This is a genomic window from Olsenella sp. AGMB03486, assembly GCF_040884255.1.
GTDB lineage: Bacteria > Actinomycetota > Coriobacteriia > Coriobacteriales > Atopobiaceae > Olsenella_L > Olsenella_L kribbiana.
This window is the reverse complement of record NZ_JBEVTM010000003.1, coordinates 115,344-172,516: the sequence shown is the minus strand read 5'-3', so window position 1 is coordinate 172,516 and position 57,173 is coordinate 115,344. Positions and strand designations below refer to the sequence as shown.

Sequence of the window (57,173 nt, the reverse complement as noted above, 5' to 3'; positions counted from 1 at the left end):
AACGCGGTCGGACGGGACCTGTCGGAAGGTACGTTGCTGTGAAAGAGATGCCGAAGACCTACGATCCCCAAGAGCATGAGCCTCAGCTCATCCAGCAGTGGATGGATGCAGGCTGCTACCAGAGAAGCAAGGGCGTAGGCGACTGCACCGTCGTTATCCCGCCTCCCAACGTGACGGGAATCCTGCACATGGGCCATGCAATGGATGACTCCATCCAGGATACGTTCATCCGCTACAGCCGCATGAGGGGCCGTTCCACCAGGTGGATCCTGGGCACCGACCATGCTGGTATCGCCACCCAGACCAAGGTGGACAAGAAGCTCAAGTCCGAGGGCAAGAACCGCCTTCAGATGGGCCGCGAGAAGTTCATCGAGGCCTGCTGGGACTGGACGCATGAGTACGGCGGAACCATCGTCAGCCAGATCAAGCGTATGGGCTGCTCCATCGACTTCTCCGATGAGAAGTTCACGATGAGCCCCGAGTTCTCCCGTGCCGTGCGCAAGGTCTTCTGCGACTGGTACCACGATGGACTCATCTATCGCGGCAAGCGCATCGTGAACTGGTGTCCCTCCTGCCGTACCGCCATCTCCGACGACGAGGCAGAGTACAAGGACGAGAAGGGCCATCTGTGGTACCTCCGTTATCCTCTGACCGAGCCGGTCGATGGTATCGAGTACATCACGGTCGCCACGACCCGTCCTGAGACGATGCTCGGCGATACGGGCGTTGCCGTGTCTCCGCAGGACCCCGAGAAGCAGAAGCTTGTCGGCAAGACCGTGATGCTTCCTATCGTGAACCGCGAGATTCCGATCTTCTCCGACTGGCACGTCGATGCAAACTACGGCACTGGCTTCGTGAAAGTCACGCCTGCACATGACCCGAATGACTATGCCATGGGCCAGACGCACAATCTGCCGCAGATCAACATTTTCGATGAGACGGCACACGTTGTGGATGGCTACGGCGAGTTCTCCGGCATGGACCGCGATGAGGCCCGTACCGCTATCGTCAACTGGTTCGATGAGCACGGCCTGCTCGATCACATCGAGGAGCTCAGCCACTCTGTCATGCACTGCTACCGCTGTGGCACCGCGCTCGAGCCCTGGCTCTCTGAGCAGTGGTTCGTGGCTGTGGACAAGCTCAAGGAGCGTGCAGCTGAGGTCGTGCGCGATGGGGAAGTCAAGTTCCATCCTGCCCGCTGGACGCAGACCTACCTTACCTGGATGGACAACCTCAAGGATTGGTGCATCTCCCGCCAGCTCTGGTGGGGCCACAGGATTCCGGTCTTCCACTGCGACGACTGCGGCTGGGAAGACGCCCTCATGGAGGACCCCGAGGTGTGCCCGAAGTGCGGAAGCAAGAACATCCATCAGGACGAGGATGTCCTCGACACCTGGTTCTCCTCTCAGCTCTGGACCTTCGCGACACAGGGCTGGCCTGACCATCCGGAGGAGATGGAGGGGCATCACCCGACCAAGGTCCTCGTGACCGCCCGCGACATCATTGCCCTCTGGGTTGCCCGCATGATCATGAGCTCGCTCTACTTCACGGACGAGGTTCCGTTCCACGACGTCTACATCTACGCCACGATCCTTGCCAAGGATGGCAGCCGCATGTCCAAGTCCAAGGGCAACGGCGTGGACCCGATGGACCTCATCGAGAAGTACGGCGCTGACGCTATGCGCTTCAACCTTCTGACGCTCATCACGACGAACCAGGACGTCAAGTTCGATGCCAACATCGACAAGAAGACGCGAAAGCTCATCGACTCGCCGCGTACCGAGCAGGCACGCTCCTTTGTCACGAAGATCTGGAATGCTTCCCGCTTCGTGCAGATGAACCTCGACGGCTATACGCCGGGCGCCCCGAAGGCAGAGACGGCAGAGGATGCCTGGATGCTTTCCCGCCTTGCCAAGGAGGTTGCAGAGGCTACCGAGCAGCTCGAGACCTACAACTTCGGCGACTACGCCAGGAATCTCCAGAGCTTCTTCTGGGGCGAGGTCTGCGACTGGTACATCGAGCTCTGCAAGGGCCGCCTGCTTGATGGCACGCCCGAGGAGAAGCTGCAGGTCCAGCGCAACCTCGTGTATGTCCTCGATGTCTCGATGAGGCTCCTGCACCCGGTCATGCCGTTCGTGACAGAGAGCGTCTGGGATGCCCTGCCGGCATCCGGCCTCGATGACCACAGCGCCAAGTTCCTGATGGTCGCCAAGTGGCCTGAGCCCGACGAGCTTGCACAGTTCGTGAACGAGCGCGCAGAGCATGACTTCGATCTCGCAAAGCGCGTCATCTCCGTCGTGCGCTCCACCCGTGCCCGCTACCGCCTGTCCCCGAAGGCAGAACTCGACGTGGCCGTGAAGTCCACGCCGGAAGATGCTGCCGTGCTCGAGTCCCAGCGTGACTTCATCACGAGCGTCGGCCGTGTCGACCAGCTGGCGCTTGGTGCCGAGCAGACGAAGCCTGCGGGCTCTGTCTCCGTGGCTGATGGCTCGCTCGAGATCTTCGTCGCCCTGGGTGGCCTCGTCGATCTCGATGCCGAGGCAAAGCGCCTCAAGAAGGAGCTTGCCAAGGCAGAGAAGGATCTTGCTTCCGTCGAGCGCACGCTCGGCAATGCAGGATTCGTTGCCAAGGCAGCGCCTGAGGTCATCGAGAAGAAGCAGTCCCAGAAAGCAGAGCTCACCGCTACGGTAGAGCAGCTCAAGGCCCAGATTGCCGACTTCGAGTAGCAGCTGGAACATATCGTCTAGCCAGGAAGGCCGTGCCGTGAGGTGCGGCCTTCTTCGTGTGCTCAGGGCGTGCGGCGGCCAGGGCAAAGAGCCCGGCAACCTTTCGGCTTCTGCAAGCGCGGAAGCGTATGGTGCGGCCGGATCAAGATCTCCATCCCTGCTGCAAGATGGCCGTTCCTGATGCTGTCAGCCTACACCGGCGCCGCTTGTCTGCTGCAAGACAGTGAGGCATTGTCGGTGCATCTCTTTTACAACCGCTGTCGGAAGCTGACAGCAGCAGCCGCTCTGTCGCCGGCCCCTGCGCAGCTGCATGCCGCAGCGCAGCAATCCCATCCTCGGACAGGCCAAGCCCACAGGCCTTCTGCAGGCTGCCCTGGAGCGTATGGCTCAGGTGCCGCCTTGACAATCCAGGCCTCCATCTTGGCATTCGTTTCAAGGGGCAGCAGGATGGCATGCATGGCTGCATCACGCCAGCAGGGAAGCTTGAAGGCATGCCAGGTGCCTTTCGGCTGCATCAGGTCCATAGGCTTTGGCTATGGATGTGCGTGAAGAACCGATATGGGCGCACACAACTGCCATATATCAGGATTGAGGGTGCAGCAGTGGGCTTTGAGGTACACAATGGAAGCATGGTCAGATCGCCCCGTGAAACCCGGTAACCATTGGCAGGAGCCAAGAAGCGAAAGGAAGCCAAGATGGCAAAGTCAGATATCGAGATTGCACAGGAAGCAACGATGCTTCCTGTCACCGAGGTCGCAAAGCGTGCCGGCCTCTCGGAAGACCAGCTAGAACTCTATGGACGCTACAAGGCAAAGGTCGACATCCATGCCCTGAAGGACCTTCCCAAGAAGGCGAAGCTCATTCTCGTGACGGCCATCAACCCGACGCCTGCGGGCGAGGGCAAGACGACGACCTCGGTCGGCCTCGAGGATGCTCTCTGCCGTCGTGGCAAGAATGCACTCCTGTGCCTGCGCGAGCCATCCCTCGGACCCGTCTTCGGTATCAAGGGCGGCGCTGCCGGCGGCGGCTATGCCCAGGTCGTGCCGATGGAGGACATCAACCTCCACTTCACGGGCGACTTCCATGCTATCGGCGCTGCGAACAACCTCTGTGCTGCCATGCTCGACAACCACATCAAGCAGGGCAACGCTCTCGGCATCGACCCGCGCCGCATCGTCTGGAAGCGCTGTGTCGATATGAATGACCGCCAGCTCAGGAGCATCGTCGATGGTCTTGGCGGCGTCGGCAATGGCATGCCTCGCCAGGATGGCTTCGATATCACCGTTGCCTCTGAGGTCATGGCTGCCTTCTGCATGGCATCGGATCTGATGGATCTCAAAGAGCGCCTCGGCCGCATGGTCATTGCCTACACGTATGACAGACGTCCGGTCACAGTCTCAGATATCCATGCCCAGGGCGCCATGTGCGCGCTTCTGAAGGATGCTATCAAGCCGAACCTCGTGCAGACGCTCGAGAACAACCCGGCCTTCGTGCATGGAGGTCCGTTTGCAAACATTGCCCACGGCTGCAACTCTGTCGAGGCGACGACGACGGCCATGAAGCTTGCCGACTACGTTGTCACGGAGGCAGGCTTCGGTGCCGACCTCGGCGCAGAGAAGTTCCTCGATATCAAGTGCCGCGCTGCCGGCATCGCTCCTTCCTGCGTCGTGCTGGTTGCGACCGTGCGTGCCCTCAAGTACAACGGCGGCGTGCCGAAGGCAGAGCTTGGCCACGAGAATCTCGAGGCGCTCGAGCGCGGCATCCCGAATCTCCTTCGCCATATCTCGAATATCCGCGATGTCTTTGGCCTGCCGGCTGTCGTTGCAATCAATGCGTTCCCGACCGATACGAAGGCAGAGCTCGACTTCGTCGAGCAGAAGTGCCATGAGCTCGGCGTCAACGTCGCGCTCTCCGAGGTCTGGGCCAAGGGCGGCGAGGGCGGACTTGCGCTTGCTGACGAGGTTGTGCGCCTCTGCGACGATCCGGGCGAGCTCAAGTATGCCTACGAGCTCGACCAGCCGATCTCTTCCAAGATTGAGGCCATCGCAAAGCGCATCTACCATGCAGACGGCGTCGACTACACGTCCTCGGCACAGAAGCAGCTCGCCCAGCTCGAGGAGCAGGGCTTCGGCGGACTTCCGGTATGCATGGCAAAGACGCAGTACTCGTTCACGGACGACCCCAAGAAGCTCGGGGCGCCCGTTGGCTTCCGCATCACGGTCAGAAACGTGAAGGTATCTGCTGGTGCTGGCTTCATCGTCGCCCTTACCGGTGACATCATGACCATGCCGGGACTTCCGAAGGTGCCTGCAGCAGAGAAGATCGATGTCACGCCGGACGGAAAGATCGTCGGCCTCTTCTAGAGCAGCATAAGATTCGAAGATAGTCAGCAGAGGTCCGGGGGCGCACAGGCAGGCACCCTCGGCCTTGTTGCTGCGCAGACAAGGAAGAGACGTGACGGAACCAGAAGAGAAGAGAATGCGCGACTGCACGGCCGAGGAGCTCGTGGAGGCGCTTGCCTCGAAGGAGCCGACGCCAGGCGGCGGTGCAGGGGCAGCCACGGCAGCAGCGGTGGGATGCGCCCTGGGCGAGATGGTCGCAAACCTCACGCGCCACAAGCGCCGCTATGAAGAGGTGCAGCCGAAGATCGAGGAGTATCTCCCGAAGCTCGAAGAGCTGAGAGGCCGCATGTTCACGCTCGCAGAAGAAGATGCCGAAGCATTCAGGCCGCTTGCCCGTGCCTATAGGATGCCGCGGGATACCGAAGAAGAGAAGGAAGAGCGCACGCGCGTCCTTGAGGAGGCGCTGCGCCAGGCATCGGAGCCGCCTGAGCATCTGATGGAGGCCATCTGCGAGGCGATCGTGATTGTCGACGATCTCACGAAGATCGGTTCGAAGATGGCGCTTACGGATGCAGGGGCAGGCGCAGCGCTGCTCTCGGCGTCGCTCAAGGCAGCCTGTCTCAATGTCTTCATCAATGCGAAGGCAATGAAAGACCGCGATTATGCAGAGATCCTCGTCTCCCGTACCCAGGCCATGCTCGAAGATGGCTGTGCCAAGGCTGATGAGGCCTATCTCAGAGTGGAAAGAGGAATCAGATGGCAGAGGAGCTGAGAGGGGTACCGGTTGCCCGTGCGCTCACCGAGGAGCAGGCAGCACGGACCGAGCAGCTTAAAGGCGCGGGCATCGAGCCCTGCCTTGCCTTCGTGCGTGTGGGGGAGCGCCCGGACGATATCTCCTACCAGCATGCCGCAGACAAGCGCTGTGCCAAGGCGGGCATCGAGACGAAGCTCTTTGCACTGCCGGAGGATGTCACGCAGGATGAGGTCGAAGCGACAATCCGCAGCATCAATGAGGATAGCTCGATCCATGGCTGCCTCATGTTCCGCCCGCTTCCGAAGACGCTCGACGAGAAGGCAGCGGCAGCCGCGCTCGATCCTGCAAAGGATGTGGATGGCATCACGGAAGGCTCGCTCTACGGCGTCTTCTCCGGCAGCCGAGTGGGCTTTGCTCCCTGCACGGCAGCTGCGGTCGTCGCGATGCTTGACCACTATGGTGCCGCGCTTGATGGAGCCAAGGTCACGGTCGTCGGACGCTCGCTTGTCGTGGGACGCCCTCTCGCCTCGCTCCTGCTCGGGCGCAATGCGACTGTGACGCTCTGCCATAGCCACACGAAGGATCTCTTTGCAGAGACGCGTGCAGCGGACATCGTCGTTGCCTGTGTCGGCAGGCCCCAGATGCTCACGGCCGATGCCTTCCGTCCTGGCCAGACTGTCATCGATGTCGGTATGAACTACCTTTCCTCGGAAGGCCGCTTTGTCGGCGATGTCGCCGAAGAGGCGAAAGAGATTGTGGGTGCGCTCACGCCGGTGCCGGGAGGGGTCGGCGCGGTCACCTGCGCAATTCTTGCCGAGCACACGATCGAGGCAGCAGAAAGGACCAAGGCTGAGGCATGAGGGAATCTTCGACATTCGAGCCGGCACATCTGACCGGCACCAAGGACGCCTATGGACGCGAGCTCAACGATCAGGGCTTTGCCGAGATCGACGAGGAGCGCCTCGAGCATGCCGTGCGCGAATTCCTGCTGGCGATAGGCGAGAACCCTGACCGTGAAGGCCTCAAGGAGACGCCGGCACGCGTGGCACGGGCGACCGAAGAGCTGCTCTCGGGCATGTGGGAAGAGCCGAAGGCGCATCTGAGGAAGCAGTTCGAGGCTCCTGATTCAGATGAGCTCGTCGTCGTGCGCGACATCCCGTTCGAGTCCTTCTGTGAGCACCATATCCTGCCGTTCCGTGGCACAGCTGCGGTCGTCTATCTGCCGAAGCATGGACGGATCTGCGGCCTCTCGAAGCTCGGGAGGCTCGTCCAGGGCTATGCCCATCGCCTCCAGGTGCAGGAGCGCCTGACGGCCCAGATTGCAGATGCCCTGATGGAAGAGCTCGACCCCGAAGGTGCGCTTGTCGTCCTCTCTGCCGAACACAGCTGCATGACCATGAGGGGCATCAAGAGCACCGGGTCCCTCACCGTGACCGAGGCAGCGCGTGGCGTGCTTGCGGATGATTGCGAGCTCAGGCGCGAGGCACGCGAGCTTGCGGGAGCTGGCAGAAGCAGCAGATGATGGAAGCAAGCATGGCAGATGCCCCGGCAGAGCGCCTCTCGTCTCTCGAGGAGCGCTTCTCGAGCCATAGCTATGAGGGCAGAGGACCTGAGCTCCTCATAGAGGAGGGCAGCATCCCCATCCTGGTCTCGGCGCCGCATGCGGTGACGCAGACGCGGGAGGGAAAGGACAAGCGTGCAGAGATCCTGACAGGCGCTCTCGCGCTCTGGCTCCATGAGGAGGCAGGCGTCCATGTCTTCTGCCACGCAAGGTCAGACGGGCACGATCCGAACTTCGATGCCTTCGAGGAGAACACGTACCAGAGAGAGCTTGTCCGTTATTGCCTTGAGCATCGGATATCCTGCGTCCTCGATCTCCACGGTGCTGCGTCAGATCGCGGCTTCGGTGTCGATATCGGCACAGGCGGCAAGGAGCATCCGTCCCTTCTAGGACACAAGTTCCTTCTCGACCTGATGGATGCCTCGCTTGTCCAGACGGTGGGGGAGCTCGGCCGCTTCGACGATGCAGTCGTGCATGACGGCGTGTTCGCGGCGGCAGGTCCTCATACGATTGGAAGGAATGTCTCCGAACGAGCCCAGGTGCCCACGCTCCAGCTCGAGGTGAACGGACAGCTCCGGAATGTGGCAAATCCTTTAGCAGTCGCTGCCCTGGCAAAAGGCCTTGCGCTCTTCTGCCTCATGGCAGGACGCTGGGACAAGGAAGCTCCCGATCCTCAGGTCATGCACCTCTTCCAGGCAAAGGAGCAGCTGCCCCGCGATGTCTGCTATCTCAGTGCAGGATCTCATGAGGGCATTTCAGGTACGCTCTGCCTCCAGGGGCCTTCCGGAGAAGCTCCGCTCGTCCATGTGCGCATGGCTGACAGCGCCTATGCAGAGGCAAAGCTGGCATCTTCTGCTGTGGGTGAAGATGCATGCCCATCTGCCATCTTCCTGCCGAACCGCATGACGAAGCGGCTCTTCGGAGGAGCTTCTGGCCAAGGGCTCCTCGAGCCGGAAGCCGGGATGCCTGTGCTTGTCCAGAGGACGCCTGCCCGTGCCTGCATGGTCCGCGTTCCTGTTGCAGAGCATGTGGACAGGGTCTATGTCTCGCATGATGTGGCTGAGTGGATCGAGAAGGAGACGGGGGATTCCGCACGTCCGAAGGAGTGCGTGCTCTACTCGCGCGTATCGGATACGCAGCTCGTGATTGACCCTCATGGCGCCGACTATGCACCCTATGCGCTCGTGGCGCATGAGGGGAGCGTCTATGTGCCGCGCTACTTCAAGACCCTGCTCGGTATCGGACAGCTGCCAGTCCATCAGATCCGGCAGGAGGAGATGGAGCTTCTTCTCGACCGTGCGGATGCGGATACGTGCGAGCTCATGAGGAGAAGCTATAGCCCGAGCACGACGCGTTCGGACCCGTTCTGCCGTCTTCGGGAGGACTGCTCGGGCGACGACCTCAGGCGTCTCGCCCAGGCCGAACGTGCGCTCGGCGTGGACAAGGCCCTCGAGCTTGTCCTTGTCGATGCGCCGAAGGCAAAGGAGAAGGGGCGCCTGGGCCGCATCGAGGATGCCTTCCTCGACCGGTGGATAGGCTCCCGCAAGCTCTGGCTCCTTTCGACCTATGCGAAGGACGAAGACGATGCGAATGGCATCGCCCGCCTCTCTCCCGACCTCATGAAGCTTGCGGGCGTCGAGGACAATGACCGAATCTGTGTGCGCTTCGGCAGCGCGCAGGCTCAGCTCCGCGTGCTTGTGGATGAGGGCATTGATGACTCGCGCGTGAGCCTGCCTGCTGGAACCCGCGCAGCCTTGGGCATCGACTCCGTGAACGATGTGGTCACGGTCGAGCGGAAGGAGTCGCATATCCTGAGACGCAGCATGGACCTCCAGCTCATAGCGCTTCTCGGTACGGTCATTGCGGTCTTCCAGCTCGATCTGGACCTGCCCATCCAGATTCTCATCTGCCTCGTCCTCTTCCCGATCATCTCCTGGGCTGCACTCAACGAAGAAAGGGTGAAGGTCAGATGAGGCTCTCTGGCTATCTGATAGAGCGCTACAGCGACATGGGCTCTGCCTATACCTGCCGCCGTCTTGTCGAAGAGGCGCATGCCCTCGCTATGGATCTTTCCATTACCGGCATTGCCGACATGGGAAAGACAGAGGATGGAACGCTGCTCTTTCACGGGGAGCCGCTTGCGCCTGCTGACTTCGTGGTGAACCGCTACAAATGGGGGCACCTCGTAGCGGCAGCAAATGCGCTTGCGAAAAGGAGCTACAACAGCATCGCCCCCTTCGCGCGCTATGTGGACAAGCATGCACAGGTGGAAGACATCAGCTCCTCTGCCTTCCGCATGCCGCGCTGGGTGCTCGCGCATGCCGGCGCCGGCTTCGAGACGCTTGCATCCGAGGTCGGCGTCCCCTTCGTCGCAAAGGGGCTTGCAAGCTCGGAAGGACGCGAGATCTGGCTCATCGAGGACGAGGATGACCTCGCGCGCCTAGAGCAGCAGGTGGGACCTGACCGCGAGCTTCTCTTCGAGCAGTGCATCGAGGAGAGCCTAGGAAAGGATATCCGTGTCTTCGGCATCCGCGGCGAGGCTGTGGCTGCCATGAGGAGGAAGGCAGAGCACGGATTCCGCGCGAACTATGCGCTTGGTGCTGAGCTCGAGAAGAAGGAGATCGATCGAGACATGCGTGCAGCGGTGCATGATGTCTGGAAAGAGACGGGGCTCGACTTCTTCGGGCTCGATCTTCTTGTGGACCATGCGGGCTACTGGTTCTGCGAGGTCAATGTGATGGCAGGCATGCAGGGAATCGAGTCCGTCTCCGGCGTCAATGTCGCAGGCCTCGTGATGCGTACGATCAGGGACGATCTTGCATGAGGAGAGACGAGGCAGAAGACTTCATCTATGCGTCGTATATGGCGGCTGCACCTCAGCTTTCCTTCGATGCACCTGACTCCGAGAAGCGGCACCCCGAGCTCACGCGCGATCTTCTGAGGAGCCTTGCCCATGCGGATACCGCTATCGTCACGGGCAGCAAGGGCAAGGGGTCGGTTGCTCGCATGGCAGCCGCGCTTGTCCAGACAGAGCGGCGTGTCGGGCTCATGACAAGCCCGCACATCAGGCGCTTCAACGAGCGTTTCTGCGTGGATGGAGTGCCGATATCGGACAGTGAGCTTGCAGAAGCGGTGACGGCGGTGGCGCCCGCCATAGAGAAGATCGAGGGCAAGCTCTTGCCCGGCGAGTTTGTGAGCCCCATAGGGATCGAGTGCGCGGCAGCGCTTGCGTGGTTCCGTACGCAATGCACTGGGGCAGACATCCTCGAGTGCGGCAAGGGGGCACGCTTCGACGATGTCACGAACGTGCCGCACCGCTTCTGTGCAATCAATACCATCTTCCTCGAGCATACGCGCGAGCTTGGCCCTACGGTTTCTGCCATCGCCGCTGACAAGGCCTATGCCATACAGCCTGAGTGCGAAGCCGCCTTCATAGGCCCGCAGGAGGAAGAGGCTCTGGTCCAGATTGCCCAGCGGGCCCGTGCGCTCGGCGTACCGCTTCTGGAGTATGGAAAGGACTTCGAGGCCACGGATATCCGCTGGGGCAAGGCAGGCATCATCTGTACGCTCAAGAACCAGAGCCAGGTGCTCGAAGACGTGGAGCTGCCGCTTCTGGGAGAGTTCCAGGCACGCAATGCGGCACTGGCGCTCGCGCTTGCAGAAGCGCTTCTGGGACATGAGCTCGCGGGGCGCAAGGTGCGCGAAGCCTTGGGCAGGCTCAGGATTCCGGGCAGGATGGAGCTTGTCTCGAAGGAACCGCTGCTCGTCGTCGATGCCTGCATCAACCGGGCAAGCGCTGAGGAAGCAAGAGAGGCGCTCGCCCATCTCGGCTGCGGTCCTGGTCTCATCGCAATCGTCGGCATTCCCGACGATAAGGACTATGCTGGCGTCGTGCATGAGATGGCGGGGGTGGCAGACGAGATCTGGCTCACGGCCTCCCAGAATCCGCACTACGTCTTCACGGAGAGGCAGGGAAGATGCCTTGCAGCTGAAGGGATAGAGACGCACTTCGCTCCGACAGTTGCTGGAGCGCTTTCGGAGGCACGTGCGACGGGATGTCCCGTCTGCCTCCTTGGCACGACGTCTGTCATTGCAGAGGCCGAAGCCGCCATCGCAAACGATTGAGATCAGCATGTCCAGGCATGCTTGAGAGGAGATATCAGTGGGATATACGCTTCCCTTCGCTGTGAAGGACACGACATACGACGAGGCGCTTGCAACCTTGAAGGGGGCGCTCCGTTTCGGCATCTCTCCGAGCTTGGATCCGGTCACGGCGATGCTCGAAGAGCTCCATGATCCTGACAAGGCATATCGTTCCGTCCAGATTGCCGGCACGAATGGCAAGACCTCGACGGCACGCTATACGGCAGGGCTTCTTACGGCAGAAGGTCTCAGCTGCGGCCTCTATACTTCGCCTGAGCTTGTGAGCTACAACGAGCGCATGGAGATAGGCGGCAAGCCCATCTCGAAAGAGGCGTTTGCCCATGCGGTTGCCGCAGCAGACGAGGCGGGCAGACGGGTCCTTGCCGCACGTGCGGCAGAAGGCTTTCCTCCCTTCGATATCACGGAGTTCGATCTTCTGACCGTCGCTGCCTTCGTTGCCTTCGCGGAAGCCGGCGTCGATGTCGCGGTTCTCGAGTGCGGCATGGGCGGCAGATGGGATGCAACGTCTGCCTGCCGTTCGATCGAGTCGGTCGCAATCACGGGCATAGGCCTCGACCATATGAAGATTCTGGGCGATACGCTCGAGAAGATCGCTGCAGAGAAGGCTGCCATCATCAAGCCGGGACGCACCTGCGTGCTCGGTGCCGGCACGGCGACCCCTGCAAGCGTCGAGGATGTCTTCCTCAAGCAGGCGAAGCAGGCTGGGGCTGTGCCGACGCTGCTTCGGCCCGAGAGGCTCGAAGATGCGGCAGGGGAGATGGAGAAAGGTGTGCCTGCTGCGCATCCCGACCTTCCCCATGCAAGCTTCCGTATCCGTGAGCTGCCGGGGCGCATCGGTGGCTCCCTCATCTTCGATGTCACGACGCCGCGCCAGACGCTTGCGGAGCTTGGCGCCTTGAAGCCGGGCTATCAGGCAGCAAACATCGCCTGTGCGGTCTGCCTTGCCGAGGACTTCCTCGGACGTGCGCTCGATCCAGACCATGCCTACGATGGCATCGTGACGACGCCGACGCCCGGACGCTTCGATATCGTCTGTCCGAAGCCGGTCGTCCTCATCGATGCCTGCCACAATCCGCAGTCGGTCGATGCCTTCCTCACAGCTGTCGCCGATGTGGAGCCAGACCGTGAGAAGAGGCCGTATCTTCTCTGCGCGGTACTTGCCGACAAGGATGTGGATGGCATCGTGGAGAGGCTCTCTGCTGCCTTTCCGAAGGTCGTCTGTGCACAGACCGCATCTCCCCGCGCCCTTCCGGCAGCCCAGCTTGCTGAGGTCTTCCGCGCCCATGGCAAAGAGCCAGAAGGCATCTATCCTTCGGTTCCTGAGGCGGTCAAGGCGCTCAGGGGCAAGTCCTTCTGCGCCTGCGGATCGATCACGACAGCAGGCGAGGTTGCTGCCATCTATCGTCCCTGGCTCAGGTAGCGGGTATCTTTACATCCACCTCCAAGACATGCGCAGTCTGGCGTGAAGGCTTGACGAAGGTCCTGCTTTTTGTGAAGATTGGCTCATGAACGCACCGGCGGCCGTGTTGTGGCCTGGGCATCTGCGTCCATAGCGGTATGCTTGTCTGCAATTGCCGAAAGAGAACGTGCGCAGGAATGCAGCATCGTCCCAGAACAGAAGGAGCGCCTTTCACATGCAAGAGCTTCTCGATCAGATCATTACCCCTGAAGTACGCATGGTGCTGTACCTGATGGTTGCCTGCGTCGTGATCCTCTATATCCTCTCGATCGTTTACGTGATCCGCGATGCACAGCGCCGTGGCGCCGAGCCCTGGTGGCTTTGGGCCATCATCTCGGTCATTCCTATCGTCGGCCTTCTTGCCTACGTGATCCTCCGTCCGAGCTCCTATCTCGTCGACCGCGAGGAGCAGGACCTCGATATCGCCCTGCGCGAGCACCAGCTCTCCCATTACGGAATCTGCCCGAAGTGTGGCACGCCGATCGACCGCGACTTCGTCGTCTGCCCGGTCTGCAACACCCAGGTCAGGAACGTCTGCCCGACCTGCCACCGTCCGCTGAATGCGGAATGGAAGGTCTGCCCGTACTGCCGTACGCGCATCCAGTAAGACCACACGCGAGAACGTTTCAGGAGCCCTGTGCCGGACGGCATGGGGCTCCTTTCTTGTCGGGAGAGGACAGCGTTTCTTCTGCTGAGGGCCTGTGCCGTACAGAGGCAGAAGCTTCGAGGCGGCCCCTGCGTGAGCGGGGCACTGCTATGCATGCAAGGTGTCCACGGCAGCAGATTGGCGTGTCAGAAAGAGAATGGGTGCTGCAAAGCCAAGACACACATACATGTGTGTCTTGCTCGGATCGGGACGTGGCTCCTCGTCCTTGTGCAGGCGGATGCCTGCCGCTCGGTCTCCGGCTGTGCCAGGCCATAGCAAAGGCAGGCTGCCGTCGATGCCTGAGAAGTCATGTCTCCGCACAAGAAAAGAGGGACGCACGGATGTGCGCCCCTCGCTGTCTTGCGGTCTCAGATGAGATCCTAGAATGCCGGCAGGACATCCTCGTCGTAGGTGTCCTTGAGGTAGGTCTTGAAGTCGTCGGAGGTGAGGACAGAGACCAGTGCCTTGATGCGGTCGTCGTCCTGCTTGTCGGGCGTCGTCACGATGTAGTTGGCGTACTGCTCGACAGCTGTGCCATCTGCTGCCTCGACAGCAACAGCGTCGGAGACATGCAGTCCTGCCTCGATTGCGTAGTTGCCATTGATGACAGCGAAGTCGACGTCCTGGAGCTGGCGGGGGACAGCAGCTGCCTCGACCTCGACGAAGTTCAGGCTGTGGGGGTTCTCTGCGACATCGACAGGCGTTGCCTCGAGGTTCTCAGGATCCTTGAGGGTGACAAGCCCTTCCTGCTGGAGGAGCAGGAACGCTCTGCCTTCGTTCGTCGGGTCATTCGGGACAGCGATCTGTGCACCATCTGCGATGTTCTTGAGGTCGGAGGACTTGCCGGCGTAGATGCCGAACGGCTCGTAGTGGATGGCGGCAACGCCGACAAGGTCGGTGCCGTTCTCCTTGTTGTAGTTGTTGAGGTAGTTGATATGCTGGAAGTAGTTGGCATCAACCTCGCCCGAAGAGGTGACCTGGTTCGGGATGATGTAGTCGGTGTACTCCTTGACCTCGAGGTCGATGTTCTGGTCCTTGAGCTTGGGCACGGCGAAGTTGTTCAATATCTCGGCGTGCGGCGAAGGAGAGGCTGCGACCGTGAGTGTCTTCGTCTCGGAGGCAGAAGAGCTCGCAGAGCCGGAATTGCCGCAGGCAGCGAGGACAGAGGAAGCGATGAGGGCGGCAGAGCCAGCGAGGAAGTTCTTGCGGGTGAGCATGGCTGATTTCCTTTCAAATCTTGTGTTTTAGGGTGCAAGCTACAAACGCAGGGGCGAAATGCCTTCTGCGGCAGTGCCATGTAGAGAAGTGGACAGGAGCTGAGCCTAGCGGTGGTCAATCGCCTTTGCGATTGCGTCGCAGGTGCTCTGGATGATCTGGACGAGGATGATCATGAGGACGACGGTGACGAGCATGACCTCATCTTCGTAGCGGTAGTAGCCGTAGCGGATTGCGATATCGCCGAGGCCGCCTGCGCCGACTGCTCCTGCAATCGCCGTGTAGCCGAGGGCCGTGATGAGGGTGATCGAGATGCCACGGACAATCGAAGGCAGGGCTTCAGGCAGAAGCGCAGAGACGACGATGCGTGGTACCGAGGCGCCGCAGGACTCTGCTGCCTCGATGGCATCCTTCGGGACCTCGGCGAGCGACTGCTGGACCATGCGGGCGACGAAGGGTGCGGTCGAAAGGACGAGGGGAGGGATGACGCCGCGGACGCCGGTCGTCGTTCCTACAAGCGTCCTTGTCATCGGCATGACTGCCACGAGCAGGATGATGAAGGGGATGGAGCGTCCCATGTTGATGATCCATCCAAGGACAGCGTTCAGCGCCTTGTGGGGGCGAAGGCCTGTGGGTTCGGTCACATAGAGGACGATGCCGAGGAAGAGGCCGATGATGTAGGCGAAGAACGTGGAGATCAGGAGCATTGCGAGCGTATCGGCTATGCCCTGTCCCAGAAGCGATGCATAGACATTGAGGAATTCCTGGAAGCTATTCATCCCAGCCTGCCTTTCCGAGAAGCTGCTTCGTCACGGTGTGCTGGGGATCTGAGAAGACATCTTGGACCGTGCCGGACTCGACGACCTTGCCGTGCACAAGCACTGCGACATGCTTGCAGATGTCTTCGACAACCTGCATCGAGTGGGTGATCACAAGTATCGTGACGCCCGTGCGCTCATTGATCTCGCGCAGGAGCTTGAGCACGGATGCGGTACTGGCCGGGTCGAGGGCAGATGTCGCCTCATCGCAGAGGATGTAGGCAGGATGGCACGCCAAGGCACGGGCGATTGCGACACGCTGCTTCTGGCCGCCGGAGAGCTGTGCTGGATAGGAGCCTGCCTTGTCGGCGAGTCCTACCTCAGCCAGGAAGCCTTCTGCCTCCTTCTTCTGCTCGGGCGTGACCTTGCCATCTGCAGCAAGATAGGGGAAGCACACGTTCTCGAGGGCTGTCTTCTGCGCCAGGAGGCCGAACTGCTGGAAGATCATCGCGACGCGACGCCTGTAGGTCCGAAGCGCTGCACCGGAGAGCCCCTGGACATCCTGTCCATCCACGACGATGGAACCCGACGTCGGGGTCTCGAGCAGATTGATGCAGCGGACGAGCGTCGACTTGCCGGCGCCGGACATGCCGATGATACCGAAGATGTCGCCGTCAGGAATCTCGAGCGAGACATCGTCCAGAGCATGCTCGGAAGAGGCATTGCCGTATTGCTTTGTTAGATGCGAAATAGCTATCACGATAGACTCCAGATCAGGATATACAGTAAGCGACTGACATCCCGCCGGAGGCCAGCCATCAGCTGCGCCCGGTCCTGGCCACGCATGAACGTAGAGCCAGGTGCCCGGGCTTGGGCATCTGCATCATCTGCGCGGAGTATGTCATCGTCTCAGTAATCATGATTTCAACCTTACAGGCGGCTTAAGGATTTATCAAGCTTGGGGGATACATGGAAAATAGGTATCAGGATATCTGAATTGTAGATAGCTCGTTCGGAGCTGCTTTCTGAGCCCTGAAGACCATGCAGATCGGGCCCATCCGTCACGAGTTCGTGGTATTTGGCCGCAGATGGCAAAGGCTTGGGGTCCTTCCCCAACGCTTCGTCTCCATATGTGGTAAAACTGTTGCCAGTTCGAATGAAAGGCTTGGCTTGATGCAGTCCATACAGTGCCTTCTGGCATACAGAAGAGCGGTTCCGGAGACTATGTAGGCGTCTGTCCCCTGACAGGCCTACAGGCCAAGTGACAGGCGCCATGAAATGCTCGGAGGCCGGAGATGCCGGCTGCCGGGCTCTTTTTGTGAACAGCGCAAGCAGCCATCAATGGAAGAGGAAATCAGATGAAGGTTCTGTACAACGACGGCCACGTCGCAGAATGCCCCGAGGACGAGGAGCTCCACGTAATCCGCCACTCCGCAGCACATATCATGGCACAGGCCATCAAGCGCCTATACCCGGATGCCGACTTCGCATTCGGTCCGGCAACCGACAATGGCTTCTACTACGATATCGACCTGCCTGAGGGCCAGAAGATCTCCGAGGAGGACTTCCCGCGCATCGAAGAGGAGATGCGCAAGATCTGCAAGGAGAACCTGAAGTTCGAGGTCTACGAGCTTCCGCGCGAAGAGGCCATCAAGCACATGCAGGAGCGCGGCGAGAAGTACAAGGTCGAGCACATCGGCGACCTTCCTGAGGATGCCCGCATCACGTTCTACAAGCAGGGCGAGTACGTCGACATGTGCGTCGGCCCCCACATCACCTATACGAAGGCGCTCAAGGCCTTCAAGCTCACGGGCGTCTCCGGCGCCTACTGGAAGGGCGACAAGAACAACAAGATGCTGACCCGCATCAATGGCATCGCCTTCCGCAGCAAGGACGAGCTCGAGGCACATCTGAAGCTCCTCGAGGAGGCGGAGAAGCGCGACCACCGCAAGATCGGCCAGGAGATGGAGCTGTTCATGATGAACGAGGCCGGCCCCGGCTTCCCGTTCTGGCTGCCGAACGGCATGCGCATCAGGAACTCCCTCATGCAGTACTGGATGGAGATGCAGGACAAGTTCGGCTATGACCAGGTGCAGACGCCGATCATCCTGTCCCGCAAGCTCTGGGAGACCTCTGGCCACTGGGACCACTACAAAGAGAACATGTACACGACGAAGATCGACGACGAGGATTACGCGATCAAGCCGATGAACTGCCCGGGTGCCTGCCTCATCTACAAGAGCAAGCCGAGGAGCTACCGCGACCTGCCGCTCAAGCTCGCCGAGGCCGGCATCGACCATCGCCACGAGCTCCGTGGTGCCCTCCACGGCCTCTTCCGTGTCCGCGAGTTCCAGCAGGACGATGCGCACCTGTTCATCCGTCCTGACCAGATCACGGAGCAGGTCACCGATGTCGCCCATCTGATCACGGCCTACTATGCGCAGTTCGGCTTCCCGTACAGGGTCGAGCTCTCCACGCGTCCCGACAACTCCATGGGCTCCGACGAGGATTGGGAGCGCGCAGAGCAGGGCCTGAAGGATGCTCTCGAGGCCATGGGCGTCGACTACAAGATCAACCCGGGCGACGGTGCCTTCTACGGACCGAAGATCGACTTCCACCTGCAGGACTGCCTCGGCCGCGAGTGGCAGTGCGGCACGATTCAGCTCGACTTCCAGCTTCCGCACAACTTCCAGCTCGAGTACACGGACAAGGATGGCTCCAAGAAGCAGCCGATCATGATCCATCGTGCAGGCTTCGGCTCCTTCGAGCGCTTCATCGGCATGCTCATCGAGCAGTACGCCGGCAAGTTCCCGACGTGGCTGTCTCCCTGCCAGGTCAAGATCCTTCCGGTCTCCGAGAAGACGCGCGACTATGCTCACCAGGTCGCTGACCGTCTGCGTGCTGCCAAGGTCCGCGTCAAGGTCGATGACCGCGACGAGAAGATCGGCTACAAGATCCGCGAGGCCCGCTCGATTGACCGTGTCCCGTACATGCTGATCATCGGCGAGAAGGAGGCCGAGGCCGGAAACATCTCCGTCCGCGACCGCTCGAACGAGACCGTGCAGCGCGACCTCGACGATTTCATCGCAGATATCACGAAGGAGATTGAGGAGCGCAGGGGCTAGTTCCCGCTGCTCTGGAACAATCCAAGGCATGAGAAAGGGAGGCATCCGGCGTTAGCCGGGTGCCTCCCTTCGTCTTGGAGGACGTTGTCTTGGCTAGACTCTGAGCCAGGAAGGCTGCTCAGAGGAGATGACACGCGTGCAGGCACGTGCACGGTCGAGCGTCACGACCGAAGAGGCCTGATAGCTTCCGGACGGCATGAGCTCGAGCGAGAGGGCTGCATCGACGGTGCGGCCATCGGAGAGTGCGAGCGGCAGGAGGAGCCTCAGGCTGTCGCTTGAGGGCTCATAGGCAGGGGTGCACCAGCGGTAGCTCGTACGGGCATGGACGAGCGAGGCCTGAAGTGCCTCATCGAGGTCGCGGCAGAGCCTGCGCCAGACGGAGGGGTCCTGTGCGAGTGCGTGGCCAAGCTTCGTCTTTGCCTGCATGCGTGTGGCAGGAGCAGAGCCAGCTGCAAAGAGGTCGTCGACAAGTGCGGCTGCTGGCGTCCCTTCGACCTGCGCGGCAAGCCAGGCCTTTGGCAGGCGTTCAGTCTCGCCGAGAAGGATGCCGTGATAGTCGATGCTCACGAGCCGTGTCGTATCGGGCTCGATGTCGGCAAGGGATGTGAGGTAGCGTGCAGGCTGGGGCAGCGGATTCATGAGGGCAACGAGCTTCTGGCCGAGCTCTCCTGCTCCTGCGACAGCGAAGCCGGCAAGCTGCCAGGGAGAGGGGTCCTGAGCCGTCGCTGCCGTGAGGCAGGCATAGATGTCTTCCTGGAAGGCGGTCACAAGGCCTGTGTTGAAGGCAGCGAATCCTGCTCCGGGCACCTGGAGGATCTTCCCTTCGTGCGAAAGACGCACGAAGGTCGAGACGAGATACTCGTGGAGGATTGGGTAGCGCTCGCTTCCGGCGCCGGAATCTGACCACACTTCTGGCGCAGCCATGCGTGCGAGCGTGGCAAGGACCGACTCCCAGGAGCCGAACGATGCGAAGTCGGAGAATGCGCGGTCAGGACTCTTGGCGGAATCGGCAGCACCCTGTGAAAGCAGATCGCTCCAGGCGCCTTCGTCGACATGCGGCAGACCTTCGATGCCGACCGCGTCATGGGCGTGTCCCGTCCCGTCATCGCCGTCGACGAGGATGAGCGACCACTGCTTGCCGGCAATCGGACGCGTGCTCCTGCGGATCGTAAGGCGGATGGGGCTCGTGCCATCTTCTGCAAGGAAGCGAATCGGGAAGCTCACGCGGCTCCTCGAGCCTTCGACCGCACCGGTCGCGAGGGCATGGTGCCAGTCCTCGTCGAGGATCTGCGTAAGGTCGATATCGAAGGGGAGCATGCGGGTGAGAAGGCTCAGAAGCTCGTCCTTGCAGTGAACCTCGGCTGAAAAGCTCCTGGGCAGGCTTCTCGGAAGCACGGACGCCTCCGGTCCCTCCTTGGCGGGCGCTGCTGGCGTCTCCTTTGCAGGAGCAACGGGCACAGGCGCCTGTGGCGCTTCCTGCACGGGGACATCTGCTGCCTTCGGCTCAGGGGCAGGCGCCGCCGCTGCCGGTTCAGGCTCAGGCTCTGCTTCGGCAGGCGTTTCAGGGGCCGCTTCTTCGTATGCGGGTTCCTCTTCGGCCTCAGGCTCGTCCGGAAGGGCACGGATCTCATCGAGCGTAAAGACATGGGGATGGCCGGCATCCTCGACTGCAGGGGTCTCATCTGCCTTTGGCTCTTCTTCCTCGGCTGCCACGGTCTCGGGCTTGGCTTCGGGCGCTGCCTGAGCTGTCGGCTCTGCTGCTTCGGGCTGCGCTTCTGCTGATGGAGTTTCAGGCACAGCTTGAGCATCTGCCTCTGGAGCCTTTGCCTTGTCCTGAGGCTTCTGTGTCTCTTCCGGCTTTGCCTTCTTCTGCTTCTTCTGGATATGGCGGGGCTTCACGGCCTTGAGCTGGGAGCCCTTCTTTTTCTTCCAGGGCTTTCCTGCCTTGCCCGATCCCTTTTCCTGGACCGGTGCTGCAAGCGCCTCGTCCCACTGCTCGTTCTGGACGATCGTGACGTAGCTCCTGCCTCCCTTGAAATCGGTGAGCGTCACGAAGTCGGAGCAGGCTGCCATCACATCGCGGTATGTCTCGAAGCCGAGGTCTTCTGGCTCTATGCCCTCGGCCTTGAAGAGCTCCTCGATCTTTGGCAGGAATATCTGGTGCCCTGTCCCATATTCCTTTGCAATGAGCTGATAGATATAGAGCTGGTGCCCAAGCTGAATCTTTGCCATCTTCATCATCCCAACAATGTCCCGCACAGGGACCGCGCGAATTCGAAACGTAAATAGACATACCCAAAAGTGTCTGTCTGCACATGCATCCATTCCCTGTCATGTATGGATGCATCGAAGACAATGCCCTTTCCAGCATGCATCGTGCATGTAACAGAGTACGCCTACGGACGTTTCCGTACAGAGATAGGGGCCTAATCTGCGTAAGATGGGAGATGGAAGGAGCTGATAGGAATGGATCAGACGCTGGAAGAGATTCTGAAGGGCTTCTCGAAGCGCCTCGGGGCGGCCAGGACCTGGATCGTGCCGGGAGGGACCGAGCATCTCTCTGAGGGACTGCCCCAAGGGGCAGTGCTTGGAGAGACGCTTGGGCACGTGCCCATAGCCTGTCTCGATGTGAAGGCAGAAGCTGCCAAGGCACAGGCAGAAGGAAAGCTCCTCGTCGTCGACAATACGATTGCGAGCTCCTATGGCTGCCCTGCGGTGCGTCTCGGTGCCTCTCTTGCAGTCGAGTCGCTCGATGCAGTGCTGGGATGGCTCGGAAGCGGTCTTATCGCCGTAAGCGTTGCGAAGGATATGCCGCAGGGTTTGCAGGATCTTGCCGCATCGTTCGACGAGAGGCCTGAGGTCTCGGGCAGGATGCTCGATGAGCTCGCGCGGGCACTTCGGAGCTTCGATGAGAGGAGACGCGCTGCTTCGGACAACGCACAGGTGGCAGCAAGCTATCTCGTCTGCCATCCGGCTGTGAAGGAGGTCCGCTACCCCGGACTCAAAGGAGATCCGACGCAGCCGATTGCGGCGCGCACGCTCCAGCGGGGCTTCGGGCCCTGCGTCGATTTCCGTCTCAGAAAGCCTCGCTGCGATGTGGAGGGACGCATCCTCTGCGCTCCAGGCAATGCCTGGGTGCCAGGAGGCATCGCCTCGAGGCTCTCTGTCGTGACCGATGAGGAGGGCGCCATCTGGACGAGACTTGTATGCGGGCATGGCAAGCCGGAACCTCTGATCGAGGCGCTCGAACAGACGCTCAAGTGATTCCATCCAAATGAAAAGGGCCGCCTTGGGCGGCCCTTTCTGTGTGCCAGGGAGATACCTATTTCGCTTTGAGGCTGCGGTAGGTCACGAAGCGGAAGGGGATGCCTTCCGGCGTCATATCCGTATCGGTCTCGTCGATGACTGTCCACGTCGGGTCGTCATCGAGGTTCGGGAAGAAGGCGTCGGCTTCGCGCACGCAGCCTGCCTTCGTGACGACGGCCTCCGTGCAATAGGGGAGCAGCTCTTCGTAGACACTGGCACCTCCTATGACCCAGACCTTGTCTGGGTCCTCATGCGCGACGGCGTGGAGAAGCTCGTCGATGGAGGCGACCTTCTCGGCTTCCGGATCGAGCGTCGTTCCGCCATGCGTGAGGACGATGTTGCGGCGGTTCTTGAGGGGGCGGCCTCCCGGGAAGCTCTCGAGCGTGCGGCGGCCCATAACGACGGTGCCCCCTGTCGTGCAGGCGACGAAGTGGTGCATGTCGGCCTTGTTGCGGACAAGCAGCCTGCCCTTGTTTCCGATGCCCCAGTCAGAGCAGACAGCGACGATTGCTCTCATGCGCGCTCCTAGATAGCGATAGGGATGTTCTTGATCTGAGGACCATGCTGGTAGTCCTCGACAATCAGGTCGTCCGTCGTGAAGGCATAGAAGTCATGCACGTCGGGGTTGAGCGTGACCTTCGGTGCCGGATAGGTCGGACGGGAGATGAGCTCCTCGATCATCGGCACATGCCTGTCATAGATATGGGCATCGGCGATCATGTGGACGAGCTCGCCTGCCTCCATATCGCACACCTGCGCCACCATCATGAGCAGGATGGCATACTGGCAGACATTCCAGTTGTTCGCCGCCAGGACATCCTGGCTGCGCTGCACGAGCACCATGTTGAGCGTCGGGCGGTCGGAGCCCTTGTCCTGCGTCACGTTGTAGATCGCGTTATAGGCGCAGGGGTAGAGATGCATCTCGTGCAGGTCCTGGAAGTTGTACATGTTTGTCATGATCCGCCGGGAGTACGGATTGTGCTTCAGGTCATAGAGGACACGGTCCATCTGGTCGAACCTGCCTTCGGGATACTCCGAGACCTGGCCGATCTGATAGCCATAGGCCTTGCCGATCGAGCCTTCCTCGTCTGCCCACTCGTCCCAGATGTGCGAGTGCAGGTCATGGATGTTGTTCGACTTCTTCTGGTAGATCCAGAGGATCTCGTCCATCGCGCTCTTGAGCGCCGTGCGCCTGAGCGTGAGTGCCGGGAATTCCTTTCTCAGGTCGTAGCGGTTGCAGACGCCGAAGCGCTTGATCGTGTAGGCAGGAGTGCCGTCCTCCCAGTGGGGGCGCACCTTCTGTCCTTCGGTCGTCGTGCCATTGTCCAGGATATCGCGGCACATCGCGATGAAGAGGTCATCGGCCTTGCTCATGGGCAGGCTCCTTTCTCAAATGAAGCTATCTAGCGGATTGGATACCAGTATTCATCGGAGCCGGAGTTCGAGCCCAGGCCGTTGCTGCCGGAGCCATCTCCCAAGCCGTATTCGTCGTTGTAGCCGTAGCCATTGCCGAGGCCGGAAGAGGAGCTGCTGTACGACTCATAGCTCGAAAGATAGCGGTAGATGAGGCCTGAGAGGCCAGCAGCGCAGCTCGTCGCTGCTGCCATGAGGCAGAGGACGACGGCTCCTGCGATGATCAGAGCTACCGGACCTGACTTTGCATTTCTGGGGTCATTCGTCGAGCTTGGACCGACTATAGGCGCCGGTGCTTCAGTGCCGGCGATCGTATCATCCATAAGGTCTCCTTAGAACTGTTCTGCCTGGATGATGTCTTCCCACGCAAGGCCGATGGCATTCACGAGGGAGCGGTCGGCCTCGAGCCAGTCCACAGAAAGAAGATCTTCGTGGGCAAGCCATCTGCCCGCCTCGTGGACCTTGAGCTCGGGCTCTGTGCCGGCAGGGACTGGTGCGACATAGACATCCATGGAAAGATGGAAATCGGGGTAGTCATACTCTACGGTATCGAGATACCAGAGCGTCGTGAGCTTGAGGCCAAGCTCCTCTTCAATCTCGCGGCGGCAGGCGTCCTCTGCGGTCTCGCCGGGCTCGACCTTGCCGCCGGGAAGCTCCCAGCCGTCCTTCTGGGCACCAGCGGCACGCTGTGCGGCAAAGATGCGCGCGCCATCGGTGATGAGGGCAGCGGCGACATGCTTCGTTTCTGCCATCAGAGCTCCTCTCCGGCAAAGCGCACGACCGCATAGCTCTCTCCGTCAGGAGCGGCGAGGTCCACGGCGTGGCCATCTTCTGTCTCGTGCACGATAGGCACGATCGTGTCGCCGAGCTGGGCGGCGCGCTTGTACTGGACATCGATCGTGTGCGGCAGGCAGGCGGCAGGAAGCGCCTGGACGGCGAGGAGCACGTAGTTCGCATTGTTCATGTGGTGGTTCGTGTCGAGGAACTGCTCTGTCACCTCGAAGGGATGCATCTTCGTGCCAGGTCCTTCTGCCTTGACCTTGCGGAGGAGCGGTCCGATCTCAAGCCTCGGCTCCGCCTCGTCCATATAGGCATACTCGGATTCCGGGACATTGATGACACGCTGGGCGGCAAGATCGAACATGAACCAGAGGGAATCTGCCTTCACGCAGGAAGTGCCGTCTGCGCGCTTCATCTCGAAGCAGCGCTTTGCCTGGAGGCCTCTCAGATGGTAGGCCCAGGTCGAGACCTCAATCTTCTCGCAGAAGTGAGGCAGGCTCTCGATCTCGATGTGCCAGGTGCCGACAATCCAGCCGAGATGGTTGCTCCGAAGATGGTCAAGGCCGATGCCGAGATGCTCCGACTGGAACGTGGAGCAGTCCTGGAAGTAGTTCATGAGGGCATAGAGCGTGAGCGTGCCCTCTCCATCGGATTCGCTGTAGCGGACCCTGCTATCGAATGAATACATGTGGGCTCCTTGTCTGGACTTCCAGACCATGGTGCCACAAAAAGATGCTGGCTCCCTTGAGCGCCTGCACTTAGTGCGAAAAGGGCAGCACTCAGTGCAGGACAAGCCTTCTCAGCTGGCAGGCATGCTCGGCGATGCACTCACGTGGCGTCGTCTCGTCGAGACGGGCGATGGTGAAGAGGAGGTCTGCTGCATAGAGTGCAAGACAGAGTGCCGCTGCTGCCATGCAGAGCCTCTGGTCTGCCGTGCTGAGCGTGCCCAGGATCGAGGGCTGCAGGATCTTCACGTCGATGACAGCAAAGAGGCCGAAGACCGAGCTTGCCTGCGGACAGACAAGGCCCCTGAAGTTCCCGGGAAACATCGAATAGTCCCACCATCTTCTGTTGAAGCGGCGCTCGAGCATGGCTCCTGAAGTGTATTCGAGCACGGTCGAGAGGATGCATCCGAGAAGGAAGAGGAGAAGGGTATCCTCGACCCAGCCGAGAGCGAGCCAGACAACAATGGCAGAGACGCCGTAGATCGGGCAGGTCGGCCCATAGAGCATGCCGCGGCGTTCGAGATGGCGAGAGGCAAGCGAGCAGTAGATGGTCTCCCAGACCCAGCCTCCGGCTGCGATGATGGCGCCAGAAAGCAGGAGGTGGGCAGAGGCTTCAGCAAGGGACACTACAGGCAATGTGTGCTCCTCTCGAGGGATTGGGTCTTCTTTGCCAGGACCTCGGCGACGCAGCTTGCCTTGTCGGCAAGCGTCACGACCCAGCCTTCGCGGGTCCTGGGCGGAATCGGCACAAATGGGAACATGTGATGGACGATCACATCCCGCTCGATTGGCGTGAGATCGAAGTCGCGCTCTGCATTGTGCAGCGCATGGAAGGGATGCGTGAACCCATGCCAGCGGTCGGGCGCCGTTGCGCCCTCGTGCCAGTCGTAGAGGAAATAGTCATGCAGAAGCGCGCCCGTGACGAGGTCTTCCATATGGAAGGAGAAGGGGAGCGCATGGGCGATGCGGAAGGCTATGGAGGAGACAGAGAGGCAGTGCTCTGAGCAGGTCGTATCCCCATGCTGGATGAAGGCATCCATCTGATGGAAGGCGGCAGTCGCCGCTACCGGCTCTGCCAGCTCTTCGAAGCTTCTCCCGTCCTTCATGTGCATCCTCCATTCGCAACCAAAAGAGAATTATTCCCAAAATGGGAAATAAATGCAAATCGGGAAACAGCCTCTCTCATGCTATGCTCAGATAGTCGAAGGGAAGCTATGGGCAAAGAGCGCAGAGGCGAAGACAGAAGGGTCATCAAGACACGCCGCGCGATACGCACGGCGCTCCTGGAGCTCCTGTCGTCCGATGATGCGGGAGATATCACAGCCCGCGATGTGGCTGAGCGTGCCCTCATCAGCAAGAAGACGTTCCTGGCACATTATGGAAGCGTCTCTTCTGCCATAGATGAGATGGAAGAAGAGGCCGTCGAGGCTATCGCCGATGTGCTCGACGAAGCGGAAGCAGTGGCAGACGAAGAGGGCTATGCACATGCCGCAGAATGCATCGCAGAGCTCGCCGAAGACCGTGCGTCGACCGTAGGCGCCCTCCTGCATACGAGGGTCAAAGACGATCTTGTGGCCAGGATCGAGCGCCTGGTGCATGATCGGGTCGTCTCTGCTGCAGGGCCTGACGCAGGGTCGCTCATCCCCGATTTCGTGGCAGGAGGCATCGTCTCTGCCTTCAGGCGCTGGGTCCAGGATGGAAGGCAATTTTGCGCAAGTGAGCTGGTCCATAAGGTATCGGCACTCCTGGGGATGCTCGGGCACGGTAGCGGCCAGAGCGAAGAGCCGACAGATATCGTATAGGACATCAGGGCCCGGAGCGTGGCTCCAGGCCCTGATTCATTGCGGGATGTCTTTGCCGCTACGCTTCTGGATAGGCGATCTCGTCGGTACCTGAGAAGCGGGGAGCCTCCGAGTCCTCTGCATGATAGCGGCTCATGGAGTCCACGATCATGCGGTTCGCAGCAGGATAGATGCTCGTCTCATAGGACGTGACCGTGCCTTCGATCACGTCGCCGTCCACCTGGAGCGGAATCGGCTCGGAAGAGACGACGCGGATATCCTTGCCGGTGAAGGTCTGGATCTGGGGGCGTCCGATGCTCTTGCCGCTTCTGTCGAGGATGCCGGCAAAGATTGGCTTCAGCACATGCACGGCGTCGCTTGTCTCAAGCACGATCACATCGAGCAGGCCATCGTCCATGCGGCAGTCCGGCACGATCTCGATATCGCCCTGCATCATTGCATTGTTCGCGACCATGCAGGTGATGCCATCGCATTCATGCACGACACCGTCAGCGAAGATCGTGAAGTGCGAGACGACAGGTCGGGGGTTCTCGAGGGCGGCTGCAAAGTAGGCAATCTCGCCCATGGACTTCTTGTTCGGGATGGCGGATGACATGAGCTGGGCATCGAAGCCCATGCCGCACATGAGGCCAAAGCCGCGGGAGTGCTCGGTTCCCTCAGCGTCGTGCCAGTGCACCTCGGCGATATCGGTGAGAGCCGTGTGCCCGACCCTGCAGGCACGCGCAAGCGCGGCAGGCTCCATTGCATTGCCGACATTTGCACAGAAGAGGTTTGCCGTGCCGGAGGGGAAGACGCAGGCCGCGACATCGCGGTAGCGCAGGGCATGGAGGAGGCCTGTGACGGTGCCGTCGCCGCCTGAAAGCACGCACACGTCGTAGTCCTCCGCATTGCGGACGAGCTCTTCGGGCGTCTCGCCGTCTGCAATCTCATGGAACGTGCAGGTGTCTCCCTGATGCACGAGAGAGCGCTCGAACTCGAAGATTGCGTCGGAGCCGAAGCCCGACTTGGGATTGTGGATTATGAGAGTTCGCATATATCCTCCCGGGGCGGGCCAGATGGGCAGCCCGGCCGCTATGATGGTTGAGGAGTGCTGGCGCTGCCAGCTTTCTTGCAAGTATACCCAGGGAACATCCCGAAGGAGTCGCGTGTATCTTACAGATGAAGCCGATGTCCGTGCCTTTGCAGAGCGTGCAGCCGCCTCGAGCGTGCTTGCGGTAGATACGGAATTCCTGCGCGAGAAGACCTACTATCCGCGCCTGTGCCTTCTGCAGCTTGCCACGGCAGAAGAGTCCGCTATCGTCGATCCGATCCTCGTGCAGGATCTCTCCTGCATAGCCGATCTCTTCCGGGATACGCGCATCACGAAGGTGTTCCATGCCTGCGGACAGGACCTCGAGGTCATCTATGCTGCCATGGGCTGCGTGCCCGACCCGATCTTCGATACGCAGGTGGCAGCGGCATTTCTGGGACACAGGCAGCAGATTGGCTACGGCCCGCTTGTCGAGGCCTACTGCGGGGTGCACCTTGCGAAGGCAGAGTCGCTCACGGACTGGTCGAAGCGTCCGCTCGATGCAGCGCAGCTCCGCTATGCGGAAGAGGATGTGAGCTATCTCCCGGGCATCTATGAGCGCATGCTCTCAGAGCTCGTCGAGAAGGGAAGGCTTGGCTGGGTGCTTCCGGAGTTCCAGAGCATGCTCGATCCTTCGAAGATCGTGACAAAGCCTGAGGAGGCCTACCTCCATCTCAAGCGATCCACCTCGCTCACGAAATCGCAGCTTGCGATTGCCCGCGAGATCTGCGCCTGGCGCGAGCGCGAGGCAGCACGCCTCGATGTGCCGAAGCGCTGGGTGCTCTCAGACGAGATCATCGTCGAGTGCTGCAGAAGGCAGCCGACGGTGCCGGCGCGGCTTCTGCGCATCCGTGGCACGGAGCAGCTCACGCAGGCCTCGATCGCAGCGGTCTGCAATGCCGTGAAGCGCGGCCTTTCTGCTGACATCTCCGATATCAAGGTCACCCACAGGCATGCCCGTCCCTCTGCCGAGACCGAGTCGGTCGTCGACCTCATGTATGCCCTGCTGCGCATCAAGGCGGACCGGTACGGGATCGCCTCGCAGGTCATAGCAACGCGTGACGACCTGCTCGAGTTCCTGAGGCACCCTGAGACGTCGCCGCTCTCCGCCTCCTGGAAGAAGGAGGTCATCGGAGACGACCTCACAAGGCTTCTCCAGGGCGAGATTGGCCTCACGGTGAAAGATGGGGGAATAGAGCTTCTGTAGCGTGCCTGTGCGCCTGTGTCAGATTCCTGTCGGATACTGGGTAGAAGATGGACACGTACACAGGACACAAGGAGTCGATTCATGCCGTACTACTATTTCTATGGGTTCGACCCGGCGTATCTTCTGCTGATCGTCGTCTCGACCATCCTGGGCATGGCAGCCCAGGGATATATCAGGAGCACATACCGCAAGTGGTCCAATGTCCCGGCATCGAGCGGCATGACGGGCGCGCAGGTTGCACGCCGCATGCTCGATGAGGGCGGTGCCTCCTCTGTCGGCATCACCGAGATCGGTGGCACCTTGACGGACAACTTCGACCCGAGGGACAACAAGCTCCATCTCTCGCAGGAGAACTTCTCTGAGGGCTCTGTCGCCTCGGTCGCTGTTGCCTGCCACGAGGCAGGACACGCCTGCCAGAAGGCCAAGGGCTATGTGCCCATGAAAGTGAGGACGGCGCTCGTGCCGGTCGTGAACTTCGCGACGAACGCCTGGACCGTCGTGTTGCTTCTGGGCATCTTCATGGGCCTCGCCGGCTTTGTCCGTCTGGCGCTCATCCTCTTTGCCTTTTCCGTCATCTTCGAGCTCGTGACCCTGCCGGTCGAGATCGATGCCTCGAGGCGTGCTGTGAAATACCTTGCAGCCAATGGCGGAGGCATCGACGAGAAGGGTGCGAAGCAGGTCCTGACTGCGGCTGCCCTGACGTACGTCGCAGCAGCACTTGTCTCGATCCTGCAGCTTGTCTATCTGATGGGACGCTACAATGACCGGAACTAGCGAGCTTTCAGACGAGGCGCTGAGCGTCTCCGAGGCGGTTGCTGCCGCAAAGGGTGCGGTGGCATCGGTCGGCACCTTCCTCGTCACGGGCGAGGTCTCGGGCTTCCGTGGCCCCAATGCCAGGAGCGGACACTGCTACTTCGAGGTCAAGGACGATGTGTCCTCGATGTCGGTGATTGTCTGGCGGGGCGTCTATGCCGCCTCCGGCATCCAGCTCAAGGACGGCATGGAGCTCCTCATGAAGGGCAAGTTCGATGTCTACCAGGGCTCGGGCAGGCTCTCCTTCATCGCGAGCAAGATCATGGTGTCAGGAGAAGGGCTTCTGCGCCAGCAGGTCGCAGCGCTTGCGAGAAAGCTCGAGCGCGAAGGCCTCATGGACCCCTCCCGCAAGCGTCCCATCCCGCGCTTCTGTACGCGTGTCGCTGTCGTGACCTCCCTTTCCGGTTCTGTCATCGAAGATGTGCGCAGGACGCTCAAGCGCAGGAACCCGCTTGTCGAGCTCCAGATGGTCGGTGCTTCGGTCCAGGGACCGGAAGCGCCGAGAACCATGGTGAGAGCCTTGAAGATCGCTGCAGCGGCAAAGCCTGATGCGATCCTTCTTGTCCGTGGTGGCGGCTCCTTTGAGGACCTCATGGCGTTCAACGACGAAGGGCTTGCGCGTGCCGTGGCAGCCTGCCCCGTGCCGGTGATTACGGGAATCGGACATGAGCCTGACACTTCGATCTGCGACATGGTGGCAGACAGGAGATGCTCGACGCCGACCGCTGCGGCTGAGTCGGTGGCACCGGCTCTGGATGAGATCGTGACGACCCTGAACGAGCGCCAGGTACGTCTTGGACGTGCCTTCGGGACAACGCTCGAGCGCGAAGGGGAGAAGCTTTCCCACGCAGAGCAGCTCATGAGCTCTGCCATGACAGGAAGGCTCGGTCGCGAGCAGGTGCACCTCGAGTCTCTGGCAAAGCACCGCTGCTTCACGGACCCGATGTCCTTCATCGAGGACAGAAGATCTCAGCTTGAGCTTTCCGAGCAGCGCCTCCACGACGCGATTCCGCATGCGCTCGAGCGGCAGGAGAAGGACCTCAGCCACATGGCTGTGCGCCTCACGGGTGCCGCTACCAGGATGCTCGTTCCTTACGAGGCAGAGGTGAAGCGTGCTGCAGCGACGCTCGATGCGCTCTCGCCCCTGAAGGTCCTGGGCCGTGGCTACGCAATCGCAAAGGACAAGGACGGCCATGTCGTGAGCGATGCAGAAAAGCTTTCGCCTGGAGACGAGCTCAACGTGATGCTCGGACATGGTACGGTGACGACAGAAGTGAAGGGCGTCGATGTTTCGGCGCAGACAAGATAGGAGATTTCCATGGCTGAAGAGCTGCCGAAGGTAGAGGACATGAGCTTCAAGGAGGCTTCCGTCGAGCTTGAGCGCATCGTGCGCTCTCTCGAAGCAGGAGACCTCGAGCTCGAGGATTCGCTTGCCCAGTATGCACGCGGCGTCGAGCTCCTGAAGAGCCTGCGCGACAGGCTTGCACATGCCGAGCAGAAGGTGCAGGTGCTCCTCGATGCCTCGAAGGAAGAGGTGGCGCCGGATACGACCGCTGCTCCCTCTACGGCATACCTGGACGAGTAGGTGAGGATTGCTGTCTGTGCCGAAGCTGTGGCATCCAAGCTCGGCTTTGCGGCGCAGCTGAGAGAGTAGACTGGACCCAACATCCGCGAATGGAAGGAGCAGGTGCTATGAGCGACTGCATTTTCTGCAAGATTGCAAACGGCGAGATTCCGACCGATATGGTCTACGAGGACGACCTAGTGGCGGCATTCAAGGACGTGAATCCGCTCACGCCGGTCCATGTGCTCGTCGTGCCGAAGAAGCACTACGCGAACATCGTGGACAATGTGCCGGCTGAGGTCCTTGCTGCGATGGCCCACGCAATCGACGTCGTGACGAAGCAGTATGGCCTCGACAAGACCGGCTTCCGCTGCATCACGAATACCGGCGACGATGCAGGGCAGTCCGTGCATCACTTCCACATCCACATCCTGGGTGGCAGGAAGCTCGACCCGGAGGCCGGCGAGGGCAAGAAGTAGCGAGCCTGAGGCGAGAGGCGCTGCGTAAGCAGCGCCTCTTTTGCTCTGCGGGATATGCATTGAATCCCTTGCTGAGAATGCATTTTTTTATGAAGCGATGGCGCTCATGCGAATAATGCGCCACCTTGCCGAGATGGGCACTGGGATGGGATATCTGCGGCAAGTAGAGTATCATTGACATGTCTGTGTTGGGAGGGCACCCTCCCTGAGAGAGGAGACTCATGATTGTACTTGTCATCAACGCTGGCAGCTCTTCGCTGAAGTATCAGCTGCTCGACACGAAGACCCGCGAAGTCTATGCCAAGGGCAACTGCGAGCGCATCGGTATCGATGGCTCCTTCATCGGCCACGAGGAGCGTGGCGGCGAGAAGCAGAAGCTCGAGGTCGCGCTTCCCGACCACAAGACGGCTGTGAAGCATGTCTTCGATATCCTCGCCGAGGCAGGCTTCGATACGGACAAGATCCAGGGCATCGGCCACCGCGTCGTTCAGGGCGGCTGGTACTTCCCCGAGTCCAAGGTCGTCACCGACGAGACCCTCTCCTGGGTCCGCGAGGTCGCACCGCTCGCGCCGCTCCACAACTACGCAGAAGCTGACGTAATCGAGATCTGCCGCGAGATGTTCCCTTCCATCGGCAATGTGATCGTCGCCGATACGTCCTTCCACTACAACATGCCTGAGAAGGCATGGCGCTACGCCCTGCCGCGCGACGTCGTGGACAAGCTGCACATCCGCAAGTACGGCGCACACGGCACTTCGCATCGCTACATCTGGAAGGAGACCTCCGAGTTCCTGAAGGGCGACGTGCACAAGCTCGTCTCCTGCCACCTCGGCTCTGGCGCCTCCCTTTCCGCTATCGAGGATGGCCACGACATGGACACCACGATGGGCCTTACGCCGCTTGATGGCCTCATCATGGGCACCCGCTGCGGCACGATCGACCCGGCTACGGTCTGCTACCTTCAGCGCGTCGGTGGCTACTCGGTCGACGAGGTCGACACGATGATGAACAAGCAGTCCGGCCTGCTTGCACTCTCTGGTGTCTCTTCCGACTCCCGCGATATCGAGGCTGGTGCCGAGAAGGGCGACAAGAACTGCCAGATGGCGCTCGAGATGTTCTACTACCGCACGAGCCAGCTCATCGCCGAGATGGCACAGTCCATGCACGGCTTCGACACGATGGTCTTCACGGCCGGCATCGGCGAGAACTCGGCAGAGATGCGCTACGGAGTGGCACACGAGCTCGAGTGGCTCGGCGTCAAGATCGACCCCGAGAAGAACGCAGTGCGCTCCGGCGACCCGCGTATCATCTCGACGGACGACTCTTCTGTCAAGGTCCTCGTCGTTCCTACGAACGAGGAGCTCATGATCGCCCTCGACGTCGAGGCACTCCTCGGCTAATCGCCCAGGCCCATATGGTCCTGAACAAGGCGGAGCTTCCTCCGGGAGGCTCCGCCTTTCTTATGGCTTCTTGGCTCGGATGCTGGAAGCCAATGTTTATAGAAGGGCCGATAGCCCGCCTCCATTGGCCGGCTGCCGAAGCATCAGAGGCTACAGATAGATAGAGAGACTGAACCTGTATATGGGCTGAATGCACGTTTTCCATATCGCAGCCGCGCACTTCTCTTTTCCGACAGCCGTATCCACCCCTGCAAGGAGGCAGCAGCATGAAGAAGGAAACGCGTGACATCTTCATCCTGCTTGTGGTCATAAGCTTGAGCTTGTCGGTGACTGCGGGCTTCTGATTCTGAGCTGGCACAGGACACCCCGCTGGATCTCTAGATGTCCGTCCTTGGAGGCATGTGGGCTATTTCGGAAGCATCCTTATCAGTCTCTTCATCTTCCGGTCGCTGTGGAAGAGGCTTCCAAAGAAGGACTGATGCTGCCTGGCTCCGCATGATGTGCGCTGGGTTGTGTCCAGAGGCGGGGTTTCGGCAACAATGTGGAGGCCTGGTCCGAGAAGACGGACCAGGCCTCCATCTCATGCGTCTCTTGCAGATGAGCGCTTTGTCCCATTCCTGCGTTTCAGCAGCTCGCCCAGGCCTATCTCCTAGAACGGACGGATCGTGAAGGTGCGGGAAAGCTCTTCTCCCGGCTCGAGGAAGAGCATGCCGCGCTTCTTCTCGAACTCGTCGGTCTCGTCCTTGGCAGCAGCGATGCCGACCCAGGGCTCGACGGCGACGAAGGGTGCGTCGTTCTCGGCAGACCAGACGCCGAGATAGGGGAAGCCGTCGAAGGAGAGCTCGACACCGTGGCCGCTCTTCTTTCCGAAGAGCTGGACACGGTTTTCCGGTACATCGTGGAGCGTGAGCGTGAGATAGCGCTCGAAGAGGCCATGTGTGAGCGGAAGCGTATCGGAAGTGCCGAGCGAGGTCATCTGGCTGAAGTCCTCAAGGCCCTCTGCGTCGATGGCTGCGGTCTCGATATCCCAAGGCGCAGCGAAGCGGAGCTCATAGTCCTCAAAGGACTCATCTGTGCCGGCTAGCGGCACATTGAAGGCAGGATGGCCGCCGAGCGTGAAGGGAAGCGTCACCTTGCCCGGATTCTTCACGGTATAGGTCTGGGAGAGCTTCTCGCCGTCTGCTGCATAGGTCATCTCGAGCACCCAATCGTACGGGAAGCTCTTCTTCGTCTCATCGGTCGACTCCACATGGAACGTGACGGACGAGCTGTCCTTCTTTGCCACTGAATGCTCCATGTTTCTGGCAAGGCCATGGCGGGAGAGATGGATGTCGCCCTGCTCGCTCGTGGCAAACCCGTTCCTGAGCACGCCGACGATAGGGAAGAGGATGGGGGCGCATCTCGGCCACCACTTCGGATCCCTCTGCCAGAGGTACTCGGTGCCATCGAGTGCCAGGCTCATGAGCTGTGCGCCGTGGGAATCGATTGCAGCAGAAAGGGGACCGGACGAGATCTTTTCTATGGTGCTCATGGGCAGCTCCTTAAGGATATGCACGAAATGCAGAACGCAACCATCATAGCGCCGAAGCATGCTCACGGGTCCTCGTCCCGGCTGGCGGCACAGCAGACGGATAGATGGGCTGCAGACAGGGAAGGCGTCCTGTGTCCAAATGGACGGAAATGAAACGAATTGACGCATGTGCGGTACCCAGCAGGGAACAAGAAGTGAGGCGGGCAGAACGATTCCTGATTGGCTGCATGACGGAAACGCTTCCGGCATGTTAACGATTCAATGCAGTTTTTTGTAGTCCGCTAGAATTTTATGTGCTGGTTTCAAGGATGGTCTATCTGCGCGCAAGGTGCGCGCACCCGTTAGGAGGATGTATCGTGATCGAAGAAGAGCTTGCACACGCTGGCATTGCAGCGCATGAGGGCAAGGTGCTGGTCGACGCCGCTCCTGCCGTGCTTGTAGAAGAGGCCCTGAAGAAGGGCGAGGGCGAGCTGACCTCGACCGGCGCATTCGCAGTCTACACCGGCAAGTATACGGGACGCTCTCCGAAGGACCGCTTCATTGTCGATACGCCTGATGTGCATGACAAGATTGCCTGGGGCACCGTGAATGTGCCGATGAGCGTCGAAGGCTACCAGCACATCAAGGAGAAGATCTGCTCCTACCTTGCAAAGCGTGACCTCTATGTGATCCATGCCTATGCTGGCGCGAACAGGGCACACTCCCGCAAGTTCGAGGTCGTCTGCGAGCTGGCAAGCCAGGCACTCTTCTCGAAGCAGCTCCTCGTGCGTCCGACCGATGAAGAGCTTGCATCGTATGGCATGCCTGACTTCACGGTCCTTGCAGCTCCTGGCTGCAAGTGTGACCCGGCGGTCGATGGCACACACTCCGAGGCCTGCATCCTCATCAACTTCCAGGAGCATGAGATCTTGGTCCTCGGCTCCCGCTACTCGGGCGAGATCAAGAAGTCGGTCTTCTCGACGATGAACTACCTTACGGTCGAGGAGGACAACATCCTTCCTATGCACTCGTCTGTGAACAAGGATCCCGAGACCGGCGAGACGGCAGTCTTCTTCGGCCTTTCCGGCACCGGCAAGACGACGCTTTCTGCCGACCCGAAGCGCATCCTTGTCGGCGACGACGAGCATGCCTGGGGCGACGATGGCGTCTTCAACTTCGAGGGCGGCTGCTACGCAAAGTGCATCCGCATCTCTCCGGAGACCGAGCCTGACATCTTCAATGCCATCAAGTTCGGCTCTGTCTGCGAGAATGTCGTCCTCGATGACAAGCGCGTGGCCGACTACGACGATGCCAAGTACACGGAGAACACCCGTGTCGCCTACCCGATCGAGAATATCCCGAATTCCGATCCTTCGGGCTGCGGCAAGGTCCCCTCTGTCGTCATCTTCCTGACGGCCGATGCCTTCGGCGTGCTTCCGCCGATCTCCCGTCTTGACCGCAATGGCGCCATGTACCACTTCATCTCCGGCTTCACCTCGAAGGTCGCCGGCACGGAGCGCGGCATCACGGAGCCGCAGCCGACGTTCTCGACGCTCTTCGGCGAGCCGTTCATGCCGCTGAACCCGCTCACCTATGCCCAGATGTTCGGCGAGCGCATGGAGCGCTATGGCACCCGCGTCTACCTCGTGAACACTGGCTGGACCGGTGGCCCTTACGGCACCGGCAAGCGCATGAAGCTTGCCTATACCCGTGCCATGGTCACAGCAGCCCTCAATGGCTCTATCGAGAATGCTGAGTTCGTGCACGACAAGGTCTTCAACGTCGATGTGCCGCAGACAATCGAGGATGTCCCGTCCGAGCTCCTGAATCCGCGTGACACGTGGGCCGATCCTTGTGCCTACGATGCAGCAGCAAGGAAGCTTGCCTCCATGTTCGAGGAGAACTGCGCCAAGAAGTATCCGGACATGGCACCCGAGATCAAGGCTGCTGGTCCCTGCTCCACGGCAGAATAGGGAAGAGCTCAGAGCCTATTCGAGAGGGTCCCTTCGGGGGCCCTCTTTCTCTATGCAGAGAAGATGCTGGCATGAAAAAGGAGGCCCCGGAAAACCGGAGCCTCCATAGGTGCGTGTGGAGAGAAGCTACTCTGCCATCTGTGCCTGGACAGCGGTGATTGCGACGACGCCCACGATATCCTGAGCGGAGCAGCCGCGGGACAGATCGTTCACCGGCTTTGCGATGCCCTGGAGGATCGGGCCATAGGCCTCGGCGCCAGCGAAGCGCTGGACAAGCTTGTAGCCGATGTTGCCGGCCTCGAGATCCGGGAAGACGAGGACATTGGCATGTCCTGCAACCTCGGAGCCCGGTGCCTTGAGCTCAGCCACGGACGGGACGAGGGCAGCGTCGAGCTGCAGGTCGCCGTCGAGGGCAAGCTCGGGGTTCTTCTCCTGGGCAAGCTTCGTTGCCTCCTGGACCTTCGTCGGGATGTCGCCCTTTGCGGAGCCCTTCGTGGAGAAGGAGAGCATAGCGACCTTCGGGTCGGAGCTCATGTACTTCTTCCAGGACTCGGCAGAGGCAAGAGCGATCTCGGAGAGCTCTTCTGCGGTCGGTGCGATGTTGAGGCCGCAGTCAGCGAAGAGCAGCGTGCCGTTGTCGCCGTACTCGGCCTTGTCCGTGCACATGATGAAGAAGGCAGAGACAAGCTTGGTGCCCGGAGCGGTCTTCAGGATCTGGAGTGCCGGACGAAGGGTGTTGGCCGTGGAGTGGCAGGCGCCGGACACGAGGCCGTCAGCGTCTCCTGCCTTCACCATCATCGTGCCGAAGTAGGTGGCGTCGTCCATCTGCTTCCTGGCGTCTTCGATGGTGACGCCCTTCTTCTTGCGGAGCTCGGCGAAGAGCTCGGCGTAGGCTTCATGCTTCTCTGCGGTCTTGGGGTCGATGACCTCGACACCCTCGACAGAGATCTTGGCAGGGTCGCCGAGGATAACGAGCTTGGCGAGGCCCTCCTTCACGATCTCCTTTGCAGCCTCGATGGTGCGCGGATCTTCGCCCTCGGGCAGGACGATCGTCTTGAGGTCAGACTTGGCCTTCTGCTTCATGCGGTCTAGAAAGCTGCTCATCATTGCTCCTTCTGAGAGGCCAGCCGCATATGGGCTGTTTGTATGCTTCTCGCCAAACGTTTCGGTCATGGACGCTTTCATTATAGGGTCGCGTGCTAGAATCTTCAAAGAATTAAGCTCCATTGGGCGCAGCGCGTTGATGGGGCTGCGCTTTTTTCTATAGGGCAAGCAAGTGGCGCAAGCGCCAGTCAGTGAGGTTGTATGAATATCGCACATGGTCTGCCGGATAATTTCAATGCTGACAGCTACGACGTCCTCGTCGTCGGTGCGGGTTATGCAGGAGCAGTATGTGCCCGCCGCCTGGCAGAGGCCCTGAACTTCAAGGTCTGCATCGTCGAGCGCCGCGACCACATCGCGGGCAACGCCTACGACTATGAGGACGAGGCAGGCATCCTCGTCCACAAGTATGGTCCGCATATCTACCATACGTACAACGACCGCGTGCATGACTTCCTGTCCCGCTTCACTGAGTGGACGGACTATCAGCACAAGGTGCTTGCAAACATCCATGGCACGCTCATGCCGGTGCCGTTCAACCACCAGTCGCTGAAGCTTGCCTTCGGCGAGGAGAAGGGCGAGCACCTCTACCGCAAGCTCGTCGCAACGTTCGGCCAGGACAAGAAGGTCCCCATCCTCGAGCTCCGCGAGAAGAACGATCCTGAGCTCGCTGAGGTTGCAGACTACGTCTACGAGAACGTCTTCCTGCACTACACGATGAAGCAGTGGGGCAAGACTCCTGACCAGATCGATCCTGCTGTCATGGGCCGCGTGCCGGTCTTCGTCGGCGACGACGACCGCTACTTCCCGCAGGCACCGCACCAGGGCATGCCGAAGGATGGCTACACGAAGCTCTTCGAGAACATGCTGAACCACGACCTGATCGATGTCTTCCTCGATGTCGATGTCCGCTCCATCATGCAGCTCACCGACACCTCTGTCATGGTGTGCGGCAAGCCTTATGGCGGCGAGGTCATCTACACCGGCGCTCTCGACGAGCTCTTCGGCTTCGACGAGGGTCCGCTTCCGTACCGCACGGTCGACATGGTCTTCGAGACGCTTCCCGAGGACCAGTTCCAGCCGGTCGGCACCGTGAACTACACGGTTTCCGAGAACTTCACGCGCATCACGGAGTTCAAGAACATGACAGGCCAGGTCGTTCCCGGCAAGACCACGATCATGCGCGAGTACTCCCGCACGTATCTTCCGGGCGTCGGCGAGACCCCGTACTATGTCATCAACGAGCCTGAGAACATCGAGCTCTATCATGGCTACCGCGACCGTGTCGCGAAGCTCGTGAACTTCCATCCGGTGGGCAGGCTTGCAGAGTACCGCTACTACGATATGGACGGCGTAACGGCATCAGCTCTCGAGCTTTCCGACGAGATCATTGCCCATCATTAGGGGGAATATGCGCAAGACGATAACCTTCGGCATTCCCTGCTACAACTCCGCCGAGTACATGGACCACTGCATCTCGTCCATCCTCGATGGATCGGGACGGGCCGAAGATGTCCAGATTGTGATCGTGGACGATGGCTCCGTGAAGGACAACACGGCTGAGAAAGCCGATGAATGGCAGGAACGCTATCCTGACATCATCAAGGCTGTCCATCAGCCGAATGGCGGCCATGGCATCGCGGTCCTTTCCGGCCTCAAGAACGCTGACGGCGTCTATTACAAGGTCGTCGACTCCGATGACTGGCTGGATGCAGACGCGCTCCAGGCGCTTCTGGCAAAGCTCCGCGAGTTCATCGAGACCGATACCCGTGTCGACCTCGTGATCACGAACTATGTATATGAGCATGTCGAGGACGGCAAGCAGAATGTCGTGGACTACGGCTTCGCGCTGCCGAAGGGCAAGATCATGGGCTGGGACCAGATCGGCCACTTCAACATGAGCCAGAACCTCCTCATGCACTCGCTCTGCTACCGCACGGACGTCCTGCGCCGGGGCGGCATCCCCATGCCTGCGCATACATTCTACGTGGATAACATCTATGCCTATGTGCCGCTGCCACGCTGCGAGACCCTCTATTACCTCGATGTGGACCTCTACCGCTACTTCATCGGCCGCGAGGACCAGTCCGTGAATGAGTCGGTCATGACGAGCAGGATCGACCAGCAGCTCAGGATCACCCGCATCATGATGCATTCCTACCACCTGTACGACGATATCAAGTCGCGCAAGCTCAGGAACTACATGCTGAACTACTTCACGCTCATGATGGCGGTATGCTCGATCTTCTCGAAGCTCTCCGACAAGCCGGGTGCCGAGGACAACCTCAAGGCCATCTGGTGCGAGCTCCAGCACTACGACGAGAAGATGTACGCGAGGGCGCGCCGCGGCCTTGTGGGCATCGCGACGAACTTCCCGACCGAGACCGGCAAGAAGGTCACGATCGGCATCTACCACATCGCCCAGAAGCTCGTGAAGTTCAACTGAGCATCTGAACAAGAACACGTAAGAAGGTGCCAGTCCCTTGGACCGGCGCCTTCTTCTATCTCTGGAATTTCTTGTCTCAGATCTCGGAATCGAAGCTCGATGCAGCCTTGAGGCCGAAGGCAGGCCTGGCTTCGCGTGCGGCATCCGCAATCGCGCGCTCGATGGCCCGCACGGCAAGCGTGCCGACGAGGTCGACGGGTGCCTCCAGGGAGCCGGAAGCCATCACGAAGATCGTGTCGCCGTCGTTTGTCGTGTGCGTCGGCCGTATCGCATGGGCGTAGCCGTCTGCTGCCATCTGCGCGACCTTTGTTGCCTCTGCCTTCGTGAGGCGGGCGTTCGTGACGATGCAGGAGATCGTCGTATTCGTGCGGGCAAGCGGCATCACGAGCGATGTGCTGGCAGCGATGAGCGCATCCTCTTCGTTGACAATGTGCGTGCCGTCCTCTGAGAGGAGTCCTGAGAGGGGTTTTCCTGTCTCGGGGTCACATATGTTGCCGACAGCATTGACGGCGCTCAGAGCGCCTACGAGAAGCTCTCCGGCAGACTCAACATCCTCGCCGAGGCCGCTCTTCATGGAGCGCTCAGGCCCTTCGAGCTTGCCGACCGTGCAGCCGCATCCGGCACCCACATTGCCGCGGGCGAGCGGCTTATCCTTCTCCTCGAAGGCATTGGCGACAGATTGGGCGCCCTCTTCCATGCCGGGGCGCACCGTAGCAGAGCCGCAGGCAAGGTCGAAGAGGCAGGCAGAGGAGACGATAGGGACGATGCCGACACCGACATCGAGGCCCACACCCCTGCGCTCAAGCTCCTCAGCAGCGCCAGAAGCGGCTGCAAGGCCGTATGCGGAGCCTCCGGAGAGCATGACGCAATGGAGGACATTCACGGTCTCCTCGGGCCTGAGAAGGTCTGTCTCGCGTGTTGCAGGTGCTCCTCCACGCACGTCCACAGCGCCTGTCGCACCTTTCGGGCAGACGATGGCAGTGCATCCTGTTCCTGCCTCTGCCAGCGTTGCGTGCCCTGCAAGAAAGCCCGGGATGTCACGGATGGATCTATGCATGCTCGTTTCCTCCTCTGAGGATATCTTCGACGAGAGCTGTGCTGTAAGAGGGTGCCATGAGCTCGCGGACTACGCGGGTGAGCGGAAGTCCCATGATCGTGTAGAAGTCGCCTTCGATATGCTTCACGAGCAGGCGCCCTCTGCCCTGGATCCCATAGGCTCCTGCCTTGTCGGACGGCTCTCCTGACGCCACATAGGCAGCAATCTCCTCATCGCTCAGCTCATAGAACGTGACCTTGGCCGTATCGACAAGCGAATGCACAGAGCCATCCTTCACGAAGGCAGCTCCGGTCGAGACAAAGTGTGTCGCACCGGAAAGCTCATGGAGCATCTCTTCCGCGTGAGCGGTATCTCTGGGCTTTCCCAGCACATCTCCCGACTCAAGCCAGACGATCGTGTCGGCAGCAAGGATGGCAGGGGAGGAGGCATCGTCTGCATGGCGGTGAGCTACCGCTTCTGCCTTCGTCTTTGCAAGACGCTCGACCAAGGATTCGGGGGCCTCGCCGGCATGCCTCGTCTCGTCGATGTCTGCCGGCTCGACGGTGGGTGCAAATCCTGCCTGCATGAGGATCTCGAGCCTTCTCGGCGACTGCGACGCAAGTATCAAAACAAGACCTCTTTCCAGAAAAAAGGCGGAGGCAAAAGCCCCCGCCCTCTGTGCCAGATATGGCAGATGCTACTCGACGGTAATTGCGCCGACGGGGCAGTTGTCTGCCGCCTCCTGTGCGGAGTCCTCGTTCTCCTCGGGAACCTCGTCGACGATAGCCTCAGCGGTGCCCTCGTCGCCGATTGCGAAAACCTCGGGGCAGGTGCTCTCGCAGAGACCGCAGCCGATGCACTCTTCGCTGACAGATGCCTTCATGATGTCATCCTCTCACTTGTTCTGACATAAGGTGGCCCGAGCCCCTCGCTCAGGCACGTACCTTTTGTACACTTTCTTGCCCAGAAACGCCAGTGTCTTGCAAACCTTTTTGGCAGTCGGTGGACAATGCCGTCCATCTTCTGCCGAAAATATCTCTCTGAGCCCCCCCCGGTAAGGACCGAAGGCTCAGAGAGAAAGGCTGCTGCTGTGGATGACAATCTATCGCTGGGCAGGACGCACGCGCTTGAGCAATGTCACGGTCTCGACGTGGAAGCTCTGGGGGAAGAGATCGACAGGCTGCATCTTCTTGGCCTCGAACGTGCCTTCCTCCTCGAAACGGGCGATATCGCGGGCAAGCGTTGCCGGATCGCATGAGACATAGGCGATGGCACGTGCCGGCTGCTCGGAGAGCTGGTGCACGACATCTGCGGCAAGTCCTGCACGCGGCGGATCGACGACGATGATGTCAGCGTCGGTATCAGGAAACTCGCGTCCTGCATCGCCGCCGATCGCATCGACATTCTCGAGACGGGCATCCTTGAGGTTGCGGCTGAGGTCGCGGACGGCCGGGCCATAGGATTCCACGGCAGAGACGAAGGAGGTGCGCTCGGCAAGCGGCAATGTGAACGTGCCGGCGCCGCAGTAGAGATCCATCGCCTCATCGTCCTCGTCAGGCTCGAGCCAGTCGAGGACCGTGTGCACGAGCGTCTCTGCGCCCTTCGTGTTCACCTGGAAGAAGGAAGGGGCTGAGATGCGCATTGTGTTGTGGACAAGGCGCTCAGACCAGAACCCATCTCCTGCCAGGCACTCGACACCTGCAATCTTCCGTGCCTTCTGCGGTCCCTTGGACATGACTCGCACGAGCGAGGTGACCTTGGCGCCTTCGGTGATGACCTTCGCGGCGGCAGCGCGCGGGAAGGCAGAAGGAGACGTCCAGAGGGCGACCTCCGTTGCATGCGTGCGGGCGGAGGTGCGGATGCCGATGCGGTCGAACGTGAGTCCGTGGAAGTTCGCAAGATAGGTCACGGAGCCAGATACTGCCTTCACGAGCTTCTCTGAGCCTTTCTGGAGAAGCGGACAGGTCGGGACCTTGATGACAGAGCCATCGAGAGCATGCATGCCGACGATGGTGCGCTTGCCCTGACGGGCAAAGGCAAGCTCGACCTTGTTGCGGTAGCCCCAAGGATCTCCTGGCGCGGCGCAGGGAAGGACAAGCTTCTCTGCTCGGTCCTGGGGGATGTGCCCGATGCGGACAAGCGCATCCACGACATGAGCCCTTTTGGCCTCGAGCTGGGCCTCGTACCTGATATTGCCCCAGGGGCAGCCGCCGCAGATGCCGACAAAGGGGCAGGGTGCCTTCACACGGTCAGGCGATGCCTCAAGGATACGGACCGTCTTCGCCTTCGCGAAGCGCTGCCCTTCTTCATAGATTTCTGCTTCGACGGTATCGCCGGGAATGGCGCCCTGGACGAAGATGGCACGGCCATCTTCGTCTCTGGCTATGGCGTCCGGTCCATAGGTGAGCCGGTCGATCTTGAGCTGTATGGTCTTCGATGCTGCTTCTGCCATGTGCTAGCGGTCACCCCCAAAGAGGGTCCTGAAGGCCTCGCCGAAGAGGTGCCCTGCACGGGCAAGGCGCGAAGGCTGAGGCGTAGGAGCCTGGTAGGGGCGCGGCGCTGGCTTCGGTGCAGGTGCCGCTGCAGGCGCTGGAGCGGGCTTGGGTGCAGCCGCTGGTGCCGCTGCAGGAGCTGCGGCCTTCGGTGCAGGTTCCGGTGCAGGTGTGGGGATAGGCTCGGGTGCCGCTGCAGGAGCAGGTGCAGGAGCAGCATGCTTCGGAGCGGGTGCAGGTGCTGCTGCCTCTGCCTCCTCGCGCGCCTCTTCTTCGGCAGCGAGCTTTGCGTCTGCATCAGACACGAACGGCTCGAGCAGGGTCGGAATCTCAGGTACCGGCGTGGATTCGAGGCCGGGATGCGAACGTCTCCAGGCAAGCTTCATGAGCTCATCCTGACTGTTGATGGCAGCTTCGCCCTCTGCCCTCGGAATCGGCTCCCAGGTGCCATCCACGGTTAGTTGGCGTGCCTTCACATTGTCGGCAAGCTGCAGGTTCATGTACTTGATCACAAGCTGGCGGCAGACAGGGTCCTTCACCGGGTAGGCAATCTCGACGCGGCGCTCCGTGTTTCTTGTCATCATGTCGGCACTCGAGAGGTAGACCGTGTCGATCTTGGCGCCGAAGGCGTAGACACGGGCATGCTCGAGGAAGCGGCCGACGATCTGGTGGACGATGAGGCCATCGGTCTTGCCGGGCACGTTTGCCTTGATGCAGCAGATGCCGCGGACGATCAGGATGACACGGACGCCTGCCTCGCAGGCCTCGGAGATCTTGTCGATCACGTCACGGTCGGTGAGCGAGTTCATCTTGAGGAAGGCCTGGGCAGGCTCGCCTGCGCGGGCACGTGCAATCTCGCGGTCAAGGCCGCCCATGATCTGGGGCTTGAGCCCGATCGGGGCGACACGAAGATACTTGTAGCGGCCGGCAAGGTTTCCGAGCGAGAGATTCCTGAAGAAGGCATTGCCGTCCTCGCCGATGCCCGGATGTGCCGTCATGAGCATGAAGTCGGAGTAGAGACGTGCGGTCTTCTCATTGAAGTTGCCGGTGCCAAGGCACGTGATGCGCGTGAACTTGCCGCCGTCGTGGTAGGTGATCTGGCAGATCTTCGAATGGACCTTGTAGCCCTCCTGGCCATAGATGACGGTGCAGCCGGCATCTTCGAGGCGCTCTGCCCAGGCGATGTTGTTCGCCTCGTCGAAGCGGGCACGGAGCTCCATCAAGACCGTGACATCCTTTCCATTCTCGGCAGCAGCGATGAGGCTCTCGCAGAGGCGGGAGTGCTTCGCGACACGGTAGAGCGTGATCTTGATCGTGATGCAGGAGTCATCGGTCGATGCCTCGCGCAGAAGGTCGAGAAGCGGATCCATCGACTCATACGGATAGAAGAGCAGGACGTCGTGGTCCTCGATCTGCTCCCTCATCGGGACGCCCTTCTTCACCATCGGCGACAGCTGCGGCTCGAACGGGCTGTAGAGGAGCTGTGCACGCTCGGACTTCGGGATCATGTCCTCGAGCGCGAAGATGTAGCCCTGGTCGAGCGAGGAGCGCACATGGAAGACGCGCTCGGGTGTGAGGCCAAGCTCCTTGCGGATGAGCTTCTCATGGTTCTTGGAGAGCGTGCCCTCGACTTCGAGGCGGATCGGCTGAAGGCGCATGCGCTTCTTCAGCACCTTCTTCATGTGGAGGCGGTAGTCCTCCTCTTCCTCGACGCCCTCGCCGTCAGGATCGATGTCGGCGTTCCTGGTGACGCGGATCGTGGCGGCGCCCGCCGGCACATAGGAGCCGAAGCAGCTGCCGAGCTCCTGGATGATGAGGTCCTCGAGCAGGACATAGCGCATATGGCGGTCATCGCCCGGAAGCATCACGATGCGGTCGAGCGAAGGCGGCACCTCGATCATGCCGAGGACGCCGGACTCCTCCGGGCCGTCAAGCGAGGTGAGGACATAGAGGACGCCGTTCCTGAGGTTCGGGAACGGGTGCCTCGGATCTATGACCAGAGGCGAGATGACAGGGGCGACCTGCGTCTCGAAGCTCTTGTGAAGAGACACCATGTCGGCGTCGGTCAGGTCCTGGGCAGACACATGGATGAGGCCATGGGCTGCCAGCGCCTCCTCGAGCTCCTCGAAGGCACGGTCATGCTTCTCGAGATACTCGGGCAGAAGCGAGAGCAGCGTGGCCAGCTGCTCGGAGGGCGTCATGTTGCTCTTGTTGTCGGATGGCTGCTTCTTCAAGGCCGAGAGGTCCGTCAAGCCGCCGACACGGATCATGAACCACTCGTCGAGGTTCGAGGAGAAGATCGAGACGAACTTGAAGCGCTCGAAGAGCGGCACGGATGGGTCGAAGGCCTCATCGAGGACGCGGTTGTCGAAGCGCAGCCAGCTCACCTCGCGGTTCTGCGTGTAGGAGTAGTCGCGCTTGCGCTTGCCTTCGCCGTCGATCTCGGTCTCGTTGTCGGCGAACTTGGCAGCGCGGTGCTCGAGATCGGTGCTGACGGAATCCGTTTCAGGTGCAGCGTCGGGCACGGCCTTCGTCGCGGCGTCCTGATTGGCAGCGTTGCCTGCATCTGCTGTAACCATGATCTTGCCTTCCTTTCGAAGGGGCAGAGATATGTAAAAGAGGTAGCAGATATATTCTAGCAGCTGGCATCTCAGCTGAATGTAAAGCCTGATGGTTACGCCGATATCGTATGCCCGAAACATGTTCGACGTCTGCATGCGCTACGCTTAATCCACACTGCAGGCCATATGACGAGTCGGAGGCAAATACATGAGCGTGAACCTCAGCGGCAGGAGCTTTCTGAAGCTTCTCGATTTCACTCCTGAAGAGATCGAGTATCTCCTCGATCTCTCGGCAGAGCTCAAGCGCAAGAAGCATGCAGGGGAGCCGCACCGCTACCTCGAGGGCAAGAACATCGTGCTCCTCTTCGAGAAGACATCGACGCGCACACGCTGCTCGTTCGAGGTCGGCGGCCACGATCTCGGCATGAATGTCACCTATCTCGATCCCGGCTCCTCGCAGATGGGCAAGAAGGAGTCCATCGAGGATACGGCCCGGGTCTTGGGCCGCATGTTTGACGGTATCGAGTACCGCGGATTCGCGCAGGAGCGCGTCGAGACCCTCGCCAAGTATGCGGGCGTCCCGGTCTGGAATGGCCTCACGACCGAGTTCCACCCGACGCAGATGATTGCAGACATCCTCACGATGCGTGAGGAGTTCGGACGCGACCTGCACGGACGCAAGCTCACGTTCATGGGCGATGCCAGGAACAACGTCGCCAACTCCCTCATGGTCGTCTGCGCAAAGCTCGGCATCGACTTCTGTGCCTGCGGACCGAAGGAGAACATGCCGGAAGAGGGTCTTGTCGCTACCTGCGAGAAGATTGCCGCCGAGACAGGCGCTCATCTCACCTTCACGCCCGATGTCGCTGAAGGTGCAAAGGATGCTTCTGTCATCTATACGGACATCTGGGTCTCCATGGGCGAGCCCGACGAGCTCTGGGGCAAGAGGATCGAGCTCATGCGTCCCTACCAGGTGAACGAGAAGATGTTCGAGGTCGCAGCCCCCGATGCGATCTTCATGCACTGCCTGCCGAGCTTCCATGACCGGAAGACCACGATCGGAGAGAAGATCTTCGAGAAGTATGGCCTGCCCGAGCTTGAGGTCACAAACGACGTCTTCGAGGGCCCGCGTTCGCGCGTCTTCGACGAGGCAGAGAACCGAATGCATACGATCAAGGCCGTCATGTATGCAACGCTCAAGGACCCCGAGTAATCCTGTACGTCTCAGAGAGCATTGACAGGAAGCGGAGCCCCTGCAGGTTGCAGAGGCTCCGCTTCGTCTTGAATATCTATCTTTCCTTCAGGTGCTAGTACACCATGCCCATAGCCTCGCGGACCTCTTCCAAGGTCTTCTCGGCCACTTCCTGTGCCTTGCGGTTCCCCTCATGCAGCACATCCTGGATGTAGGGGAGGTCATTCTCGTACTTGTGGCGCTTCTCGCGGATCGGGGCGAAGTAGGTGTTCACAGCCTCGGTCGTGTATCGCTTGAGCTGGCCTGCGCCGCCCATGCCGATCTCGTCTGCAATCTCCTTGGGGTCGCGGCCCGTGCAGATGCCTGCCGTCGTCAGGAGCGCCGAGACGCCCGGCCTGTTCTCGGGGTCGAACGTGATGTTTCGCTCGGAGTCTGTCTTCGACTTCTTGATGAGCTTCGCTGTCTCCTCCTCGGTCATGCACAGAGAGATAGCGTTGCCGTAGGACTTGCTCATCTTGCGGCCATCAAGGCCGGGAAGAAGCGGCGTCGAGGTGAGGAGTCCTGCTACCTCCGGGAAGACCTTCGCGTTGAAGCGCTCGTTGAAGCGGCGGCCGATCTTGTCCGTGATCTCGATGTGCGGCAGCTGGTCGCGGCCCACGGGCACGATGTTGCCCTTGCAGAAGAGGATGTCGCAGGCCTGGTGGACCGGGTAGGTCAGAAGAAGGCCGGTGAGCGTATGGCCCGATGCCTCCTGCTCGGCCTTGACGGTCGGGTTGCGCTCGAGCTCCGACTTGGAGACAAGCGAGAGGAAGGGCAGCATGAGCTGGTTCTCGGCAGGGACCGCCGAGTGGGTGAAGATCATGGTCTTTTCGGGGTCGATGCCGCAGGCGAGATAGTCCATGACCATGTTGTATACATTGTCGCGGATATGCTCGGTCGTGTCGCGGTCGGTGATGACCTGGTAGTCGGCAATCACGATGTTCGTCTTGACGCCGAGGTTCTGCAGGCGCACGCGCTCGCGGATCGTGCCGAAATAGTGGCCGAGGTGCAGACGTCCGGTCGGACGGTCGCCCGTGAGCATGGTATAGCCTTCGGTCTTGCCGGACTCGATGTCCGTCTGGATCTTGTTGGAGCGCTCAAGCGCCGCTTCGTAGCTGCCTTCGTTTGGCATAATGGCATCTCCTCGTTCAAGCTTGTGTTACGGTTGGATATGCATATCCAACGGAATTTACGCACGGACTACAATGGTAGCAGACGTTCGTGACGGCTTAGCCGAAGGCAGGAAGAGAAGGTGCCGGAATTGCCTGCGTTCCGGAACCACGATCGGGAGGAGACGGTTGCATGCCTAGTTCATGTGGCTTCGATGCAGACAAGACCGCCATCCGCCAGCAGTATCTGATCATGCGGCGTGCCACATCCTCGGTCGTGCGCAGGAATGCCGACGACCTCATCCGCGAGGCAGTGGAGGCGCTGCCTGAGTATGAAGCAGCCGACCTCGTCCTTTCCTATGTCTCGTTTGCAGACGAAATCGATACGCACCGTATCATCGAAGATGCGCTTGCTGCAGGGAAACGGGTTGCCGTGCCGAAGTGCCTGCCAGGCAGGAAGATGGAATTCTTCGAGATAGGATCTCTCGAAGAGCTCGTGCCAGGAACTCTCGGAATCCTGGAGCCCGTGCCGGATGAAGAGCGTCTTGTCAAGCCTGCCATGTGCAAGGGGTCCGTCTGCCTTGTGCCGGGCCTTGTCTTTGACGGAGAAGGCTATCGCATCGGCTATGGTGCTGGCTACTACGACCGCTTCCTTGCTTTCTATATGGGGGAGAAGCTTGGCCTTGCCCGCTCCATGCAGGTGAGCTCGAATCCTCTGCCTCGTGGTGACCACGATATCCATGTGGATACGCTTGTCACCGATATGGGCTGCTTCCGCATCAGCTACCGGTAGGGCCTAAATCCATAGCTCAGGCTGTCCTGGTCGCCTTCCAGCGCATGAAGAAGGAATAGGCTCAAGCGGCAAGCACGCCGCACATCATGGCAGGCGGCCAGATGGCTGCAGATGCAGCCAGGGCGACAAGCTTGATTGCGATGTCGGGGCCGAGAAGATGGCGGTAGCTGCGGGAAGAAGCGAGGAACACCTCGACATCGGCATTCGGCTTCTCGAGGGTCCGATGGAGCATCCAGTTTGCACCGGTCATGACAAGGACCACAAGGCCATAGACGCACTGCATGATGCGATTGTCGAAATGCCTGCTGACGAGGTCGGTCGTGTAGGGGATGAGAGAGGCGAAGAAAAGCAGCACGAGCGTCCACATGACACACGCGTTGTCTATGCGCCCGGCCGTGTCCCAAACCTCGTTGAGTCCCATCCAGAGCGAGCCCAGCCAGAAGAGGGAAAGGACATAGGAGAAATAGCTCATGCGGAGGTCCCAGAAGCCTTCGAGCGTGGGCTCTTTCGGTGCATCGGGAGCAAGCACGAGTATGGTCATGATGAGAGCGAGGATGGCATCAGCGAATGCTGCAAGCCGTTCCTTGCTCATGGTCTGTCCTTCCGAGACGATCTGGCTGGATGTTCTCTTCGAGACAAGCCTCTGCCTCATGGGACAGGCTTCAGATGGGAGGCTCAGCAAATCAGCATGCACGCAGTGCATGCTGGCAGGAGCCATGAAGATGTGCTGCCCATAAAGAAAGCCGCCCAGGAGGCGGCTTTTCTGAACTTGTGCTCTGCAGATGACGGCTAGGCTTCCTGCTCCTGCCTGTCGAGGTAGTCGCGCATATCGAGGATGGCCTTGCGGTAGCCCTGAATGCCCATGCCCATGATGGTCTCGAACGCTGCCTCGCGCACATAGGAGATCTGGCGGAAGGATTCGCGCTCGTTCACCTTCGAGATGTGGACCTCGATGGTCGGAATCTGGATGGCCTTGATGGCGTCGAGGATTGCGACAGACGTGTGCGTATAGGCGCCCGGATTGATCACAAGGCCGTCGAATACCTGCCAGGCATCCTGGATCTCATCGACGATGTCTCCCTCGTGGTTCGACTGGAAGCAGAAGCAGTCATCAAAGCCTGTCTCCTTCGCGGTCTTCTGGCAGAGGACGAGAAGCGCCCCGAAGTCCTCGGTGCCATAGAGCTCCGGCTCGCGGATGCCGAGCATGTTGATGTTCGGGCCGTTGATGACAAGAAGGCGGCGCTTGTGGGGAGCATCCTTCCCAGCAGCTGACTGCTTTTCATCTGCATGAGCAGAGGGCGCAAGCTTCGGGCCTCGTGAGACGTTCGGTACTTCCTTCTGGGGAACGCTCTTGGGAGAGGAGCTGTCCGGGAACATCGAGCGAAGCATGTCGAGATCTTCGGATTCCATGTCTGAGCGGGAGCGCTCAGAGTTGGCCTTGACCTGGATGCTGTAGGAACGCCTGCGCTCGGGCGGCACGACCGGCGCTGCCTTTGCAGGCTGGCTCTCAGGCTCCATATCCTGCGAGATATCGCAGAGCTGCTGGAACGACTGGTAGATATCGTCGATTACATTCGGGCCGAACACGACCTCGATGCCATTCGAGCCTCTCTTGGTCATGCCGAGAACGCTTGCGATGGACGTCAGCTTCTCCCGGTCGATGAGATCGGGGTTCTCCACCTTAATCCGCAGCCTTGTCATGCATATCGTGTTCTCAAGCACGTTCTGCTTTCCGCCTACTGCAGAAAGCACAAGTTCGGCCGTATTTCGTTCATCCATGAAGTGCCTTCGTAATTAGAAACAAGTAGTTTGCCGTTCTCAGTCTATGGAGTTCGACGCCCCAATGGAAGAGGCCAGCGGCGGACGGGCCGAGGGGTCTGCAAACGGCATGAATCATTCAGCTTTCGTTCGGACCTACAGCCCCAGGCGCGCAATGATTGCCGCCGCATCGCCCTTCGGCGTCCCGGTGCAGGGAAGCACGAGGTCTGCCCAGGCACGGTAGAGCGGCAGACGCTCCTCGGCGAGCTTCTCCAGGCCTTTGCTCTGGGAGAGCGGGCGTCCCTTCGTCTCGAGCGTCTCGATGGGACGGTCGAGCATGATGATGAAGGAGTTCTGGTGGAGGAGCGGGTAGTTCTGAGGAACCGTGACGACGCCTCCGCCACAGGAGATCACAAGGCCCGAACGCGAGGCAGTCTTTGCAAGAAGGGCGCTCTCCTGCTGCCGGAAGGCCTTCTCGCCGTCTTCCGTAATCGCTTCTGCGGCAGATCTGCCATATTCCATCTGGTAGGCATCGTCCATATCGATGAAGGGGCGGTGGAGAACGTGCGCCAGGTGCTTGCCTGTCGTCGTCTTGCCAGATCCTGGCATGCCGATGAGGACAAGATTGTCTGTCGTGGCCAGGATGTCCTGCTCGATCTTCGCAATGGCCTCCTCGGGGATATCCTTGTCCTGGAAGAGCTCGCTTGCAAAGTAGGCCTGGGCGACAAGCATGGAAAGGCCTGAAGCAGACGGGAGCCCGAGCTTCTCTGCAGCAAGGCAGATGCCGGTACGCCTGGGGTTGTAGACCACATCGAGGACGCCCTCGAGGCGGGACAGCTTCGCTAGCGTCTCCTCATCCACTGGCGTTGCGGGGCAGGAAGGATACATGCCGACAGGCGTGGTATTGACGATGAGGGAGGCATCGGCGTGGCGCTCGAGAAGCGTCTCGTAGGTGTCGTCTCCCTTGCGGGAGATGACAGAGACTTCGGCTTCGGCATCTCTGAGAGCTGCCTGCACAGCCTGGCTGGCGCCGCCGCTTCCGAGCACGAGCACAGGCTTGCCGGAGAGCGCATCCTTGGCAGATGCTGCCCCCAGCTCCTCTCTCGAGAAGCGCTCGAGGAGATACGCAAAGCCCAGGACATCCGTGTTCTCTGCGAAGATCGAGCCATCGGCGCGTTTCACGAGCGTGTTCGAGACGCCGAGGCGCTCTACGCGCTCTGAGCGCACATCTGCCAGACGTGCAGCATCCCTCTTGTAGGGAATCGTGACGTTCAGGCCCTGCCAGGAGCCCTCGCGCACGAATGGCTCTACCTCTTCGGGCTCGAGCTCGATCAGATCGTACGGTGCGCTTCCCAGCTCCTTGTGGATGAGGGCCGAGTAGCTATGGCCGAGCTTCCTGCCAAGAAGGCCGAAGCGGTGGGCATTTGTATCCATGGAACTCCTAAACGATCTCGCGGTAGCTGCCGAGGTAGCGGTATTCCTCGCAGATGTCGCCGAGCGAATTGATGAGGGTCGCAATTCGGGGGCTTCGACAGGGCATTCGATATCGAAGTAGAACATGAACTCGAAGTCGCGGTTCGGAAGCGGGCGGCTCTCGAGCTTCACGAGGTTGATATCGAGGGCATAGAAGCGGGAGAGCACCTTGTAGAGGGCTCCCGGCTCGTGGTTCACGATCAGCATGAGGGAGGAGCGGTCGGCTCCCGGGTAGATTGTGAGGTCCTTTGCGATGCAGGCAAAGCGCGTGAAGTTGTTGCCGGTGTCCTGGACGGAACGGGCGAGGATATCGAGGCCATAGAGCTCGGCGCAGGCACGGCTCGAAAGGGCAGCGACATCGGTGCGGTCGCTCTCTGCGACCATCTTTGCTGCCATTGCCGTGTTCTCGACGACGTGCACCTTCATCTCAGGATGCGCCGAGAGGAACTGCCTTGACTGGCGGATTGCCTGTTCATGGCTATAGATATCCCGGATGTCCGAGAGCTCGGTGCCATGCTTTGCGAGCACGTTGTGATCGATCTTGATGCGTGTCGAGCGTACGATCGAGAAGTTGTGCTGCATCATCAGGTCGTAGACCGCATTCACGGTGCCGGCGGTCGAGTTCTCGACGGGAAGCACGCCGTACTGGCAGAAGCCCTCCTCGACGGCACGGAAGACTGCGTCGAAGGAGTCGAAGTACGAGATCGTCGGGTGCTTGAAGATGCGGTCTGCCGCTATCTGCGAATAGGCGCCCTCGACGCCCTGGCAGGCTACATAGGCGGTCTGCGGGAAGAGCTTCGGCTCATGCTGGATGGCATCATAGATGCGGGTGCCGACATTGCTCATGACACCGAGGTCGTCATATTCCTGGGCTCGTGCTGCCTCCATGAGAAGGCCCATGAGTACCTGTGCATAGTTGCGGTACTGGGCAGGCACGGCTTCGGCGACGGCTGCGAGCTTCTGGCGCTCACGGGTCTTGTCGAGGATCGGCAGGTTGTGGGCGCTCTTGTAGGCAGCCACTTCGTCGGCACACGCCATGCGCTCCTGGAAGAGGCCGAGAATGCTGGTATCGATGCGGTCGAGATCGGCGCGGATTTCGGAAAGTTCTCTCACGGACGTCCTCACTTCTTCTGGAAGAGGGTATCGGCAGGGTAGCTGAGCCAGGCATCGAGGAGAGACAGCGCTGTGACTGCCTCGACGACCGGCACGGCACGCGTGACGATGCAGGGGTCGTGGCGGCCATGGACCTCGAGCTCGGCGGGCTCCATATGGGCAAGATCGACGGATTGCTGCGGACGCGAGATGCTCGAGGTCGGCTTCATGGCAATCCTGAAGAGGAGCGGTGCTCCGGTCGTGATGCCGCCCAGGATGCCGCCGGCATTGTTCGTGGCCGGCACGCATGCGCCATCCTCGACGATGAAGGGATCGTTGTTCTCGGAGCCATGCATGTGTGCCATCTCGAAGCCGCGGCCGAACTCGATGCCCTTGACGCCGGGAATGCCGAAGATATTGCGTGCCAGGATGTTCTCCATACCGTCGAACATGGGCGAGCCGATGCCTGCGGGAAGGCCGGTGGCGACGCATTCGATCTCGCCGCCGACGGAATCCTTGGCGCGTCTTGCCTTGTCGATCTCTCCAAGCATCGCTTCGGATGCACTGGCATCGATCACGGAAAGTGTCGTCTCATGCCTCTGTATCGTGGCTATCTGCTGGGCCAGGAGCTCTCGGGATTCAGGGGTGTTCTCGAAGGCAGCAAAGCGCGTATCGGCCGCATCTCCTATGCGCGAGAGGTGCGCTGCAATGGATACGCCCTGCTCCGAAAGGATCTGGAGCGCGATGGCGCCGGCAAAGCAGAGAGGGGCTGTGAGCCTGCCCGAGAAATGGCCGCCGCCCCTGATATCGTGGGCAGAGCCCCACTTCGCCCAGGCACAGAAATCGGAATGGCCCGGACGCGGAACCTGGGCGATGTTCTTGTAGTCCTGGGAGCGGGTATTCGTGTTCCTGATGATGCAGGCAAGAGGGGTCCCGCAGGTGAGGCCTTCTGCATCGAGGCCGGAGACGACCTCGGGCAGGTCTGCTTCCTTGCGGGGCGTCGTCCAGGCGCCCTGTCCAGGAGCACGTCTTCCCATGACCTCCTTCACGGCGTCCATGTCGATCTTGATGCCGGAAGGAAGGCCGGAGATCACGCAGCCAATGGCTTCGGAATGGGACTGGCCGAAGACGGAGACTGTAAGCGTCTCTCCCATGGTCGATGGCATCTAGGACTCCTTCCTGACAACCCCGCCGAGCGAGGAGAGGTCCTCGAAGAAGGCAGGATATGATTTCTGGACGCATTCGGCACCGACGATCTTGGTCGGACCGTCTGCCTTCGTGGCAGCAATGGCTGCCGCCATTGCGATGCGGTGATCGTTTGCCGCATCGACGGTGCCGCCTGAAAGCGACCCCGTGCCTTCGATTGCAAGGGAGTCGTCCTCGATCGTGACCTGGGCACCCATTGCGTTGAGTGCGGCGGCACACGTCTTGAGACGGTCGGACTCCTTGAGACGGAGCCTCCCTGCATTCGTCAGGTGCGTCGTTCCTTTCGCGTAGCAGGCAACGGCAGCAAGTGCCGGCACAAGGTCCGGTATGTCATGCACGTCGATAGAGATGGCATCGAGCCTGTCATGCACGATCGTGACGCGGAAATCCTTGCGGGAGATCCGGGCACCGAAGAGGGCAAGCGCGCCCAGTATGTTGCGGTCTCCCTGGACGCTTGCGAGATCCATGCCGGTGATGGAGACAGGGTGTTCGCTCAGTGCTCCTGCGCAGAGCCAGAAGGCGGCATTCGACCAGTCGCCTTCGACGACGAAGGTGCCTGGTGAGGTCGGAGGGGTCGATGCCGGCGATGCCATGATCGCGAGGCACCTCGTCCCGTCCTCTGCGGTCTCAGGTGCGCTCATCACATCGATGCCGAAGCGCTGCATCGTATCGATCGTGAGATTGATGTAGGGACGCGATTCGACCGGCTCCTCTACGAGGATGCGCACCGGTCCCGCCATGAGAGGCGAGGCCAGAAGGAGTCCTGAGACGAACTGCGACGAGACGTCGCCCGGAATGCGGAACGAGCGCTCCTTGAGCTTGCCCGAAAGGGTCAGAGGGAACGTCCCCTGAGGAGAGAGCATGCAGCCGCCAGCGGCGAGGAGCTCGTAGAGAGGCGAGAGCGGACGCGCGGCGAGGCGTCCCTGTCCTGTGAAGCTCGCACCCGATCCCAAGGCAGCGACGACGGGCAGCATGAAGCGCAGGGTCGAGCCCGATTCTCCGCAGTCCAGCACGGCATTCTTCCTGCCCTGACGGATATTGTCTGTAGCAGAGGTCCCCTGGAGCGGCTCCACATGGAAGCCTGCCTCGGTGCGCATGACCTTGGCACCAAGGGCAGTGAGCACGCGCGCTGTCGCATCGATGTCCTTCGATGTCGCATTGCAGACGATATCGGTCGGGCTCGGACAGAGGGCAGCGAGGATGAGGGCGCGGTGTGCCACGGACTTCGAGGCGATGGCCTCGACCGTGCCGCCAAGCTCATGGGGGAAGACGGTCATATCCATCAGCTAGACGCTCCTTCCGCAGCCAAGGTCGATGAGCTCTCTCAGCTCATCGAGCGATACGGTCCTGAGCGAGACCTTGCCTATGGCCTCAGGCACAGCGATATTCACGGACGAGGCATGGCGCTTCTTGTCATGTGCGGCAAACGAGAGGATCGTGTCATGGGGAAGGGGGGTGTCGGTGGGCATGCCATGGGCTTCGACAAGACGCTCGATGCGTGTCGCTGTGGCTTCGTCGCACCAGCCCTTCTTCTCGGCCGCCCATGCCATGCAGCACAGCCCTATCCCTACGCACGTGCCATGGCCGAGCTCGAAGTCGGAAGCAGCCTCGACGGCATGTCCGATCGTATGTCCCAGGTTGAGTACCTGGCGCCTGCTATGCTCCTTCTCGTCGGTCGCCACGACATCGCGCTTGATCTCGATATTTCTGGCAACGACGTCTGCAAGCTCGTCTTCCGAGAGGCCAGGCGTCGTGAGCGGCGTCTTCTCGAGGCGGCTGAAGAGATCGGGGTCGGAAAGGACGGCGTGCTTTATGACCTCGCCGCAGGAGTCGCGGAAGAGGTCGGGAGAGATCGTCTTGAAGCAGTCGACATCGGCGACAACGGAAGCAGGCTGCCAGAAGGCGCCGACAAGGTTCTTGCCTTCGGGGAGGTCGACAGCTGTCTTTCCTCCGACAGAGGAGTCGACCATTGCAAGAAGCGAGGTAGGCACCTGCACGACTTCGATGCCGCGCTGGTAGAGGGCAGCGGCAAGGCCGCCCATGTCTCCTGTGACGCCGCCGCCGACAGCGACGACGATATCGTC

General features: G+C 60.5%; 50 protein-coding genes (1 of these 50 only partly in view). 24 read left to right on the top strand and 26 right to left on the bottom strand.

Features of this window, described 5'->3' with window-relative positions; genetic code table 11:
- Positions 1 to 38 precede the first annotated feature (38 nt).
- From ABVS03_RS02690 to ABVS03_RS02645, 10 genes are all read left to right on the top strand, one after another.
- Positions 39 to 2,726 carry a valine--tRNA ligase gene (locus ABVS03_RS02690; protein ID WP_330971404.1) on the top strand — a complete coding sequence of 896 codons (2,688 nt, stop codon included), beginning with the start codon at positions 39 to 41 and terminating at the stop codon, positions 2,724 to 2,726.
- Between the two features lie 695 nt (positions 2,727 to 3,421).
- The gene (locus tag ABVS03_RS02685) at positions 3,422 to 5,089 is read left to right on the top strand and encodes a formate--tetrahydrofolate ligase (protein WP_368017913.1); all 1,668 of its coding nucleotides are present in this window, start codon (positions 3,422 to 3,424) and stop codon (positions 5,087 to 5,089) included.
- A 91-nt stretch (positions 5,090 to 5,180) separates the two neighbouring features.
- A complete protein-coding gene (locus tag ABVS03_RS02680; protein ID WP_368017912.1) occupies positions 5,181 to 5,840 on the top strand; it encodes a cyclodeaminase/cyclohydrolase family protein in 660 nt (219 codons plus the stop codon).
- Positions 5,825 to 6,682 carry a bifunctional 5,10-methylenetetrahydrofolate dehydrogenase/5,10-methenyltetrahydrofolate cyclohydrolase gene (locus tag ABVS03_RS02675; RefSeq protein ID WP_368017911.1) on the top strand — a complete coding sequence of 286 codons (858 nt, stop codon included), beginning with the start codon at positions 5,825 to 5,827 and terminating at the stop codon, positions 6,680 to 6,682. The genes ABVS03_RS02680 and ABVS03_RS02675 overlap by 16 nt, the downstream gene beginning before the upstream one ends.
- Entirely contained in the window at positions 6,679 to 7,344 is a 666-nt protein-coding gene (folE, locus tag ABVS03_RS02670; protein WP_330971408.1) for a GTP cyclohydrolase I FolE, read from the top strand. The genes ABVS03_RS02675 and folE overlap by 4 nt, the downstream gene beginning before the upstream one ends.
- Positions 7,341 to 9,356 (top strand): hypothetical protein, encoded by a 2,016-nt coding sequence (locus tag ABVS03_RS02665; RefSeq protein ID WP_368017910.1) that lies wholly within the window; start codon positions 7,341 to 7,343, stop codon positions 9,354 to 9,356. Before folE ends, ABVS03_RS02665 begins: the two co-directional genes overlap by 4 nt.
- A complete protein-coding gene (locus tag ABVS03_RS02660; RefSeq protein WP_368017909.1) occupies positions 9,353 to 10,207 on the top strand; it encodes a RimK family alpha-L-glutamate ligase in 855 nt (284 codons plus the stop codon). Before ABVS03_RS02665 ends, ABVS03_RS02660 begins: the two co-directional genes overlap by 4 nt.
- Entirely contained in the window at positions 10,204 to 11,508 is a 1,305-nt protein-coding gene (locus ABVS03_RS02655; protein WP_368017908.1) for a folylpolyglutamate synthase/dihydrofolate synthase family protein, read from the top strand. Before ABVS03_RS02660 ends, ABVS03_RS02655 begins: the two co-directional genes overlap by 4 nt.
- 37 nt (positions 11,509 to 11,545) lie before the next feature.
- Positions 11,546 to 12,967: a folylpolyglutamate synthase/dihydrofolate synthase family protein gene (locus tag ABVS03_RS02650; protein WP_368017907.1), complete on the top strand. Its 1,422-nt coding sequence runs from the start codon at positions 11,546 to 11,548 to the stop codon at positions 12,965 to 12,967.
- Positions 12,968 to 13,181: 214 nt separating this feature from the next.
- Positions 13,182 to 13,613: a zinc ribbon domain-containing protein gene (locus ABVS03_RS02645; RefSeq protein ID WP_330971413.1), complete on the top strand. Its 432-nt coding sequence runs from the start codon at positions 13,182 to 13,184 to the stop codon at positions 13,611 to 13,613.
- A gap of 419 nt (positions 13,614 to 14,032) precedes the next feature.
- Here the strand turns inward: ABVS03_RS02645 and ABVS03_RS02640 are convergent, their stop codons facing one another.
- The 3 genes from ABVS03_RS02640 to ABVS03_RS02630 all read right to left on the bottom strand — a co-directional run bounded on the left by ABVS03_RS02640 (position 14,033) and on the right by ABVS03_RS02630 (position 16,385).
- A complete protein-coding gene (locus ABVS03_RS02640; RefSeq protein WP_330972011.1) occupies positions 14,033 to 14,869 on the bottom strand; it encodes a MetQ/NlpA family ABC transporter substrate-binding protein in 837 nt (278 codons plus the stop codon).
- Between the two features lie 105 nt (positions 14,870 to 14,974).
- Positions 14,975 to 15,646 carry a methionine ABC transporter permease gene (locus ABVS03_RS02635; RefSeq protein WP_368017906.1) on the bottom strand — a complete coding sequence of 224 codons (672 nt, stop codon included), beginning with the start codon at positions 15,644 to 15,646 and terminating at the stop codon, positions 14,975 to 14,977.
- A complete protein-coding gene (locus ABVS03_RS02630) occupies positions 15,639 to 16,385 on the bottom strand; it encodes a methionine ABC transporter ATP-binding protein (protein WP_330972009.1) in 747 nt (248 codons plus the stop codon). The genes ABVS03_RS02635 and ABVS03_RS02630 overlap by 8 nt, the downstream gene beginning before the upstream one ends.
- 598 nt (positions 16,386 to 16,983) lie before the next feature.
- Here ABVS03_RS02630 and thrS point away from each other — a divergent pair.
- Positions 16,984 to 18,750, top strand: a complete 1,767-nt coding sequence (gene thrS / locus ABVS03_RS02625; RefSeq protein WP_330972008.1) for a threonine--tRNA ligase — start codon at positions 16,984 to 16,986, stop codon at positions 18,748 to 18,750.
- 93 nt (positions 18,751 to 18,843) lie between these two features.
- Here the strand turns inward: thrS and ABVS03_RS02620 are convergent, their stop codons facing one another.
- Positions 18,844 to 20,982, bottom strand: coding sequence for a DUF3825 domain-containing protein (locus tag ABVS03_RS02620; protein ID WP_368017905.1), 2,139 nt, complete (start codon positions 20,980 to 20,982; stop codon positions 18,844 to 18,846).
- A 234-nt stretch (positions 20,983 to 21,216) separates the two neighbouring features.
- Here ABVS03_RS02620 and ABVS03_RS02615 point away from each other — a divergent pair, with 234 nt between their 5' ends.
- Positions 21,217 to 22,014 carry a PLP-dependent transferase gene (locus ABVS03_RS02615; protein ID WP_368017904.1) on the top strand — a complete coding sequence of 266 codons (798 nt, stop codon included), beginning with the start codon at positions 21,217 to 21,219 and terminating at the stop codon, positions 22,012 to 22,014.
- A gap of 58 nt (positions 22,015 to 22,072) precedes the next feature.
- On the opposite strand, the gene ABVS03_RS02610 is transcribed toward ABVS03_RS02615, so the two are convergent.
- The 7 genes from ABVS03_RS02610 to ABVS03_RS02580 form a co-directional block, all read right to left on the bottom strand.
- Positions 22,073 to 22,573: a dihydrofolate reductase gene (locus tag ABVS03_RS02610; protein ID WP_368017903.1), complete on the bottom strand. Its 501-nt coding sequence runs from the start codon at positions 22,571 to 22,573 to the stop codon at positions 22,073 to 22,075.
- 8 nt (positions 22,574 to 22,581) lie between these two features.
- Positions 22,582 to 23,430, bottom strand: a complete 849-nt coding sequence (gene thyA, locus ABVS03_RS02605) for a thymidylate synthase (RefSeq protein ID WP_368017902.1) — start codon at positions 23,428 to 23,430, stop codon at positions 22,582 to 22,584.
- Positions 23,431 to 23,459: 29 nt separating this feature from the next.
- Positions 23,460 to 23,792 (bottom strand): hypothetical protein, encoded by a 333-nt coding sequence (locus ABVS03_RS02600; RefSeq protein WP_368017901.1) that lies wholly within the window; start codon positions 23,790 to 23,792, stop codon positions 23,460 to 23,462.
- Positions 23,793 to 23,801: 9 nt separating this feature from the next.
- Entirely contained in the window at positions 23,802 to 24,221 is a 420-nt protein-coding gene (locus tag ABVS03_RS02595) for a (deoxy)nucleoside triphosphate pyrophosphohydrolase (protein WP_368017900.1), read from the bottom strand.
- Positions 24,221 to 24,937 (bottom strand): acyl-ACP thioesterase domain-containing protein, encoded by a 717-nt coding sequence (locus ABVS03_RS02590; RefSeq protein ID WP_330972001.1) that lies wholly within the window; start codon positions 24,935 to 24,937, stop codon positions 24,221 to 24,223. The genes ABVS03_RS02595 and ABVS03_RS02590 overlap by 1 nt, the downstream gene beginning before the upstream one ends.
- Positions 24,938 to 25,028: 91 nt before the next feature.
- Complete coding sequence (locus ABVS03_RS02585) at positions 25,029 to 25,601, bottom strand: putative ABC transporter permease (protein WP_368017922.1); 573 nt, start codon at positions 25,599 to 25,601, stop codon at positions 25,029 to 25,031.
- Positions 25,601 to 26,080, bottom strand: coding sequence for an HD domain-containing protein (locus ABVS03_RS02580; RefSeq protein ID WP_368017899.1), 480 nt, complete (start codon positions 26,078 to 26,080; stop codon positions 25,601 to 25,603). Before ABVS03_RS02580 ends, ABVS03_RS02585 begins: the two co-directional genes overlap by 1 nt.
- A 108-nt stretch (positions 26,081 to 26,188) precedes the next feature.
- Here ABVS03_RS02580 and ABVS03_RS02575 point away from each other — a divergent pair, with 108 nt between their 5' ends.
- The gene (locus ABVS03_RS02575) at positions 26,189 to 26,776 is read left to right on the top strand and encodes a TetR/AcrR family transcriptional regulator (protein ID WP_368017898.1); all 588 of its coding nucleotides are present in this window, start codon (positions 26,189 to 26,191) and stop codon (positions 26,774 to 26,776) included.
- Positions 26,777 to 26,834: 58 nt separating this feature from the next.
- Here ABVS03_RS02575 and ABVS03_RS02570 read toward each other — a convergent pair whose 3' ends face one another.
- Positions 26,835 to 27,809, bottom strand: coding sequence for a diacylglycerol kinase family protein (locus ABVS03_RS02570; protein ID WP_368017897.1), 975 nt, complete (start codon positions 27,807 to 27,809; stop codon positions 26,835 to 26,837).
- A gap of 112 nt (positions 27,810 to 27,921) precedes the next feature.
- Between ABVS03_RS02570 and rnd the strand changes: the two genes are divergently transcribed.
- From rnd to ABVS03_RS02540, 6 genes are all read left to right on the top strand, one after another.
- A complete protein-coding gene (rnd, locus tag ABVS03_RS02565) occupies positions 27,922 to 29,052 on the top strand; it encodes a ribonuclease D (protein ID WP_368017896.1) in 1,131 nt (376 codons plus the stop codon).
- 81 nt (positions 29,053 to 29,133) lie between these two features.
- A complete protein-coding gene (locus ABVS03_RS02560) occupies positions 29,134 to 29,826 on the top strand; it encodes a zinc metallopeptidase (RefSeq protein WP_368017895.1) in 693 nt (230 codons plus the stop codon).
- A complete protein-coding gene (xseA, locus tag ABVS03_RS02555) occupies positions 29,813 to 31,174 on the top strand; it encodes an exodeoxyribonuclease VII large subunit (protein ID WP_368017894.1) in 1,362 nt (453 codons plus the stop codon). The genes ABVS03_RS02560 and xseA overlap by 14 nt, the downstream gene beginning before the upstream one ends.
- Before the next feature lie 9 nt (positions 31,175 to 31,183).
- Positions 31,184 to 31,450: an exodeoxyribonuclease VII small subunit gene (gene xseB / locus ABVS03_RS02550; protein ID WP_330971995.1), complete on the top strand. Its 267-nt coding sequence runs from the start codon at positions 31,184 to 31,186 to the stop codon at positions 31,448 to 31,450.
- A gap of 107 nt (positions 31,451 to 31,557) precedes the next feature.
- Positions 31,558 to 31,908, top strand: coding sequence for a histidine triad nucleotide-binding protein (locus ABVS03_RS02545; RefSeq protein WP_330971994.1), 351 nt, complete (start codon positions 31,558 to 31,560; stop codon positions 31,906 to 31,908).
- Between the two features lie 221 nt (positions 31,909 to 32,129).
- Positions 32,130 to 33,308: an acetate/propionate family kinase gene (locus tag ABVS03_RS02540; RefSeq protein WP_330971993.1), complete on the top strand. Its 1,179-nt coding sequence runs from the start codon at positions 32,130 to 32,132 to the stop codon at positions 33,306 to 33,308.
- A gap of 649 nt (positions 33,309 to 33,957) precedes the next feature.
- On the opposite strand, the gene ABVS03_RS02535 is transcribed toward ABVS03_RS02540, so the two are convergent.
- Entirely contained in the window at positions 33,958 to 34,839 is an 882-nt protein-coding gene (locus ABVS03_RS02535; protein WP_368017893.1) for an aldose 1-epimerase family protein, read from the bottom strand.
- Between the two features lie 356 nt (positions 34,840 to 35,195).
- Between ABVS03_RS02535 and pckA the strand changes: the two genes are divergently transcribed.
- Positions 35,196 to 36,791 (top strand): phosphoenolpyruvate carboxykinase (ATP), encoded by a 1,596-nt coding sequence (pckA, locus tag ABVS03_RS02530; RefSeq protein ID WP_330971991.1) that lies wholly within the window; start codon positions 35,196 to 35,198, stop codon positions 36,789 to 36,791.
- A 126-nt stretch (positions 36,792 to 36,917) separates the two neighbouring features.
- Here pckA and pta read toward each other — a convergent pair whose 3' ends face one another.
- Positions 36,918 to 37,895: a phosphate acetyltransferase gene (pta, locus tag ABVS03_RS02525; RefSeq protein WP_330971990.1), complete on the bottom strand. Its 978-nt coding sequence runs from the start codon at positions 37,893 to 37,895 to the stop codon at positions 36,918 to 36,920.
- Positions 37,896 to 38,096: 201 nt separating this feature from the next.
- Here pta and glf point away from each other — a divergent pair, with 201 nt between their 5' ends.
- Complete coding sequence (gene glf / locus ABVS03_RS02520; RefSeq protein ID WP_368017892.1) at positions 38,097 to 39,296, top strand: UDP-galactopyranose mutase; 1,200 nt, start codon at positions 38,097 to 38,099, stop codon at positions 39,294 to 39,296.
- A 7-nt stretch (positions 39,297 to 39,303) separates the two neighbouring features.
- Positions 39,304 to 40,338, top strand: coding sequence for a glycosyltransferase family 2 protein (locus ABVS03_RS02515; RefSeq protein WP_368017891.1), 1,035 nt, complete (start codon positions 39,304 to 39,306; stop codon positions 40,336 to 40,338).
- Between the two features lie 76 nt (positions 40,339 to 40,414).
- Here ABVS03_RS02515 and ABVS03_RS02510 read toward each other — a convergent pair whose 3' ends face one another.
- From ABVS03_RS02510 to ppk1, 5 genes are all read right to left on the bottom strand, one after another.
- Positions 40,415 to 41,395 carry a P1 family peptidase gene (locus tag ABVS03_RS02510; RefSeq protein ID WP_368017890.1) on the bottom strand — a complete coding sequence of 327 codons (981 nt, stop codon included), beginning with the start codon at positions 41,393 to 41,395 and terminating at the stop codon, positions 40,415 to 40,417.
- On the bottom strand, positions 41,388 to 42,002 hold the full coding sequence (locus tag ABVS03_RS02505; protein ID WP_368017889.1) for a nucleoside triphosphate pyrophosphatase: 615 nt from the start codon (positions 42,000 to 42,002) through the stop codon (positions 41,388 to 41,390). The genes ABVS03_RS02510 and ABVS03_RS02505 overlap by 8 nt, the downstream gene beginning before the upstream one ends.
- Before the next feature lie 69 nt (positions 42,003 to 42,071).
- On the bottom strand, positions 42,072 to 42,257 hold the full coding sequence (locus ABVS03_RS02500; protein WP_330971985.1) for a ferredoxin: 186 nt from the start codon (positions 42,255 to 42,257) through the stop codon (positions 42,072 to 42,074).
- A gap of 219 nt (positions 42,258 to 42,476) precedes the next feature.
- Entirely contained in the window at positions 42,477 to 43,826 is a 1,350-nt protein-coding gene (gene rlmD / locus ABVS03_RS02495) for a 23S rRNA (uracil(1939)-C(5))-methyltransferase RlmD (protein ID WP_368017888.1), read from the bottom strand.
- 3 nt (positions 43,827 to 43,829) lie between these two features.
- Positions 43,830 to 46,445, bottom strand: coding sequence for a polyphosphate kinase 1 (ppk1, locus tag ABVS03_RS02490; protein WP_368017887.1), 2,616 nt, complete (start codon positions 46,443 to 46,445; stop codon positions 43,830 to 43,832).
- A 190-nt stretch (positions 46,446 to 46,635) separates the two neighbouring features.
- On the opposite strand from ppk1, the gene argF reads away from it, so the two are divergent.
- Positions 46,636 to 47,640 (top strand): ornithine carbamoyltransferase, encoded by a 1,005-nt coding sequence (argF, locus tag ABVS03_RS02485; RefSeq protein WP_368017886.1) that lies wholly within the window; start codon positions 46,636 to 46,638, stop codon positions 47,638 to 47,640.
- 94 nt (positions 47,641 to 47,734) lie between these two features.
- Here argF and trpS read toward each other — a convergent pair whose 3' ends face one another.
- A complete protein-coding gene (gene trpS / locus ABVS03_RS02480; protein ID WP_330971981.1) occupies positions 47,735 to 48,790 on the bottom strand; it encodes a tryptophan--tRNA ligase in 1,056 nt (351 codons plus the stop codon).
- 170 nt (positions 48,791 to 48,960) lie between these two features.
- Here trpS and ABVS03_RS02475 point away from each other — a divergent pair, with 170 nt between their 5' ends.
- Positions 48,961 to 49,560 (top strand): 5-formyltetrahydrofolate cyclo-ligase, encoded by a 600-nt coding sequence (locus tag ABVS03_RS02475; protein WP_368017885.1) that lies wholly within the window; start codon positions 48,961 to 48,963, stop codon positions 49,558 to 49,560.
- Between the two features lie 61 nt (positions 49,561 to 49,621).
- Here ABVS03_RS02475 and ABVS03_RS02470 read toward each other — a convergent pair whose 3' ends face one another.
- The 6 genes from ABVS03_RS02470 to aroB form a co-directional block, all read right to left on the bottom strand.
- Positions 49,622 to 50,152 (bottom strand): TMEM175 family protein, encoded by a 531-nt coding sequence (locus tag ABVS03_RS02470; RefSeq protein ID WP_368017884.1) that lies wholly within the window; start codon positions 50,150 to 50,152, stop codon positions 49,622 to 49,624.
- Positions 50,153 to 50,349: 197 nt separating this feature from the next.
- Positions 50,350 to 51,339 carry a type II 3-dehydroquinate dehydratase gene (locus ABVS03_RS02465; protein WP_368017883.1) on the bottom strand — a complete coding sequence of 330 codons (990 nt, stop codon included), beginning with the start codon at positions 51,337 to 51,339 and terminating at the stop codon, positions 50,350 to 50,352.
- Between the two features lie 135 nt (positions 51,340 to 51,474).
- Positions 51,475 to 53,904: a prephenate dehydratase domain-containing protein gene (locus tag ABVS03_RS02460; protein ID WP_368017882.1), complete on the bottom strand. Its 2,430-nt coding sequence runs from the start codon at positions 53,902 to 53,904 to the stop codon at positions 51,475 to 51,477.
- Positions 53,905 to 53,912: 8 nt separating this feature from the next.
- Complete coding sequence (gene aroC / locus ABVS03_RS02455; RefSeq protein ID WP_368017881.1) at positions 53,913 to 55,049, bottom strand: chorismate synthase; 1,137 nt, start codon at positions 55,047 to 55,049, stop codon at positions 53,913 to 53,915.
- Positions 55,050 to 56,372, bottom strand: coding sequence for a 3-phosphoshikimate 1-carboxyvinyltransferase (gene aroA, locus ABVS03_RS02450; RefSeq protein WP_368017880.1), 1,323 nt, complete (start codon positions 56,370 to 56,372; stop codon positions 55,050 to 55,052).
- Between the two features lie 3 nt (positions 56,373 to 56,375).
- Positions 56,376 to 57,173, bottom strand: the 3' portion of a protein-coding gene (aroB, locus tag ABVS03_RS02445; protein ID WP_368017879.1) for a 3-dehydroquinate synthase. Its footprint extends 294 nt past the window's final position; the window shows 798 of its 1,092 coding nt (coding positions 295–1,092); its start codon lies off the right edge, out of view; the stop codon is at positions 56,376 to 56,378.

Excerpts from the sequence above, each read along its gene's own strand:
- ABVS03_RS02685 (WP_368017913.1), top strand. The coding sequence starts at position 3,422 with ATGGCAAAGTCAGATATCGAGATTGCACAGGAAGCAACGATGCTTCCT.
- ABVS03_RS02675 (WP_368017911.1), top strand. The coding sequence starts at position 5,825 with ATGGCAGAGGAGCTGAGAGGGGTACCGGTTGCCCGTGCGCTCACCGAG.
- folE (WP_330971408.1), top strand. The coding sequence starts at position 6,679 with ATGAGGGAATCTTCGACATTCGAGCCGGCACATCTGACCGGCACCAAG.
- ABVS03_RS02665 (WP_368017910.1), top strand. The coding sequence starts at position 7,341 with ATGATGGAAGCAAGCATGGCAGATGCCCCGGCAGAGCGCCTCTCGTCT.
- ABVS03_RS02660 (WP_368017909.1), top strand. The coding sequence starts at position 9,353 with ATGAGGCTCTCTGGCTATCTGATAGAGCGCTACAGCGACATGGGCTCT.
- ABVS03_RS02655 (WP_368017908.1), top strand. The coding sequence starts at position 10,204 with ATGAGGAGAGACGAGGCAGAAGACTTCATCTATGCGTCGTATATGGCG.
- ABVS03_RS02645 (WP_330971413.1), top strand. The coding sequence starts at position 13,182 with ATGCAAGAGCTTCTCGATCAGATCATTACCCCTGAAGTACGCATGGTG.
- ABVS03_RS02640 (WP_330972011.1), bottom strand. The coding sequence starts at position 14,869 with ATGCTCACCCGCAAGAACTTCCTCGCTGGCTCTGCCGCCCTCATCGCT.
- ABVS03_RS02635 (WP_368017906.1), bottom strand. The coding sequence starts at position 15,646 with ATGAATAGCTTCCAGGAATTCCTCAATGTCTATGCATCGCTTCTGGGA.
- thrS (WP_330972008.1), top strand. The coding sequence starts at position 16,984 with ATGAAGGTTCTGTACAACGACGGCCACGTCGCAGAATGCCCCGAGGAC.
- ABVS03_RS02620 (WP_368017905.1), bottom strand. The coding sequence starts at position 20,982 with ATGGCAAAGATTCAGCTTGGGCACCAGCTCTATATCTATCAGCTCATT.
- ABVS03_RS02615 (WP_368017904.1), top strand. The coding sequence starts at position 21,217 with ATGGATCAGACGCTGGAAGAGATTCTGAAGGGCTTCTCGAAGCGCCTC.
- ABVS03_RS02610 (WP_368017903.1), bottom strand. The coding sequence starts at position 22,573 with ATGAGAGCAATCGTCGCTGTCTGCTCTGACTGGGGCATCGGAAACAAG.
- thyA (WP_368017902.1), bottom strand. The coding sequence starts at position 23,430 with ATGAGCAAGGCCGATGACCTCTTCATCGCGATGTGCCGCGATATCCTG.
- ABVS03_RS02600 (WP_368017901.1), bottom strand. The coding sequence starts at position 23,792 with ATGGATGATACGATCGCCGGCACTGAAGCACCGGCGCCTATAGTCGGT.
- ABVS03_RS02595 (WP_368017900.1), bottom strand. The coding sequence starts at position 24,221 with ATGGCAGAAACGAAGCATGTCGCCGCTGCCCTCATCACCGATGGCGCG.
- ABVS03_RS02590 (WP_330972001.1), bottom strand. The coding sequence starts at position 24,937 with ATGTATTCATTCGATAGCAGGGTCCGCTACAGCGAATCCGATGGAGAG.
- ABVS03_RS02580 (WP_368017899.1), bottom strand. The coding sequence starts at position 26,080 with ATGAAGGACGGGAGAAGCTTCGAAGAGCTGGCAGAGCCGGTAGCGGCG.
- ABVS03_RS02575 (WP_368017898.1), top strand. The coding sequence starts at position 26,189 with ATGGGCAAAGAGCGCAGAGGCGAAGACAGAAGGGTCATCAAGACACGC.
- ABVS03_RS02570 (WP_368017897.1), bottom strand. The coding sequence starts at position 27,809 with ATGCGAACTCTCATAATCCACAATCCCAAGTCGGGCTTCGGCTCCGAC.
- ABVS03_RS02560 (WP_368017895.1), top strand. The coding sequence starts at position 29,134 with ATGCCGTACTACTATTTCTATGGGTTCGACCCGGCGTATCTTCTGCTG.
- xseA (WP_368017894.1), top strand. The coding sequence starts at position 29,813 with ATGACCGGAACTAGCGAGCTTTCAGACGAGGCGCTGAGCGTCTCCGAG.
- xseB (WP_330971995.1), top strand. The coding sequence starts at position 31,184 with ATGGCTGAAGAGCTGCCGAAGGTAGAGGACATGAGCTTCAAGGAGGCT.
- ABVS03_RS02545 (WP_330971994.1), top strand. The coding sequence starts at position 31,558 with ATGAGCGACTGCATTTTCTGCAAGATTGCAAACGGCGAGATTCCGACC.
- ABVS03_RS02540 (WP_330971993.1), top strand. The coding sequence starts at position 32,130 with ATGATTGTACTTGTCATCAACGCTGGCAGCTCTTCGCTGAAGTATCAG.
- ABVS03_RS02535 (WP_368017893.1), bottom strand. The coding sequence starts at position 34,839 with ATGAGCACCATAGAAAAGATCTCGTCCGGTCCCCTTTCTGCTGCAATC.
- pta (WP_330971990.1), bottom strand. The coding sequence starts at position 37,895 with ATGAGCAGCTTTCTAGACCGCATGAAGCAGAAGGCCAAGTCTGACCTC.
- glf (WP_368017892.1), top strand. The coding sequence starts at position 38,097 with ATGAATATCGCACATGGTCTGCCGGATAATTTCAATGCTGACAGCTAC.
- ABVS03_RS02515 (WP_368017891.1), top strand. The coding sequence starts at position 39,304 with ATGCGCAAGACGATAACCTTCGGCATTCCCTGCTACAACTCCGCCGAG.
- ABVS03_RS02510 (WP_368017890.1), bottom strand. The coding sequence starts at position 41,395 with ATGCATAGATCCATCCGTGACATCCCGGGCTTTCTTGCAGGGCACGCA.
- ABVS03_RS02500 (WP_330971985.1), bottom strand. The coding sequence starts at position 42,257 with ATGAAGGCATCTGTCAGCGAAGAGTGCATCGGCTGCGGTCTCTGCGAG.
- rlmD (WP_368017888.1), bottom strand. The coding sequence starts at position 43,826 with ATGGCAGAAGCAGCATCGAAGACCATACAGCTCAAGATCGACCGGCTC.
- ppk1 (WP_368017887.1), bottom strand. The coding sequence starts at position 46,445 with ATGGTTACAGCAGATGCAGGCAACGCTGCCAATCAGGACGCCGCGACG.
- argF (WP_368017886.1), top strand. The coding sequence starts at position 46,636 with ATGAGCGTGAACCTCAGCGGCAGGAGCTTTCTGAAGCTTCTCGATTTC.
- trpS (WP_330971981.1), bottom strand. The coding sequence starts at position 48,790 with ATGCCAAACGAAGGCAGCTACGAAGCGGCGCTTGAGCGCTCCAACAAG.
- ABVS03_RS02475 (WP_368017885.1), top strand. The coding sequence starts at position 48,961 with ATGCCTAGTTCATGTGGCTTCGATGCAGACAAGACCGCCATCCGCCAG.
- ABVS03_RS02470 (WP_368017884.1), bottom strand. The coding sequence starts at position 50,152 with ATGAGCAAGGAACGGCTTGCAGCATTCGCTGATGCCATCCTCGCTCTC.
- ABVS03_RS02465 (WP_368017883.1), bottom strand. The coding sequence starts at position 51,339 with ATGGATGAACGAAATACGGCCGAACTTGTGCTTTCTGCAGTAGGCGGA.
- aroC (WP_368017881.1), bottom strand. The coding sequence starts at position 55,049 with ATGCCATCGACCATGGGAGAGACGCTTACAGTCTCCGTCTTCGGCCAG.
- aroA (WP_368017880.1), bottom strand. The coding sequence starts at position 56,372 with ATGGATATGACCGTCTTCCCCCATGAGCTTGGCGGCACGGTCGAGGCC.